Source organism: Arsenicicoccus sp. UBA6765 (genome assembly GCF_002453335.1).
Taxonomy (GTDB): Bacteria; Actinomycetota; Actinomycetes; order Actinomycetales; family Dermatophilaceae; genus Arsenicicoccus; species Arsenicicoccus bolidensis.
Map to the genome: position 1 here is coordinate 56,948 of NZ_DKGR01000017.1, position 55,876 is coordinate 112,823.

The window sequence follows — 55,876 nt, forward strand, 5'->3', positions numbered from 1 at the left end:
CTCCTCCATGGTCGAGGGCCGGATCTCGCAGGGCGTCGTCGTGGGCGACGGATCCGACATCGGCGGCGGCGCCTCCACGATGGGCACCCTGTCGGGGGGCGGCACCGAGCGCGTCGCCATCGGCGAGCGCTGCCTGCTCGGCGCGGAGTCCGGCATCGGCATCGCCCTCGGCGACGACTGCGTCGTCGAGGCGGGGCTCTACGTCACCGCCGGCACCAAGGTCACGCTCGCCGACGGCCGGGTCGTCAAGGCGGCCGAGCTGTCCGGCCAGTCCAACCTGCTGTTCATCCGCGACTCGGTGACGGGCACGGTCCTCGCCAAGGCTCGCGACGGCCACGGCATCGCCCTCAACTCCGAGCTGCATGCCAACGACTAGGGCCGAGTGGCGCCGCACCCACCGGCTCGTCGTCGTCGCGGTGGTCGTGGCGCTGGTGCTCGCCGGTCTCGGCTACGTCTGGCACACCGTGCGTGACTTCAACGAGGGCTTCGGCTCGTCCACGTGCCGGGCGGTCGCCTCGACCTACACCGCGACCTTCAACCCGGACCAGACGGCCAATGCCGCCACGATCACCGGGATCGGCACGCGGCGCGGGCTGCCCGCCCGCGCCGCCACCATCGCGCTGGCCACCGCCATCCAGGAGTCCAAGCTCGAGAACATCGACTACGGCGACCGCGACTCGGTCGGCCTGTTCCAGCAGCGACCCTCGCAGGGCTGGGGCACCGTGGAGCAGATCATGGACCCCGTCTACGCCACCAATCAGTTCTACGACGCGTTGGTCAAGGTCGACGGCTGGCAGACCATGGAGATCACCAAGATCGCCCAGCGCGTGCAGCGGTCGGGCTATCCCGAGGCCTATGCCGACCACGAGGACGAGGGGCGTGCGCTGGCCTCGACGCTGGCCGGTCACACCCCTGGCGGACTCGGCTGTCGCCTGGAGCCGCTCGCATCCGGAGACCGACGGGCCGGCCCGGTCGTCGTCGCCCGGGACCTCGAGAAGCAGCTCGCCGTGCGAGGCGTCGTCAGCGGCGACCACGTCGAGGTGCGGGGCTCGACGGCGGAGCAGGCGTGGATGGTCGGGCACTGGGCCGTGGCGCACGCGCAGCGGCACGGGCTGTCGTCCGTCACGGTGGGCGACCGGGAGTGGACGCGGGCGCGTGGCGAGGAGGGCTGGTCCTGGCGGGCCGCCCGCTCGCCCGTCGCCGCCACGGCCGTCACGATCCGCTGACCCTGGCCCTGACCCGTCCTGCCCCCTGCTGGCGCGGCGCCATTGGACACCGCTGACGTTGTGGATCGATCAAACTCCCCCGGAATCGTCCATTGGTGACCAATGGCGGGCAGGAGGGCAGGGCACGCGGAGCGGACGGCGAGAGGCGGGCAGGGCGGTCAGGGGGCGGGACGGCGAGGGGCGGGGACGGCCGAGGGGCCGCTCACCCGTGCGGATGAGCGGCCCCTCGTCGTGCTTGGTCCTTGGTGCTTCGTGCTCGTGCTTCGTGCTTCGTGCGGCTCAGGCCTCCGGAGCCACGTAGCCGGGGTAGGTGCGCTCCGTCTCGCCGACGTAGACCTGACGCGGGCGGCCGATCTTGGTGGCGGGGTCGGTGATCATCTCGCGCCACTGGGCGATCCAGCCGGGGAGCCGGCCGAGCGCGAACAGCACCGTGAAGTAGTTGACCGGGAAGCCCATGGCCTCGTAGATCAGGCCGGTGTAGAAGTCGACGTTCGGGTAGAGCTTGCGCTCCTTGAAGTAGTCGTCCGTGAGGGCGACCTCCTCGAGGGCGAGCGCGATGTCGAGCAGCTCGTTCTGGCGGCCGGACGACTTGAGGATCTCGTCGGCGTGCTTCTTGATGATGGCGGCGCGCGGGTCGTAGTTCTTGTAGACGCGGTGGCCGAAGCCCATCAGCTTGACGCCGGACTTCTTCTCCTTGACGTCCTTGACGAAGCGGTTGACGTCGCCGCCGTCCTCGTCGCGGATCTTGCCGAGCATCTCGAGGACGGCCTGGTTGGCGCCGCCGTGCAGCGGGCCCGCCAGGGCGTTGATGCCGGCCGAGATGGAGCCGTAGATGTTGGTCTGCGCCGAGCCGACGAGGCGGACCGTCGAGGTGGAGCAGTTCTGCTCGTGGTCGGCGTGCAGGATCAGCAGGACGTCGAGGGCCTTGGCGACGGCCGGGTCGATGTCGTAGTCCTCGGTCGGGTAGCCGAACGACAGGCGCAGGAAGTTCTCGACGTAGCCGAGGGAGTTCTGCGGGTAGAGGAAGGGCTGACCCACGGAGTTCTTGTAGGCATAGGCCGCCAGCGTCGGCAGCTTGGCCAGCAGCCGGACGGTCGCGCCCTCGACCTGCTCGGGGTCCAGCGGGTCGGTCGTGTCGACGGCGAAGGTCGACAGCGCCATGACACCGGCCGACAGCACCGGCATGGGGTGCGAGCGACGGGGGAAGCAGCGGAACAGATCGCGCATGCGCTCGTCGAGCAGCGAGTGGCGGGTGATGCCACGCTCGAAGCTCTCGAGCTGCTCGCCTGTGGGCAGCTCGCCGTAGATCACGAGGTAGGCGACCTCGAGGAAGCTGGACTTCTCGGCCAGCTGCTCGATCGGGTAGCCGCGGTAGCGCAGGATGCCGGCGTCGCCGTCGATGTAGGTGATCGCCGAGGTGCAGCTGGCGGTGTTGGTGAAGCCGGGGTCGAGCGTCGTGTTGCCGGTCGCGGACAGCAGCTTGCTGACGCCATACCCGCTGTTGCCCTCGGTGGCCTGCGTGATGGGCAGGTCGATGCTCTTGCCGCCGTCGGTCAGGACGGCCTTGCCGGCATCACTGGTCATGGGTTTCCTCCTTGGGGGGCCGTGGACACCACGGTCCTTCGGTGCTTGGACGCTACCGCAGGTGGGGCGAACGCCCCGAATCAGGATCGACCCGACCCGGCGGTAGGTGAGGCGACGCTCAGCGGCTGAGACGTCGGACGGCGGCCTGGATGCGCTCGTCGGGAGCGGTGAGGGCGACGCGGACGTGCCGCTCTCCGGCGGCGCCGTAGAACGCGCCAGGTGCGACGAGGATCCCGTGCTGCGCGAGCGCGTCGACGGTGGTCCAGCAGTCCTCGTCCCGGGTGGACCAGAGGTAGAGCCCGGCCTCGGAGTGGTCCACCCGCAGCCCGGCGCCCTGCAGGGCCGGCAGCAGGGCGGCGCGCCGTTCGGCATACCGGGCACGCTGCTCGGCCACGTGGGCGTCGTCGCCGAGGGCGACGCGCATCGCCTCCTGGACCGGCCAGGGGACGATCATCCCGGCGTGCTTGCGAATCTCCAGCAGCTGCTTGACGATCCGCGGGTCACCGGCGACGAGGGCGGCGCGGTAGCCCGCGAGGTTGGACTGCTTGGACAGCGAGTAGCACGCCAGCAGGCCCTCGGTCGAGCCCTCGTTGACGCGGGGGTCGAGGATGCTGGGCACGTGGCCCGGCCGCGGCAGCCCGTCGACGAGCGCGCCGTCGTCCCAGACGAGCTCGGCGTAGCACTCGTCGCTCGCGACGACCACGCCGTTGTCCCGTGCCCACCGGACGACCCTCGCGAGCGTGTCGACGTCGTGGACGGCGCCGGTCGGGTTGCTGGGCGAGTTGACCCACAGCAGCCGTATGGCGCCTGCCTGCGGCAGGTCGCCCGCCAGGTCGACGACCACCGGCTCGGCGCGGGCGATCCGCGTGCCGACGTCGTAGGTCGGGTAGGCCACGGCGGGGATGCCGACCTGATCCCCCGGTCCGAGGCCGAGCAGCAGGGGCAGCCACGCCACGAGCTCCTTGGAGCCGACCGTCGGCAGCACGCCGGCGGGGTCCAGGCTGGGGACACCACGACGCCGCTCGAACCAGCCGGCCACCGCCTCGCGCAGCGCGGGCGTGCCGTAGGTCTGCGGGTAGCCGTGGGCGTCCGACGCGTCGGCCAGGGCACGACGCACCACCTCGGGGGTGGGGTCGACCGGGGTGCCGACGGACAGGTCGACGATGCCGTCAGGGTGCGCCCGCGCGACCGCCTTGGCGGGCTCGAGGGAGTCCCAGGGGAAGTCCGGAAGCGCGACGCGGCTGGGCGGCGCCACGCGTCAGGCGTCCTGGGCCTGCGGGGGCAGGGCGGCGATGATCGGGTGGTCCTTCTTGATCATGCCCATCTTGGCGGCGCCGCCGGGGCTGCCCAGGTCATCGAAGAACTCGACGTTGGCCTTGTAGTAGTCGGTCCACTGCTCGGGGACGTCGTCCTCGTAGTAGATGGCCTCGACGGGACAGACGGGCTCGCAGGCACCGCAGTCCACGCACTCGTCCGGGTGGATGTAGAGCGAGCGCTCACCCTCGTAGATGCAGTCGACAGGGCACTCCTCGATGCAGGCCTTGTCCTTGAGGTCGACGCACGGCTGGGCGATCACGTAGGTCATTGCTCAGTACCTTCCGGGGGGGCGGGGTGTATCAGGACAACACTATGCCGTCGCAGGCGGTGCACCGGCACGGTGTCTGGCGGCTGGACGGACCGACGGGCCGATCCGAGCAGGTGGTGGCGGTCGGCCCGACCGGCGTCAGGTGCGCTTGGGCTGCCCCTTGACGGGTCCGGTGCACCGGACCTTGTCCTGCGGGGCGTAGCTGGTGACGAAGCCGTCGGTCTTGACGACCTGGCCGCCCTTGATCATCTGGCGGGTGATCGTGACCTCGAAGCCCGGCACGGGGACCTGCGACTGGCAGGTCGGGCTGGCGTCCTCGATCGTGCGGGGCGGGACGATCTTGCGTCGGGGGCTCTTGAGGGACTTGACCTCGTCGTAGCGCTTGGTGCTCCACAGCTCGAACTTGAGCACGCCGTCCTCGACCCAGGAGTGCACCAGCACGGCGTGCTGGCTGTCGTTGCGCCACTTGTTGTCCAGCGTCGGCCAGCTGACCGTCGCCTCGCGCCCCTCGGGGTAGTGCGTGATGTAGAAGCTGTGGGCGCGGTGCTCGACCAGCTCCATCCCCGCGAAGAACGCGGAGTTGAGGACCGACGTGGACACCTGGGAGACGCCACCGCCCGTGTCCCGCACGTAGCGCGAGCCCTGGATGATGAGGGCGTCGCGGTAGCCCTTGGCCGGGGTGCGCTCGCCGACGATGCCGTTGAGGCTGAACGTCTCCCCCGGCTTGATGATCGTGCCGTCGATGGCGCCGGCCGCGAGCCGGATGTTGGCGGTGCGGTTGGGGTTGTAGGGCAGGTCCGCGTCGTAGCGCGAGACGACCTCCTTGATCCCCCATGCCGCCACCTCCTGGGCGCCGATCCCGGGCTCCACCTGCTGGGCCTTGACGGTCGCGGTGCGCGCGGGCGACGAGACGGCGCCGAGCACGGCCGCGGACAGCTGGTCGGCGGGCACCTCGGTGCCGTTGCGCCCGGGGACGGTCTGGGGCCGGCCGTCGACGAGCCGCACCGTGGCGTTGACGGGCGGCGTCTCGATGCCCGGGGCGACTGCCGCGAGCAGCCGGCCCAGCTTGTCCTGGTCGACCTGCGGGGCGAGCGCCCCGTCCCTGGGCGCGAACGCGATGACCGACGCCAGCTGCGCGGGGGCCAGCACGCCCTTGCGGGTGCCGTCCGTGACGGTGACGGGACCGGCGAGGACCGGCCGGGCGACGGTGGAGACGGCCTGGTCGACGGCCTTCTGGGGTATGGCGGGCTGCTGCTCCTGCATCACGGCGTCCGTCGTGGTGGTGCGGGGCCACTGCTCGAGCAACCGGTCGCGGGTGCGGTCCACGTCGAGGCGGCGACCGACGACGGCGTCCTTGGCCTCGACGGCGCCCTTGGCGATGGACAGCGCGCCGTCCGTGGCGGACACGTCGAGGGTGGTGCGGGCCTTGCCGAGGGCCGCGTCCAGGGTCTCCTCGTCGACGTCGACCTCCACGTCCCGGTCGCCACCACCGGTCAGGTGCGCGGCGACGTCCCGCGGGTCGAGCGAGAAGCGGGTGAGCCCGGTCAGGCTGCCCGGCACGTCGACGGACAGGCCCGCAGCGCGTGGGTCGAGGGTGGCTGTCCGATCCCCGGAGCGCAGGGTGACCGGCTTGGTGGCCAGCGGCGCCAGGCGGTCGGTCAGGGTGCGCTCGGCCGCGGCCTGGTCCATCCCGCCGATCGACACCCCACCCACGCGGGTCCCGGCCGGAGCCTGGCGGGTGAGGATCGCCGCGAGGCCGGCATACAGCCCCAGGAGCACGGCGAGCGAGACGAGCAGACGCACGAGCACAGCGGTGCCCGAACGGCTCGTCCCGGAGGGGGAAGCAGCCATCACAACTCCTGGATCAGACGGTCAGGGACACGTTACGTGGTCCACCGTCACGAAAGGTGACCAAACGCGCCACGGTAGTAGGTCAGGGCCTCGCCGGCGTGCGCCGGCACCTCGAGACCGACCACGGCCCCGATGATGATCGAGTGGTCGCCCGCCTCCACCACCTGGGTGGTCCGGCACTCCACGGCCGTGAGCACGTCGTCGAACATCGCGACCCCCGTCTCGGCCCCGCGATGGTGCGCCACGCGGTCGAGCTGGCCGTGCACGGGTCGCCCCCTCGTCGCGAACCAGGCCGCGTGCGAGCGGGACTCGGCGGGCAGGACGTTGACGCCCCAGACGCCCGTCTCGAGCACCACGTCGTGGAAGCGCGCCTCCTGCTCGACGCAGCACAGCAGGAGCAGCGGGTCGAGGGAGACCGACGTGATCGCGTTGGCCGTCATCGCGTGGTCGACGCCGTCCAGGCAGGTCGTCAACACCGAGACCCCGGTCGCGAACCGCCCCATCGCCCGTCGGAACACGTCCCGGTCCGGCGGCTGGGTCTGCACCTGCGCGTGCGGCGCGCTCTCACTCATCGGATCCTCCCGTCGGGGCGCCGGTCCGCGGGTCGACGAGCACGAAGGCCTCGCGTCCCGCCAGCCGGGCGGCGATGTCGTTGGACAGGGCGTAGTAGCCGTCGTGCACCGTGACCTGCGTGGGATGCTCCCGCAGCGCGGAGGCCTGGACGCGGGCAGCCGCGGCGTCGACCACGACGTGGGTGACCAGCTCGTCCGCCACCACCGACGGCGGATAGGCGTCGTCGCGCCCGGGCACCACGACGTCCGTGCGGTGGACGTGCTCGGTCAGCCAGGCCCGGTCCTCCATCGCCCACGACCGCGGCACCACCACCAGCAGCACATGGGGCGACTCCTCGAGGGACGCCACCGCCGCCAGGGTCGCGCGGTGGGCCGCGACGTGGTCGGGGTGCTCGTACCCGCCGTGCGGGTCGTAGGTGATGACGGCGTCGGGACGCAGCTCGCGCAGCACGGCGGCCAGGGCGTCGACGGCGGCCCCTCCTGCGGTGGCGAACGCGTCGGGGTGATCGGCGGCCGGGGTTCCCGCCATACCGGAGTCGCGCCAGCGTGGGGCAGGGTCGGCCGATCCCCGGGAGCCGTCCGCCCCGAGCAGGTGCGAGGTGGCGCCCAGCACGCGGGTGGCGCCGGCCAGCTCGCCGCGTCGGTGGGCCGCGAGCGCCGGACCGTCGCCCTCGAGGTGGCGCAGGCCGGGCGGGATCACCTCGCCCTCCTCGCCGAGGGTGCACGTGACGACGTGGACGTCGGCCCCCTGACCCGCCAGGTGAGCCGTGGTCACCCCGGTCCACAACGTCTCGTCGTCGGGATGGGCATGCACGAGAACGACCCGCCGCAGGGCCAGGTCGTCGAGGGAGCGCGTCAGGGTCATCCCGCAGAACGTTACTCGTCCCCACGGATCGGTGCCGCGACGACCGCTCCGCGGGGACTCGCCCCGGGCGAGAGGGGTTCCGGGGCGGGGACGACGCAGTTCACACCTCGTTCACGACCTCGGCCTATGCTCCCCGCAGACCCCCCACCCGGCTGGAGATCCCATGCAGCAGAACTTCCGTGAGTACCTCGCCACCCTGCACGACCAGGGGTACACCGTGCGTGACGACCAGGGCTCGGACCCCGACCTCATCGACCCCCTGGGCAACCCCGTCGAGACCTGGCGCGAGGACTACCCCTACGACGAGCGCCTCGACCGCGAGCAGTACGACATCGAGAAGTACCTCCTGCAGGTCGAGCTGCTGAAGTTCCAGAAGTGGACGCGACAGACCGACAGCAAGCACCTCCTCGTCTTCGAGGGGCGGGACGCTGCGGGCAAGGGCGGCACGATCAAGCGGTTCACCGAGCACCTCAACCCTCGGTATGCCCGCGTCGTCGCCCTGGTGAAGCCCACCGAGACCGAGCTCGGGCAGTGGTACTTCCAGCGCTACGTCCAGCACTTCCCCACGTCCGGGGAGATGGTCATGTTCGACCGCTCCTGGTACAACCGGGCCGGGGTCGAGCGGGTCATGGGCTTCTCCACGGACGAGCAGTACACCCAGTTCATGCAGCAGGCGCCGGTGTTCGAGAAGATGCTGGTCGACTCCGGGATCTCGCTCACCAAGCTGTGGTTCTCGGTGTCGCGCAGCGAGCAGCGCACCCGCTTCGCCATCCGCCAGATCGACCCCGTGCGGCAGTGGAAGCTCTCGCCGATGGACCTCGAGTCGCTCGACAAGTGGGACCGCTACGGCGAGGCCAAGGAGGCGATGTTCACCGCCACCGACACGGACTACGCGCCCTGGACGACGATCAAGTCCAACGACAAGAAGCGCGGTCGCATCAACGCGATGCGCTACTTCCTCAACAAGTTCGACTACGACGGCAAGGACCCGGACGTGGTGTTCGAGCCTGACCCGCTGATCGTGCGGCGGGGCATTGACACCGTGGACGACTGAGCCGAGGACACGAGCGAGGCCCGCAGGCGAGGCAGAGTCCACGGCATGGGTTCCGTGGACGACTGACGTCTGGGCGACGACAGCGTGAGGACCCGAGCGAGGTACGAGCGAGGCCCGGAGCGCCGAGGAGCCCAGACAGAGGATGCCGAGGTCAAGTCTCACCTCGCCGCGCTCGTCTCGCCCTGCAGCCTGAGACGAGCGCGGCAGGGCGAGACCGGGGGCACGGCAGGGCGGGACGGGGCGTCAGACGACGGTGCGCAGCTCCGGGAAGTGGCAGGCCACGCGGTGGCCGGGCTCGACCTCGACGGGCAGGGGCACCTCGGCGGCGCAGCGCTCCTCGGCCTTGGGGCACCGGGTGCGGAACACGCAGCCCGAGGGCGGGTTCTGCGGCGAGGGCAGGTCGCCCTTGAGCAGGATCCGCTCGCGGCGCTCCTGGTGGCGGGGGTCGGGCACGGGGACGGCCGACAGCAGCGCGTGCGTGTAGGGGTGCAGCGGCCGCTCGTAGAGCTCGTCGCGGTCGGCCTCCTCCATGACCTTGCCGAGATACATCACGATGACCCGGTCGGAGATGTGGCGGACCACGGACAGGTCGTGCGCGATGAAGACGTAGGCCATCCCCTGCTCGTCCTGGATCTCCTCGAGCAGGTTGACGACCTGGGCCTGGATCGAGACGTCGAGGGCGGACACCGGCTCGTCGCAGACGACGAGGCGTGGGCGCAGCGCCACCGCGCGGGCGACGCCGATGCGCTGGCGCTGCCCGCCGGAGAACTCGTGCGGGTAGCGGTTGTAGTGCTCCGGGTTGAGACCCACGCGCTCCATCAGGCCCTGGACGGTGCGCTTGACGCCGCCCTCCGGCTTGATCCCCTGGATCTCGAAGGGCGCCGCGATGATCGAGCCGATCGTGTGGCGGGGGTTGAGGGAGCCGTAGGGGTCCTGGAAGACCATCTGCATCTCACGGCGCAGGCGCCGCAGGTGCGTGCCCTTGGCGCGGGTGATGTCCTCGCCGTCGAACTCGATGCGGCCGCCGGTCGGCTCGAGGAGCTTGAGCATCGTGCGGCCGGCGGTGGACTTGCCGCAGCCGGACTCCCCCACCAGGCCGAGGGTCTCGCCCTGGCGCAGCTCCAGGGTGATGCCGTCGACGGCCTTGACGGGGGCGTCGGCCCGCTTGACCAGGGTCTGGCGGAACTGAGGGAAGTGCTTCTGCAGGTCGGTGACCCGCAGCAGGGGCTCGCCGCCGGCGTGGGGTGCGGGCGTGGCGGACGGGGTGACGGCGGTGCTCATGCTGGTGTGGTCCTTCCGGTCACAGCCGCGGCTTGACGTTCGTCTCGAAGAGCTCGCGTCGCCGCTCCTCCATGATGTGGCAGCGGACGAGGTGGTCGGGCTGGCGCGTGGGCAGCAGGTCCGGGACCTCGGTGACGCAGCGGTCCTGCGGGACGTGCTCGCGATAGGTGCAGCGCGGGTTGAACGCGCACCCCGGGGGCACGCGGATCAGCGACGGCGGGTTGCCGGGGACCGGGTCCAGGCGGGTCTGGCGGACGCGGTCGAGACGCGGCATCGACGACAGCAGACCCCAGGTGTAGGGCATCTGCGGTGCGTAGAACACGTCGTCGACCGGGCCCCGCTCGACGGCCTTGCCGGCATACATCACGAGCACCTCGTCGGCCATCTCGGCGACGACCCCGAGGTCGTGGGTGATGACGATGATGGCCGAGCCGAACTCCTGCTGCAGGTCGCGCATGAGGTCGAGGATCTGGGCCTGCACGGTGACGTCGAGCGCCGTGGTGGGCTCGTCCGCGATGAGCAGCGAGGGGTCGTTGGCGAGGGCCATGGCGATCATCGCGCGCTGGCGCATGCCGCCGGAGAACTCGTGCGGGTACTGGTCGACGCGCTTGGCGGGGTTGGGGATCCCGACGCGCGCGAGCAGCTCCTTGGTGCGCTCCTTGGCGGCCTTCTTGGACACGTCGGAGTGGTGCACCCGGATCGCCTCGACGATCTGCGCGCCCACCGTGTAGTAGGGGTGCATCGCCGACAGCGGGTCCTGGAAGATCATCGCCATCGTGCTGCCGCGCAGCTCGCGCAGCTCGGACTCGGGCAGGTCGAGCAGCTCCTGGCCGTCGAGGCGCACCGAGCCGGACAGCCGGGCCCGGGTGCCGCGGTGCAGCCCGAGGATGGCCTGGCTGGTCACGGACTTGCCGGAGCCTGACTCCCCGACGATGCCGAGGGTCTGGCCCTTGTCGACCGAGAAGGTCAGCCCGTCGACCGAGCGGACGAGCCCGTCCTCGGTCGGGAAGTGCACCTGGAGATCGGTGACCTGCAGGTATGGCGCCGCGCCGCGGCCTGCGGGGCTGCGGCCCTGGGCGCCGGTGCTGGTGGCGTCCGCACGGTCCGCGCGCGTCCCGGAGGCCGCGCTGCTGCTGGGGGTTCGCTCTCCGGCATACGGGGTGGAAGGTGTCATCTGGGCTGGTCTCCTCGCCTCAGGTCAGCCGCACGCGCGGGTCGATGACGCCGTAGAGGACGTCGACGACGAGGTTGGACAGGACGATGAAGAACGCGGCGACCAGGACGATCCCGACGACGACGGGCAGGTCGGTCTCGGTGATGGCGCGGACGGCGGTCCACCCCATGCCCTGGAAGTTGAAGACGGTCTCGGTGATGACGGCACCGCCGAGAAGGCCGCCGAGGTCGAGGCCGGCGGCCGTCACGATCGGGGTGAGGGCGGCGCGCAGGCCGTGCCGGCGGATGATCGGCAGCCGCTTGACGCCCTTGGCGCGCGCGGTGCGGATGTAGTCCTCGGACATCGTCTCGATCATGTAGGCCCGGGTGAGGCGGACGTACTGCGCCGCGAAGATGCTGGCGAGGGTGATGGCCGGCAGGAGCAGGCCCTGCAGCCAGGCCGCGGGGTTCTGCGTGAACGGCACGTAGACCGGTGGCGGCACGACCTGCCACTTGATGGCGACGAAGGTCAGCAGCAGCAGTCCGATGAAGAAGGTGGGCAGCGAGTAGCCGAGGAGCGCCAGGCCCACGACCGCCCGGTCGAGCAGCTTGCCCTTGTTGAGCGCGGCCACGATGCCGCCGACGATCCCGACCACCATCCACAGCACGAACGCGAGGAGGGCGATGGAGACGGTGATGGGCATCGTCTCCTTGAGGATGTCGGTGACCGACTTGCTCTTGAGCACCGAGAAGCCGAGGCAGGGGGCCTCGCAGTGGCTGGCCAGCTGCGGGGCGGCCTTGCGGAGCTCCTCGTCGGCGGGGTAGTCGCGGCCGACGGCGATCCCCTTGAGGAAGTCGCCGTACTGCGCCATGACCGGCTTGTCGAAGCCCATGAACTTGCGGTTGCCCTCGATGACGGCGGGCGTGCAGTTCTTGGCGCACGTGAGCCGGGCCGGGTCCTCCGGGGCGGCGTAGAACACCAGGAAGGTCGCCAGGGTGACGATCAGGAGCATGACGACGGCTGTGGCCAGTCGTCGCAGGATGTAGAAGATCATCGGGCGTCAGCGCCAGGTCGTGGCGCCCTCACCGCCTCTCGGGAGCAGCTGAAGGGTGTGGTCGTGCTGGGCCGGGGGCGGCCGGTCCGGGTGGGCCGGCCGCCCCCGACTCTCAGGCGGGGTCGGTCACTTGACGGCGATGCGCGCCAGGTCGGGGTAGCCGCCCATCTGGGAGTTGGTCTCGAAGCCCTTGACGCCCGAGCCACGCATGAACGTGAACTTCTGGTTGACCAGGGCCACGTAGCCGCCCTTCTTGCCGATCATCTCGTCGATCTCGCCCCATGCCTTCTCGCGGGCGGCCTCGTCCTGGATGCCGTAGGCCGCGTCGATCTTGGCGTTGACCTCCGGGTCGTTGAAGTAGCCGTAGTCCTGGCCCGAGCCGCCGGCCGAGATGTTGACGCGGCCGTCGAAGAGCGCCGGCAGCACCGTCGAGCCGGACGGCCAGTCGGCGCCCCAGCCCGCCCAGAAGACATCCTTGTCAGCCGCGCCGGGCGCCTGGATCGTCGCGTAGTACTTCTCCGCGATGGGCTGCAGCGTCACGTTGAAGCCGGCCTTGTCCCACGTCTCCTTCAGCGCGGTCAGCGCCTTGTCGGCGTTGCCGCGCTTGCGGTAGACGACGGTGATCGGCAGCGGCGACGGCTGGCCCGCCTCCGCCAGGAGCTTCTTGGCGCCCTCGACGTCACCGTTGGGCTGGTTGCCGAAGGGGTTGAAGTCCTTGAAGCACTTCAGCTCCTTGTTGCACATGGCGAAGGCGGGCGTCATGACCGTCGGACCGCCGTAGGCCGTGATGTAGGCGCTGCGGTTGGTGGCCATGGCGAAGGCCTGGCGCACCTTGGGGTTGGACATCGTCTTGGACTTGAAGTTCGGGGCGAGGTAGTCGACGTAGGGCGCCGGGCCGTTGACCGAGCGGGACTTGGCGGAGGGGTTGCCGGCGATCTGCGGCAGCGACGCGGCCTGGGCCTGCAGTGCCGAGATGGCGGTCTTGTCCTCGCCGGCGTCGGCGATCAGGCGCTGGTAGGTCGTGTCGACCGGGATGCCCTGGATGTCAACGATCTTGTCCGGGTAGGCCATGCGGACCTTGTCCGAGTCCGCGGACCAGTTGGGGTTGCGGACCCAGGTGCCACCCTTGTTGGGGTCGTAGGTCCCCTCGAGCATGTAGGGGCCGTTGGAGAAGGCCTGGTAGTCGGACTTGGCGCCCTGGTCCTTGTCCTTGCGGAACGGCGCGAAGGCCGCCAGCGCGGCGTTGTTCATGTTGAAGTCGGTCCACGGCTTCTTGAACTTGAAAGTGATGGTCTGGCCGTCGCAGGTCACGGCCTTGTCGAAGGCGGCCTGTCCCGCGGCGTCCGACTTGTAGGGGCCGGTGTAGGCCGGGACGTCGCCGTCCGGGGTCTTCTTGGTCGGGATGTCCAGGAAGGTCAGCGCGTAGTTGGGGCCACCCGTGATGACATCCTGGGCGAACGTGCGCGACACGCCGTACTTGACGTCGTCGCAGGTCACGGGCTTGCCGTCCTGCCACTTGGCGTTGTCGATGAGGGTGAACTTCCAGGTCTTGCCGGCGTCGGACATCTGGCCGGTGTCCGTCGCGAGGTCCGGCACCATCTTGGCGTCGTTGCCGGGGGTGTAGGTCGTCAGGGTGCGGGCGTAGGTGCGCGAGCCGAACAGGATGTCGGCGCCGACGTACATGCGCTGCGGGTCGAGGTGCTCCTTGGGACCGAGGTTGAGGACCGTCAGGGTCCCGCCCTTGGCGGCCGGGGCCTGGCTGGTCGACGTCGTCGTGCTGGCTCCGCCACCGCAGGCCGCGAGGCCCAGGGTCGCCGCGGTGCCGAGGGCGACGGCGAGCGAGCCCTTCGTCGTGCGCTTCATGACTTCTCCTTTGAAGGTGCCCACCGCGGGTGGGCGGTGATGGGTTGGTGCGATGAGGAACGGCCCGCCGGCAGCGGATCGGTCACTGCCGGTCGGCCTTGGGGTCGAGGGCGTCCCGCAGGCCGTCGCCGAGGATGTTGAAGGCGAAGACCATGAGGAACACGGCGAGTCCGGGGAACAGGAAGTAGGCGGGGTCCGGCAGCGCGTAGTTGATGGAGTCGTTGAGCAGCGTGCCGAGCGAGATGGTGGGCGGCGGGACACCGACGCCGAGGAAGCCGAGGGCGGCCTCCTGCGCGATGTTCTGCGGCAGGATCATGGTGGTGTAGACGAGGATGGGCGCCCACAGGTGCGGGAGCAGCTCCTTGGTGTAGAGCCGCCAGGGTCGGGCCCCCAGGGAGCGTGCGGCCTCCACGAACTCCCGCTCGCGCAGCGACATCACCTGACCGCGGACGATGCGGGCGAAGTAGGGCCAGCCGAAGAACCCGAGCACCGTGATGATGAAGAGCAGCTTGGGCGTGGAGGCCGTGTCGGCCAGGCCGATCAGGTCGGCGATCCAGGTGACCATGACCGTCTGCAGCGAGAGCAGCATCAGGGTCTGCGGGAAGGACAGCACGAGGTCGATGACCCGGCTGATGAGCCAGTCGGTGCGCCCGCCCGCGAAGCCGGATACCAGGCCCATGATCGTGCCGAGCACGATGGCCATGGCGGTGGCCGAGACAGCCACGAGCAGCGAGGTGGTCATCCCGGACAGGATCAGTGCCAGGAGGTCGCGGCCGGTGCCCGGCTGGACGCCCAGCCAGTGGTCACCGGTGACGCCGCCCATCGACCCGGACGGCATCGAGCCGAGCTCCTGCACGAGCTCCTCGTGGTTGCTCAGGTCCAGCACGCCGAGGGAGGTCAGGATGGGGGCCAGGATGCCGAGCAGGATGACCACGATCGAGCCGACGAGCGCGGCCATCGTGACGCGGTCGCGCCGCAGCCGGGCGAGCACGAGCTGCCACGGAGAGCGACCCTTGATGTCGTCGCCCTCCACGGGCGCGACGTCGACGGCGATCTCCGCCTGATCGGCATGGGTGGGAGAGGTCGACATCGACGGCGTGCCTTTCGGGAGCGGGCCTGCGCTCCCCCGGGTGAGCGACCGGGGCGCGCAGGTGCTCGTGACACTAGGGACAGCACCGGGCCCTGGACAGTCCCCGACGCCCACCGTGTCCCGATCGTGACCTGGGTCTCAGTGCCCTGTCCTCCGGTATGCCGGACAGCCGGTCACCCCCGCGTCGCGGGACGGTGACCGGCTGTCGGCATACGCGCTGCCCCCGAGGATCAGGGGCGGTGGATCACTGACCCTGCTCGCGCTTGGCCTCGGAGCGGGCGCGGGAGGCGGTGCGGGCGCGCTCGTTCGCGGGGAGCACGACCTTGCGGATGCGCACGTGCTGCGGGGTCACCTCGACGCACTCGTCCTCGCGGCAGAACTCCAGCGACTGCTCCAGGGAGAGCCGGCGCGGGGGCACGACCTTCTCGAAGTTGTCGGCGGAGGAGGCGCGCACGTTGGTGAGCTTCTTCTCCTTGGTGATGTTGACGTCCATGTCGTCGGCGCGGGAGTTCTCGCCGACGATCATGCCCTCGTAGACCTCGGTGGTCGGCTCGACGAACAGGGTGCCGCGCTCCTGCAGGTTGACCATGGCGTAGGACGTGACGGCCCCCGCGCGGTCGGACACGAGCGAGCCGGACTGACGGGTCGAGATGGTGCCGAACCACGGCTCGTAGTCCTCGAACACGTGGTGCGCGATGCCGGCGCCGCGCGTCTCGGTGAGGAACTCGGTGCGGAAGCCGATCAGGCCGCGCGAGGGCACCAGGAACTCCATGCGGACCCAGCCGGTGCCGTGGTTGGTCATCTGCTCCATGCGGCCCTTGCGGGCGGCCATGATCTGGGTGACCGCGCCGAGGAACTCGTCGGGGGTGTCGATGGTGAGGCGCTCGGTCGGCTCATGCAGCTTGCCGTCGACCTCGCGGGTGACCACCTGCGGCTTGCCGACGGTCAGCTCGAAGCCCTCGCGGCGCATCTGCTCGACGAGGATCGCCAGCGCGAGCTCGCCACGGCCCTGGACCTCCCAGGCGTCAGGACGCTCGGTCGGCAGGACGCGCAGCGACACGTTGCCGATGAGCTCGCGGTCGAGGCGGTCCTTGACCAGGCGGGCCGTGACCTTGGTGCCGCGCTCCTTGCCTACGAGCGGCGAGGTGTTGGTGCCGATGGTCATGGAGATCGCGGGCTCGTCGACCGTGATGATCGGCAGCGGGCGGGGGTCCTCGGGGTCGGCGATGGTGTCACCGATCATGATGTCCGCGATGCCCGCGATGGCGATGATGTCGCCGGGGCCGGCCTTGTCGGCGGGCTTGCGCTCCAGGCCCTCGGTGACCAGCAGCTCGGTGATCTTGACCTGCTTGGACGAGCCGTCGTGCTGGAACCACATGGCCTGCTGGCCCTTGCGGATCTCGCCGTTGAAGACGCGCAGCAGCGCGAGGCGGCCGAGGAAGTTGGACGAGTCGAGGTTGGTGACGTGCGCCTGCAGCGGGGCCTCGTCGTCGTAGACGGGCGCGGGGACGGTCTCCATGATCGTGCGGAACAGCGGCTCCAGGTCGGGGCTGTCGGGCAGGCCGCCGTCCGCAGGGCGCTCGGTCGAGGCGAGGCCGGACTTGGCCGACGCGTAGACGATCGGGAACTCGATCTGGTGCTCGTCGGCGTCCAGGTCCATGAACAGCTCGTAGACCTCGTCCACCACCTCCGCGATGCGGGAGTCGGGGCGGTCGACCTTGTTGATGCACAGGACGACCGGCAGCTTGGCCTGCAGCGCCTTGCGGAGCACGAAGCGGGTCTGGGGCAGCGGGCCCTCGGACGCGTCGACGAGCAGGACGACGCCGTCGACCATGGACAGGCCGCGCTCGACCTCGCCGCCGAAGTCGGCGTGCCCCGGGGTGTCGATGATGTTGATGGTGACGCCCTCGGGGAACTCCGAGGCGGAGGGGCCGTTGTAGTGGATCGCGGTGTTCTTGGCGAGGATCGTGATGCCCTTCTCGCGCTCCAGGTCGCCGCTGTCCATGGCCCGCTCGTCGACGTGGTCGTGCTCGCCGAAGGCACCCCCCTGCCAGAGCATCTTGTCGACAAGAGTCGTCTTGCCGTGGTCGACGTGAGCAACGATGGCGACGTTTCGGATGTCGCCGCGGGTCTTCTGAGCCATGCCTCCATTGTCTCAGCCCGCGGGACCTGCCGTGACCATGCGTGACGAACCCCCGTCCAGGTCTGTCCACGCGGATCCCGGGCGGGTCGTCAGGACGTCAGGAGGCGAGCCACCGCTTCGACGATCGGCAGGTCAGCGGGCAGCCACGGCACCTCGCCGAGGTCGTCCCGCCCGAGCCAGCGCAGCTCGTCGTGGTCCTCCAGCGCCCTCGGCTCGACCCCGCTCACCTGCGCGGTCCAGACGCGTATGGCGTACCGCTCGCTCAGCACCCACCGCCCGTCCGGGAGGGGACCGGTGACCTCCTCCCCCACGACCAGGTCGACGCCGAGCTCCTCGCGCAGCTCGCGGTGCAGCGCCTCCAGCTCGGTCTCGCCGGGGTCGACCTTGCCGCCGGGCAGCTCCCACCCGCCCGCCAGGTGGGAGGGCTCGGTGCGGCGGGCGCCCAGCAGCAGCCTCGGTCGTGACAGGTCGTCGAGGAGCGCGGCCCCGACGACGGCGATGGGTTCCGGCATACGGCCCATCCTCTCCCAGGGGCGATGATGTCGGCATGAGCCGACTGCTGGACGACGAGGAGATCACCCGCCAGCTGCGCGACCTGCCGGGGTGGGAGCGCGTGGACGGGCACCTGGTCGCGACCTACGAGTCCGGGTCCTTCCTCGAGGCCGTGCGGCTGGTCGAGTGGGTCGCCGACGAGGCCGAGCAGATGGACCACCACCCGTTCATCGACATCCGCAGGGCGCGCACGCGCTGGGAGCTGTGGACGCACTGGCGGGACGGCATCACGCAGCTGGACGTCGAGCTGGCGCACCGCATCCGCCAGCGCGCCGAGGCCACCCGGGCCACGACCGTCACGACAGCCCCAGCCCCAGCCCCCGCTCCCGCTCCACCAACATCGTGAGTGTTTGGTCCAACCTTCTTGGACGAAACACTCACGATCTCGGGGGCGGGGCGGCGGGGGTCAGATCGGCACGCCGCCGATGGTCACGGCGCACAGCAGGAACACCACGAACGTCCCGATGCTCCACTTGGCGGCCGTGCGCTGCCAGGTGCCCATGTCGACGCCGGTCAGGTGGAGCAGGAGGTAGATGAAGCCGACCAGCGGGGACAGCAGGTGGAAGGCCTGGCCGGTCGTCGAGGCCACGGCGATCTGCATCGGGGTGAAGCCGTAGCCCGCGCCGGTCTCGGCGAGGATCGGCAGGACGCCGAGGTAGAACGCGTCGTTGGACAGCAGGAACGTGCCGGGGATCGACGCGAACGCCGTGACCATGCCCCAGCGGTCGCCGAGCGAGGGCGGGACGACGTCGCCGATGGACTGGCCCATCGCCTCGGACATGCCGGTCCCGTTGAGGATGCCCATGAAGACGCCGGCGGCCAGCACCATCACGATGACGTGCATCGCGTTGGCGCCGTGGATCTCGATGATGTCGCGAGACTCGTTCAGCTTGCGGTAGTTCAGCAGCAGCGCGATCGCGAAGCCCACCTCGAAGATGATCGCCGAGGGGATGTCGGGGATGATCCACATCCCACCGAAGACCAGGGTCACCATCATGACCATCGTGAGGATGAAGTTCGGCCAGATCATGTGGGGCCGCTTGAGCTTCTCGCCCTCGTGCTCGAGCGCGTGCGCGGTCTCCTCGCTGTCGTTGGACGCCTCGATGAGGGAGTTCGCCGGCGACAGCGCCATGACCTCCTCGGCCGACAGGTCCACGATGCCGAGGCGCTTGCGCTCCGCACGACCGCGGATCACGGCGACGATCACGACCCAGACCGTGGCGATGAGCATGCCCGGCAGGAGCTTGCGCAGCAGCTCGCCCTCGTCGACCTTGAGCGCGGCGATGATGCGGGCCGTCGGACCGCCCCAGGGCAGGAGGTTCATGATCGAGTTGGCCATGATCACCAGGACGGCGAGGTCCATCATCTTCATGCCCAGCCGGCGATAGACGGGGATCATCGCCGAGCACACGATCATCGTCGTGGTCGACCCGTCGCCGTCGACCGAGACCACGGCTGCGAGGAGCGCCGTGCCCACCAGCACCCGGAGGGGGTCACCCTTGACGATCCGCAGGATCAGTCGCACGAGCGGGTCGAACAGCCCCGCGGTCAGCATCAGCCCGAAGTAGAGGATGGCGAACAGCAGCAGGAACACCGTGGGCGCCACGCCCTTGACGCCGGCGAGGCTGTGGTCGCCGATCTTGTCGCCGAACCCCGCGATCAGGGCGATCAGCACCGGGCTCAGCACCAGGGCGGTGAACGGGGTGGTGCGCTTGGTCATGATCAGCACCATGAAGATGGTGACGATCAGCAGACCCCAGATAGTCAGCATGGCGACTCCTCGGTGAGCGATCGCGTCGTGGTCGAGCGACCTAGCGAGGAGAGTAGCCACCCCGCGCCCGTCCCGCCCGTCGTGCCCAGCCGGGCCTTCCCTTGCGCCGTCAGGGGATTCGCAGCGGGGTCTCGGTAACCCCGACCCCCGTGCTCGGCCCCCGAACGCGCCCTCGTAGTGTCGTAGGTGCCACTAGACGGATTCGGTGACCAGCGACAGCTGAACGACGACGTTCTCGGATCGAGCCGATCATGCAGGTAGACACAGTCCTTGCGCCCCCACTCCGCGTCCCGGCCGCCGGCGAGGCCGACCTCCACCTCCCCGACCTCGGGTCGGTCGACTTCCTGGGTGGCATCAGCGGCCACTCGCTGCTCATGGGCGGCATCGTGGTGTGCCTGCTCGGCCTGGTGTTCGGCTTCGTGACCTACGGCCAGCTTCGGAGGCTCCCGGTGCACGAATCGATGCACCAGGTCTCCGAGCTCATCTACCGGACGTGCAAGGCCTATCTCGTCCAGCAGGGTCGCTTCCTGCTGATGCTGTGGGTCTTCATCGCCGCGGTGATCGTGGCCTACTTCGCCTTCCTCATGCACTACTCGGTGGGCCGGGTGCTCGTCGTCCTCGCCTTCAGCCTGGTCGGGATGGGCGGGTCGTATGCCGTGGCGTGGTTCGGCATCCGCGTCAACACCTTCGCCAACAGCCGCACGGCGTTCGCGGCCCTGCGGGGCAAGCCCTATCCCGTCTACGAGATCCCCATGAAGTCCGGCATGTCCATCGGCATGGCGCTGATCAGCGTCGAGCTGCTGATGATGCTCGTGATCATGCTCTTCGTGCCGGGATCGCTCGCGGGGGCGTGCTTCATCGGCTTCGCGATCGGCGAGTCCCTCGGCGCGAGCGCGCTGCGCATCGCGGGCGGCATCTTCACCAAGATCGCCGACATCGGCTCGGACCTGATGAAGATCGCGTTCAAGATCAAGGAGGACGACGCCCGCAACCCCGGCGTCATCGCCGACTGCACCGGGGACAACGCCGGCGACTCGGTCGGCCCGTCGGCCGACGGTTTCGAGACGTATGGCGTCACCGGGGTCGCCCTCATCACCTTCATCCTCCTGGCGGTCCCCGACCCCGCCACGCAGGTCAAGCTGCTCGTGTGGATCTTCGTCATCCGCGCCGTGATGGTCATCGCGTCCGGCCTGTCCTACGCCGGCAACCAGGTCATGGCGGGTCGCCGCTACGCGCACCGCGACCGGATGAACTTCGAGACGCCGCTGTCCGCGCTCGTGTGGCTCACGTCGGCCGTGTGCATCGCCCTGACCTACCTGACCTCCTGGGCGCTGATCGCCGACCTGGGCACCGGCCTGTGGTGGCAGCTGGCGACGATCGTGTCCTGCGGCACCCTGGCCGGTGCCCTCATCCCCGAGCTGGTCAAGGTCTTCACCTCCACCCACAGCCGGCACGTGCGGGAGGTCGTGACGAGCTCGCGCCAGGGCGGTGCCTCCCTCGACATCCTCTCCGGGCTCGTGGCGGGCAACTTCTCGGCATACTGGCTGGGCATCGCCATCGTCGGGCTCATGGGTGGCGCCTATCTGATCTCGACGATCGCCCTCGGTGCGCTGATGATCGCTCCCGCGGTGTTCGCGTTCGGGCTGGTCGCGTTCGGCTTCCTCGGGATGGGGCCGGTGACCATCGCGGTCGACTCGTACGGGCCGGTCACCGACAACGCCCAGAGCGTCTACGAGCTGTCCGTCATCGAGGACATCCCCGGCGTCGCCGAGCAGATCCGGGCCGAGCACGGCTTCGACGTGGAGTGGGAGCGCGCCAAGTACCTCCTCGAGGAGAACGACGGCGCGGGCAACACATTCAAGGCCACCGCCAAGCCCGTGCTGATCGGCACCGCCGTCGTCGGATCCACGACCATGATCTTCTCGATCATCATGGCGCTCACCGGTGGTCGCACCGAGGAGATGGTCAACCTCTCGCTGATGCACCCGCCGTTCCTGCTCGGCCTCATCACCGGCGGCGCGACGATCTACTGGTTCACCGGGGCGTCCATCCAGGCCGTCACCACCGGGGCCTACCGCGCGGTGGAGTTCATCAAGGACAACATCCACCTCGACGGGGCGACCAAGGCCAGCGACGAGGACTCCACCCGCGTCGTCGAGATCTGCACGCAGTACGCCCAGAAGGGCATGCTCAACATGTTCCTCGGCGTGTTCTTCTCCACCCTGGCGTTCGCGTTCGTCGAGCCGTTCTTCTTCATCGGCTACCTGATCTCGATCGCGTTGTTCGGGCTCTACCAGGCGATCTTCATGGCCGACGCCGGCGGCGCGTGGGACAACGCCAAGAAGGTCGTCGAGGTCGACCTGCACGCCAAGGGCACGGCCCTGCACGACGCGACGATCGTGGGCGACACGGTCGGCGACCCCTACAAGGACACCTCCTCGGTCGCGCTCAACCCGGTCATCAAGTTCACGACCCTGTTCGGCCTGCTGGCCGTCGAGCTGGCCGTGCAGCTCGCCGCGTCGTCGGGGACCGGGCTGACCCACTCGCTGGCCGCGGTGTTCTTCGTGATCTCGGCCTACTTCGTCTACCGCTCCTTCTACGGCATGCGCATCTCGGATGGGACGGGGACGGAGGACGAGCGGGCGGAGCCACCTGCCCGCGAGGGTGCCCGGCCCGCCGCGGTCTGAGCCGTATGCCGTGCGCCTGCCGCCTCCGGTGATCCGCGAGGCGGCGGGCGCGGACCGTCTCGGTGCCTCGCGCAGGGGCGGGGTGTGTCAGTGGCTCGTGAGACGCTGCGCGCGTGACGTCACCCGAGCAGGCTCCACCCACCGCGCGCCCCGCCGGCGGCGCCCCCACCGACGACTCGCGCACCGCGAGCCCGTGGCCGGCGCTGTGGGCCCTGTGCCTGGGGTTCTTCATGATCCTGGTCGACTCCACGATCGTGACCGTCGCGATGCCCGCGCTCATGACCGGGCTGCACGCCGACATCGGCGCGGCGGTGTGGGTGACCAGCGCCTACCTGCTCGCCTACGCCGTCCCCCTGCTCATCACCGGGCGTCTCGGCGACCGCTACGGACCCAAGCGCGTCTACCTCGTCGGGCTCACGATCTTCACCCTCGCGTCCCTGTGGTGCGGGCTGACCGGCACCATCACCGGACTCATCGTCGCCCGCGTGGTCCAGGGCCTCGGGGCCGCGCTCATGAGCCCGCAGACGATGTCGGTGATCACGCGCCTCTTCCCGCCGCAGTCGCGCGGGCAGGCCATGGGCCTGTGGGGCGCCGTCGCCGGGGTGGCGACGCTCGTCGGCCCGGTCCTCGGTGGCGTGCTCGTCGACACCCTCGGGTGGGAGTGGATCTTCTTCATCAACGTCCCGGTGGGCCTGCTCGCGATGGTGCTCGCCTGGCGGCTCGTCCCCACCCTCGACACCCACGCGCACCGGTTCGACTGGATCGGGGTCGTGCTGTCCGCGGTGGGTCTCTTCTGCATCGTCTTCGGCATCGAGGAGGGGCGCAGCTACGACTGGTCCACGATCACCGGGCCGATCACGGTGTGGCGTCTCATCGGGCTCGGCGTGCTCGTGATGCTCGCGTTCGTCGTCTGGCAGGCGCGTCAGCGCAGCGAGCCGCTCGTGCCGCTGCGCCTCTTCCGCGACCGCAACTTCTCGGTGGCCAACGTCGCCATCACCACCGTGGGCTTCGCCGTCACCTCGACGATGTTCCCCATCATGATCTGGGCGCAGAGCGTGCGGGGCCTCTCGCCGACCTACGCCGCCCTGCTCATGGCGCCGATGGCGGTCATCTCCGGTGGTCTGGCCCCGGTGGTGGGCCGGCTCGTGGCCCGTACGCACCCCCGAGTCCTGGCGGGGATCGGGCTGCTGTCCTACGCCGTGTCGCTCGTGTGGATGCGGGCCGTGCTGCGCGCCGACATGCCCCTGTGGGAGCTGCTCCTGCCCGTCGCCCTGCTCGGCGTCGCCAACGGCTTCATGTGGGCTCCCCTGTCCACCTCGGCGACCGCCAACCTCGACCGTCGCGAGGCGGGCGCCGGGTCCGGCGTCTACAACACCACCCGGCAGATCGGCTCGGTGCTCGGGTCGGCGGCCATCGCGCTGGCCATGGAGGACCGGCTGGCCGCGCACCTCCCCGGATCCTCGGGCGCCGCCCCCACCATGGGCGGCACGGGCGGCACCATGCCGCCGCAGGTGGCCGAGGCGTTCAGCGCCGCGATGGGTGACGCCCTGCTGGTCCCCGCCGCCGTGATCCTCGTCGGTGCCGTCGTCGTCATGGCCTTCGAGCGGCCCCGCCACCAGCACGCCTGACCCGCCGGCGCCTCAGATCGGTCGGTTCACCCCGCCGCCGCGCGCAACGCCGCACGCAACGGGTGGAGTCCACCACCGATGACGGTGGCCATCTCCACCCGCTAGGGCCGTGGCGGTGCGACTGGCCTGCTCTCCCTGGCCCCGGCCTTTCCGACTCCGGCCTTCCCGACTCCGGCGACCAGGCCCAGCAGCAGCCACAGCAGCGTGGCGATCCCGGTCGTGTTCGCCGGGTGGTCGACCAACGACATCACCGCGAACCCCGCGAGACCGGCACCGGCCACCCGCGCCACCGTCGAGCCGGAGCGCACGCCGCGCCGGACCAACCACACCGCTCCGAGCGTGAGCGCGACCACCGCGGCCCCCGCCAGCCAGCCACCCTCGAGCGTCCAGCTCAGCCACAGGTCGTGGGCGTGCCGGAACCTCTCCGGACCCGGCACCTGCTGGTCGATGACCGCGCCCGACCGGCCGGGCCCGACGCCAGGGGGTGTCCGGCCACGACGCGCAGCGCCGCGCCCCACACGTCCCGCCGCACCCCCAGGCTGCCGCCGACCACCAGCACCCCGCCGATCACGACCGCGGCAGCGACGGCGGTGGAGACCCGGCGCGACCAGCCGGGCCGCAGCACCACCAGGACGGTCGCTCCGACCACGGCCGCAGCCACGCCCGCCCGGGACCACGTCAGCAGCACGGCGACGTAGCCGAGTACCACGACCGCGTGCCCCACGAGACGGGCCGACGACGTCGGGAGGCTCGTCGCCCCGGCCCAGGCGACGGGCAGGAGCAGGACGAGGGCTGCGGCGAGCACGTTCGGGTTGCCGAAGGTCCCGGTCACGCGGACCATCGCGTCCGGGTCGCTGCACAGCTCGCGCCCGGCGGCCAGGCCTGCGCGGCAGAAGCCGGTGGGCACGTCGTCCGCCCACTGGTGCAGCGCCGCGAGCCCGGTGACCGCGCACGCCACGAGGGCCGATCCGGTGACGAGGGTCCACGACGACGGGTGCCGCCGCATCAGGCCCACCGCGAGGTAGCAGGTCATGACGCCGGTGAGCAGCGCCCGCCATACCGGCCATCCCTGACCGCTGGCGACCACGGACGCGGCCGACGCCGCGACCAGGAGCACGATCGGCAGGTCGAGCCAGGTCGCCCACTCCCGCGGCGACGGGGCTGCGACGAGGCCCGCGGCGAGCCCCACCAGGAGGACCAGCCGGTCGGGGGTGAGGACCCAGACCACCGGCGCGTCGGGCAGGATGCCGACCACCGCGTGGAGCACCACCACCAGGAGGGCCAGCCCCATCACCGACCTCGTCAGGACCTGGCGCCGAGCTCGGAGGTCCCGCCTGGCGGACGGCGCGGTGACGCCGGAGCTCCGGGAGGCGGACGTCGCGACGGGGGTGGTCGTCATACGACTGGTGTCTCACACCGGGGTGACGGGGCGGGCACGACGACGTGAACACTGCGTGGGACGCGCAGGTCTCGCTCAGCAGACTGGACGAGATCGGCTCAACCACGCGGATTGTCGTGGAGCGCATGATGGACGTTGCTGCCTACGCGGCCCCCTCTGCGGGAGCCCCCCTCGAGAAGTCCACGATCACCCGCCGCGACGTCGGAGAGCACGACGTGCTCATCGACATCGAGTTCGCCGGCATCTGCCACTCCGACATCCACACCGTCCGCGACGAGTGGGGTGCCCAGCAGTACCCCCTCGCCCCCGGCCACGAGATCGTCGGCCGCGTCACCGAGGTCGGCTCGGACGTCAGCCGCCACCAGGTCGGCGACCTGGTCGGCGTCGGCTGCATGGTCAACGCCTGCCAGGAGTGCGCGGCGTGCGAGGAGGGCCTCGAGCAGTACTGCCTGCAGGGCAACATCGGCACCTACGGCGCCGTCGACAAGGACGGCACGATCACCCAGGGCGGCTACTCCACCCACGTGGTCGTCGACGAGAAGTTCGTCGTCCGCGTCCCGGAGTCCCTCGACGAGGCCGCCGTCACGCCGCTGCTGTGCGCGGGCATCACGCTCTACTCCCCCCTGCGCCACTGGGGCGTCACCGAGGGGACCAAGGTCGCCATCATCGGCATGGGCGGCCTCGGGCACGTCGGCGTCAAGATCGCGAGCGCGATGGGCGCCGAGGTCACCGTCCTGTCCCACTCGGACAAGAAGCGCGAGGACGCCGCGACGTTCGGCGCCCAGCACTACGTCAACACCACCGACGAGGACGAGATGAAGGCCCTCGCGGGCACGTTCGACCTCATCATCAACACCGTGTCGGTCAACCTGCCCATGGCGGACTACCTCGCGCTGCTGCGCTACGACGGCACCCTCGTCGAGCTCGGCGCCCCGTCCAAGCCGCTCGAGGTGCCGGCGTTCGCGCTGATCCCCGCCCGCAAGTCGCTGGCCGGGTCCTGCATCGGTGGCATCGCCGAGACCCAGGAGATGCTCGACTTCTGCGCGGAGCACGACATCACCGCCGAGATCGAGCTGATCGACGCCGACCGGATCAACGAGGCCTACGACCGTGTCGTCGCCAGCGACGTGCGCTACCGCTTCGTGATCGACGCCAAGACCTTCTGAGGTCTTGCTCCACCCGAGTGGCCAGGCATCCGAGGGTGCCTGGCCACTCGGCGGATGGGGGCGCCTTGCGGTCAGACGAGCTGACGGCCCAGGTGCCGGAACGGCCCGTCCGCCTCGAACCCCGCCCGCTCGTAGACCCGACGCCCCGACTCCGTCGAGTGCAGCTCGATCCGACCCGCGCCCTGCTCCCGGGCCCACGCCATCGCGTGGTCGAGCAGCGCGGTGCCGATGCCCCGGCCGCGGTGGGGGACGTCGGTGCTCATGTCCGAGAGGTATGCCGACAAGCCCCGCCCGCGGGGACCGGGCAGGTGCTGCTCCACCGCGACGCTGACGCACCCGGCGAGTGAGCCACCCTCTCCCGCAAGGGGATCCACGTCCACGACGAAGCAGGCGTAGGTGTCGCGCGCGAGCAGCACAGCCGCCGCCTCGGCGCATCGCCGGCGCCAGTCCTCGTCCTCGGAGACCGCGACCGGCCAGGGCCAGCCCGTCTCCATCAGGAGCGCCTTGAGGCGCACGATCTCGGGGATGTCAGCTGGGGTGGCACGGCGCACGATCACGGACGCCGAGCCTAGTCGCCCAGTCGCCGCCACCAGCACCCGCACCTCGCGACCCGCGCACCCTCCACCTCGCGCCTGCTCCCCGGCAAGCGACAGGAAGTGACCTGACGGGGCGAGAGACGCCGCGTAACCGCCGCTTTGATCGTTCAGCCTGACCCGACGGGTCACTTCCGGTCGGCGGGTGGGGGCCAGGCCCCCACCGTCTCGAGCTGACCGCTCGCCCGCCTCCGGGCCCGATCGTCCCTCGCTAGGGTCTTCGGTGCAGCGGTCAGTCGAACTTGCGGGCGGCGCCCTTGTCGGCGCTCTGTGCGAACCGCGCAAAGATCTTGAGCGCCGTCGAGACCTGGCGGTCCCGGTCGCGGGGCTCCCAGCCGAGGTCGTCCTGCTCGGCCCGGCGGCGCTCGAGCTCCTCGTCGGGGACGAGAAGGTTGACGCGGCGCTGCGGGATGTCGAACTCGATCACGTCACCGTCGCGCACCAGCCCGATCGGGCCGCCGGACGCGGCCTCCGGCGACACGTGGCCGACCGAGAGGCCGGACGAGCCGCCGCTGAACCGGCCGTCGGTGATCAGGGCGCACTTGGGCCCGAGGCCGACGCCCTTGAGATAGCTCGTGGGATAGAGCATCTCCTGCATGCCCGGCCCGCCCTTGGGCCCCTCGTAGCGCACGACCACGACGTCGCCGCCCTGGATCTCGCCGTTGAGGATCTTGGAGACGGCCTCCTCCTGGGACTCGGCGACCCGCGCCGGGCCGGAGAAGGACCACTGGTGCTCGGGCACGCCCGCCGTCTTGACGATGCAGCCGTCGGGGGCGAGGTTGCCGCGCAGCACCGCGAGGCCGCCCTCGGTGGTGTAGGCGTGCTCGACCGAGCGGATGCAGCCGTTCTCGGGGTCGGTGTCCAGCGTGGCCCACCGGTTGGAGGACGAGAACGCCTCGGTGGTGCGCACCCCGCCCGGGGCGGCGTGGAAGAGCTCGATCGCCTCGGGCTTGGCGGCGCCGCTGCGGATGTCCCAGTCCTGCAGCCACTGGTGCATCGAGGGCGAGTGGACGCACCGGACGTCGTCGTCGAGCATGCCGCCGCGGTGCAGCTCGCCGAGGATCGCGGCGATGCCGCCGGCGCGGTGCACGTCCTCCATGTAGAACTGGTTCGAGTTGGGAGCGACCTTGACCAGGCAGGGCGTCACGCGGGACAGGGCGTCGATGTCGTCCTGGTCGAAGTCGACACCGGCCTCCTGCGCCGCCGCGAGCAGGTGCAGGATCGTGTTGGTCGAGCCACCCATGGCGATGTCGAGGCGCATGGCGTTGGCGAAGGCGGGTTTGGTGGCGATCGACAGTGGCAGGACCGAGTCGTCGTCCTCGCCATACCACCGCCGGCACAGCTCGACGACGAGGTGACCGGCCCGCTCGAAGAGCGAGCGGCGCGCGCTCGCCGTGGCGAGCGTCGAGCCGTTGCCGGGCAGGGACAGGCCGAGCGCCTCGGTGAGGCAGTTCATCGAGTTGGCGGTGAACATGCCCGAGCAGGAGCCGCACGTGGGGCAGGCGTTCTGCTCGATGGTGGTGATGTCCTCGTCGCTGACCGAGTCGTCGACCGACTTGATCATCGCGTCGATGAGGTCGAGGCGGGTCTGGGCGGTCCCGTCGGGCCCGATGACGGCCTTGCCGGCCTCCATCGGCCCACCGCTGACGAAGACCGTGGGGATGTTGAGCCGCAGCGCCGCGAGCAGCATGCCGGGCGTGATCTTGTCGCAGTTGGAGATGCACACGAGCGCGTCGGCCTGGTGCGCGTTGACCATGAACTCCACCGAGTCGGCGATGACCTCACGGCTCGGCAGGGAATAGAGCATCCCCGAGTGCCCCATCGCGATGCCGTCGTCGACGGCGATGGTGTCGAACTCGCGGCCCACTCCCCCGGCCTCGGCGACGGCGCCCGCCACGAGCTGGCCCATGTCCTTGAGGTGGACGTGGCCCGGGACGAACTGCGTGAACGAGTTGGCGATCGCCACGATCGGCTTGCCGAAGTCGCCCTCGGTCATGCCCGTCGCGCGCCACAGGGCGCGCGCCCCGGCCATGTTGCGTCCGTGGGTGGTGGTGCGTGAGCGCAGTGCAGGCATGTCTCCAGACTAGACAGCCAGTCCGTATGACGGGCTCCCGTCTCACGTCGGGTCTAGCCTGGGGGCGTGGACGTCACGCGCCGGACGGTGCTCGGCGCCGGCCTCGCCGCGGTGGCCGCGGGAGTGGCCGGCTGCGCAGCCTCGTCCGCCTCCGGCACGGTGATCCACCCCGAGCACCCGCCGACCTCCCCCACGCCGACCGGCTCCACGTCGGCCGCGACGGCAGGAGCCCCTCCGACCACCGCGGGCCCGTCCGCCGCCCGACCGCTGCGTCTCGTGCAGACGCCGGCCCAGGAGCGAGCCACCCTCGCCTCGTGGCGGTCCACCGGCGACCCGGTCCTGCACGAGCTGCGGTGGTCCGGCGCCGTGGCGGAGGTGGACGCGCCGGCCGCCGCATCTCGCGCGAGCACGCGAACGCCATACGGCTGCACGCTGTTCGTCGCCGCTGGCGACCCGGGGCGCGTGATGGTGGGCCGCAACTTCGACTGGGACCCGAATCCCGCGGCCGTCGTGCGGTCGCGCACCGACCGAGGGCCGCGGACGATCGGGATGTGCGACCTGTCCTTCGTCGAGCTGCCGACCGCCGAGCTCCCCCGGATCGGAGAGGTGGCCGTGCGGCGTCGGCTGCTGCGGGCGCACGGGCGGGTCGTGGACGGCATGAACCAGCACGGGCTGTTCATCGGCCTGGCAGCCGACCTGGAGGCGCGGTCCGTCGCGCGGCCCGGGACGATCGTGGTCGGCGGGGTCGGCATCGTCCGACTCGTGCTCGACCACGCCAAGGACGTGCGCGGCGCCCTCGCCATGTTCGAGCGCCAGTCGCTGGAGTTCGCCGGCGGGCCGGGGCTGCACTACCTGGTGGCCGACCGCTCCGGGGCCTCCGCGACGATCGAGCTGGTCGACGGGCGGCTGTCGGTGCGCGAGCGCGCCGCGGCCACCCCGTGGCAGTGCCTCGAGAACTTCCAGCTGGCCACGACGCCACCGGCCGCGCGCGACGAGCACCCCCGCTACACCCGCTGCCGCGAGCAGCTGACCGCCTCGCAGGGCCGCATCGACGCCGACGGCGCGCTCCGGCTGCTGGACGACGTGCGCCAGGCCGACACGCAGTGGTCAGCGGCCTACGACCTCACGGCCGGGACCGTCGTCGTGCGCCGCCTGGCGGGGCGGCAGCTCCACCGCTACTCGGTGTGAGCCGAGGGGATGCCCGAATCAGCGTGGCGACCACCCGACGACCGGTCAACGCCGAAGAACCGACATGGAAGGCCGGAAAGACCGGCATCCTCACCGTTGTTCGCGCCGGGTAGCGTGCCGCCCATGGATGCCCTCGCGCCCCCCTCCCTCAGTCCCTTGTGCCGGCTCGAGGTCACCGTCGGACCACCCGTCGAGCTGGGGCGCGTGGCCGACGGCGTGCGCCGGATCATCCCCATCACCGGCGGCACCGTCACCGGGGTCGAGCGGGCCGAGGGCACCCTCAGCGGTGTCGTCCTGCCCGGCGGCGCCGACTTCCAGGTGCTGCGCAGCGACACCCTCACCGAGCTGGAGGCCCGCTACGCCGTCGAGACGGAGGACGGCGAGCGCATCTGGGTGACCAACCTCGGCATCCGCACGGGAGAGGCGCAGGACATCGCCGCCCTGGTGCGCGGTGAGTCGGTGCCGCACGACCGCATCTACTTCCGCTGCACCCCCCGCATGCAGTCGAGCGGACCCCGGTGGGCCTGGTTGGCGGGACGCATCCTCGTCGGCACCGGCCGCCGCACGCCGGACGCGGTCCACCTCGACATCTCGTGGTCGACTGACGACTGACGCACCCCGGTCCGCGCACATCGGCAGCACGCACCGGCAGCACGCACGGAGCGGCCCCGGCAGGTCTGACCTGCCAGGGCCGCTCCGTCGTGGTGCGGGACTCACGTCCCGGACCTCTGAACTACTTGGTGTAGTCGACCTTGATGTTCATCTGGTCGCCCTGCTTGGCCATGTTGTTGACCGTGATCTTGACGCCCGCGCCGGCCACCTTGGTGGAGGACCACGGGTTGGCGGCCGACCAGTAGCGGTTGGGGTCACTGTCGTCGAAGGTCCGGATCGCCGGCTGCGACGGGACCGTGACCGGGACGCCGTTGCGGTGGAAGGTCACCGGGTCGGTCGCCTGCAGGCCGAAGGTCGCGTCGAAGGGCTGACGACGGTTGCCGAGCAGCGCCCCGTCGGGGAAGCGGATCGGCGTGGGACGCGCGTCGACCGGGAGGACCTGGCCGCCGCCGGGGTGGACCGACGTGTTGTTGTCGGTGTACTCGTTGTTGATGTACCAGACGAGCATGCCGTCCTGGTAGGGGAAGCGCTCCACCCAGTCGGGCCGCGTGTTCGCCCAGCCGAAGTTGTACGGCCCGGTCTTGAGGTAGCGGTCGTAGCCGGTGTAGGTGCGGTTCTCCGCCAGGTAGTAGTGCGTGACGGCCTCGGAGGAGCTCGCCCCGACCTGGGTGAAGCCCTTGGCCGTCCAGCCCTTGGCGTCACCCTCGACGTCGTCGTTGAAGACGCTCTGACCGTCCGCAGTCACCATGATGTCGTCGACGAACGCGCCGAGCTCGTGGACGCCGCCGTCGGAGGCGTAGCGGAACCGGAAGCTGATCTGCTTGCCGGCGTAGGCGGACAGGTCGTACGTCTTCTGGACGTAGCCGCCGGAGCTGCCGTCGTAGGTGGCCAGCTGCTTCCAGGTGGCGCCGCCGTCGTCGGTGACCTCGGCGTAGAAGTAGTCGTACTCCGCCTCGGTCTGGTAGTTGACCCACGCGGACAGCGACGCCGTCTTGGCGGTGGTCAGGTCGATCGGGCGGGTCAGCGTGACGTTGAGGTCGTCGGCCGCGCCGGACCACCACTGCTTGCTGCCCGAGTGCGGGGCGACGAGCTGGGTGGTGCGGGTCTTGTCGGGCAGCGACACGAGCGCGGCCTGCGGCATCTTGCCCGCGAGCGAGGCGGGGCCGAGCTTGACGTTGCCGTCCTTGCCATAGCTCACGGTCTGGTAGTCGAGCCAGCCGAGCTGGAGCTTCTCCCACGGGCCCATGTAGCCGGGCTTGGAGCCGATGTCGACGGTGCCGTCGTTGAGCCAGGAGCCGGCGCTCATGAGGGTCCAGAAGCCGGTGCCGTTGTCGCCGCCCTGGGTGTCGTAGAGGTCCGGCAGGCCGAGGTCGTGACCGAACTCGTGGGTGAAGACGCCGAGGCCGCCGTTCTCGGGCTCGGTGGTGTAGTCACCGATCCAGATGTCCGAGCTGCCGATGCGCACACCGCCGGCCTTGTTGGTGGCGGGGCCGGACTTGCCGGCGTTGTTGGAGTAGGCGTACCACCGGTGGGACCAGATGGCGTCCTCGCCCTGGGCGCCGCCGCCGGCCTCCTCGCCCTCACCGGCGTGGATGGCCTGGAAGTGGTCGATGTAGCCGTCCGGCTCGTTGAAGTCGCCGTCCTGGTCGAAGTCGTAGCGGTCGACCTTGTCGAAGCCCTTGAGGTAGGCGGCGATCTCCGCGTCGGTCTTGCCAGCAGCCTTCTGCGCGGCATACCAGGCGTTGGCGGAGTCCTGGACGAACGGCCAGGCGCCGGCTGCGTCGGAGATCTTGTTGCTGCCGTAACGAGCCTCGTTGTAGGGCACCTTGACCCAGTCGGAGACGTCACCCTTGGCGAGGAAGCGGCCGTTGGACTGCTTGAGGTAGAAGTCCTTGAAGGACTCGCCGTCGCCGAACATGAGGTTCTGGTAGTGCGCGCGGTCGAAGTTGGCGCGCCAGATGGTGGAGTTGTCCTGCGAGCGGTCGGGCTGCGGGATCTGGTTGTGCAGCGGGCCGGCGCCCCCACCGGTGGTCGGGTAGGTCTGGGTGCCGAACTCGGCCAGGATCGTGAAGATGTCCTCCTCACGGTTGACGTCGTAGTTGACGTACTGGCCCTTGGCCACCTTGATGACCTTCTTGCCCTTCTTGTTGGTCTCGACCTTGGCCGTGCCCTTGACGACCTTCTCGACACCCTTCTCGCGCAGCGCGCGCTGCTTGTCACCCAGCGGGTGGGAGCGGTCGTCGTTCTTCTTCGACGTGCCGAGCTGCGGGTCGCCCTGGGTGGGGGCGGCGTGGGCGGTGGTGGGGGCCAGCGACAGGGCGATGAGCATCGCTCCCGTGGCGCCCGCGATGGTGCGCTTCATGGTGCTCCTCATGATGAGCACGAACGACTACGACGTCGTTCGTTTGGGGGTGCTGGAACCTTATGCTCGTCCTATTCGCCCCGACAGGACCAAATGAGTGAATGATCCCGACTGGTCACGCGTACCCCCGCATGACCAACACACCGAGCGCCCGTCCCGGTCAGCGCCGACTCAGGTCGGCGGTCGCCAGGTCGACGGAGGGTGACCGGGTCACCAGCTTGTGCCCGGCCCACAGGGCCAGGAACAACGGGAGACCGAGGTATGACGAGAGCAGGGTCTTGACGTCCGTGTTGCCGACCAGCGCCTCGTAGTTCTGCCCGACGATGACGATCGCGCACATCAGCAGCGCCACGATCGGCCCCAGGGGGAACCACCGGGCCCGGAACGGCAGGTCCTCGAGGCGGCGTCCCTGCAGGACGTACGCCTTGCGGAAGCGGTAGTGCGACCAGGCGATGCCCATCCAGGTGATGAAGCCGGCCAGGCCGGAGGCGCTGACGAGCCAGATGTAGGCGCTGCCGTCGCCGATGAGGCTGGTGAGGAAGCAGAGCGCACCGATGGCGGTGGTGGCGAGCAGGGCGTTCATCGGGACGCCGCGACGCGTGGTGCGGCCGAAGATCGCCGGCGCCTTGCCGCCGCGGGCCAGGCCGTAGAGCATGCGGGTCGAGGCGAACATGCCGCTGTTGCCCGCAGACAGGATCGACGTCAGGATCACGGCGTTGATCAGGGTGGCGGCACCGAGCACCCCCGCGCGCTCGAACACCAGGGTGAACGGCGAGACGGCGACCTTGTCGATGTCGCTGCCGAGCAGGCGCGGATCCGTGTGGGGCAGCAGGAAGCCGATGACGGCGATGGCCCCGACGTAGAACAGGACGATGCGGTAGAACACGGCGCGGATGGCCTTGGGGATGGTCCGCTCCGGCTCCTCGGCCTCCCCGGAGGCCACCGCGATGAGCTCGGTGCCCTGGAAGGAGAAACCCGCGACCATGAAGATCGCGAGCATGCCCGTGAAGCCGCCGACGAAGGGCGCCTCCCGCGTCGTCCAGTTGCTGAAGCCCGGGGAGGGGCCGGACAGGATGCCGACGATCATGGCGACGCCGACCACGAGGAACACGATCACCGTCAGGACCTTGATCGAGGCGAACCAGAACTCGCTCTCGCCGAACGCCTTGACCGACGCGCAGTTCAGCGCGAACAGGAGGCTGAGGAAGACCGCCGACCACAACCACGACGGGACGTCGGGGAGCCAGTACTTCATGACGATGGCGGCGGCCACGAGCTCGGCCGCGACCGTGATCGCCCAGTTGAACCAGTAGTTCCAGCCCGTGGCGAACCCGAAGCTCGGGCTGACGAAGCGGGTGCCGTAGGTCTCGAAGGAGCCGGCCACCGGCAGATAGGTCGACATCTCGCCGAGGCTCTGCATGAGCAGGTAGACCATGAAGCCGATGGCGGCATACGCCAGGAGCGCGCCTCCCGGCCCGGCCTTGGAGATGGACTGCCCCGACGCCACGAACAGGCCGGTGCCGATGGCCCCGCCGATCGCGATCATGTTGAGGTGGCGGGCCTTGAGCCCGCGGTGCAGGTCGCTCTGTCCGACTAGGTCGCTCATGCTCACTCCGTGCAGGTCAGGGGAGCTCGGTCGCGGATCGTGGCCGACGGGTGCGCTCAGGGGGTCGTCAGCCGTTCGGGAAGGTATCACCGTGGGCGGCCCGGTATGCCGCCACCACGCTCGCCGCGAGACGGCCACCGCGCGCCGAGACCGGCAGGCCCTCGGCCACCGCCCAGGCGCGGATCTCGGCGGGGGTCGGCTCACGCGGAGGCATCCCGGGGCCGGGAGACAGGTCCGCCACGCGCGCCGAGGCGCCGTCCTCCTGGGCGAGCTCGACCAGGCAGGCCCCGAAGAACCGGTAGGTCCACTGCTGCGCGAGCGCGCGGGTCTCGGCGAAGATGACGGGCACGCTCGGCACCCGTGCCTGGCACTCCGCGAGCCCCTCGGCGACCACGGAGGGACGCACCGGGATCGACGGGTCGAGCTTGAACACGTCGGAGTACCTCGCCTCCACGACGACGGCGGCCCGGGGGACGGTCGCCAGCTCGGCCAGGGCATAGCGCAGCCGCCCCGAGGTCAGGGTCGACACCAGGTCCGGCAAGGACTTGCGCTCGACCACCGCGACGGGCCGACCCTCCACCTCCACGGCGTAGTCACCGACCGGCAGCCCCCGGCGCACCGTCGTGACCTGCTCGTCCGAGAACTTCCAGGCGTACCGCTCGTGGCTGTCGACCACGACCTGCATCTCGGCGATCCCGGCCGCCCTGGCCCGCGGCGAGCGCACCGACGGGCGGGCCTGCTTGGCCGTCCGCGCGGTCTGCCAGAAGATCGCCTCCCTGCCCCGCACCTGCGTGAGCACGAGCTGGGAGCGGTTCTCCCGACCCCGGTCCAGGACGAGGTCGATGGCCGCGCCGCGCCGCACGCAGGTGCGGGTGGGCGTGCGCTCGACGATCTCCGCGTCATCCGGCCACTCGGCGCGGTGGCAGTAGACCTTGGCCGTCCGCGGCCACATCTCCTTGGCCTTGAGCACCACCCCGTCAGGGCCGAGGGGGATGCGCAGGAGGTACGGCAGGCTGGAGCCGGGCTCCGGGTTGCGAGCGATCAGGAAGTCGTCCACCACGGCCGCAGCCTACCGACAGACCTATCGACAGACCTGTCGCCGACCGTCGTCGATCAGGCTGGTCAGCCCCCGGTTGCGCTGACGACGGGCTCGTCGCTCGGGTCCGGCAGCGCCATGATCGCGGCGGCGAGCACCGCCATCACCAGCCGCGGCTGCAGCACGCCCCAGTCCCGCAGCCGGTCCTCGATCCAGCCGTCGGCCGAGACGCTCAGCCGACCGAGGCCGTATGCCGCCCCGGCCGCCCCGATGCCGCCGGCCAGGGCGAGCGGGGTCACCGCCGGTGGGGCGTCGACGTCGGGCGTCCCGCCCCGCCCGCCCTGCTCCTCGCGTGACGCCAGCATCGCCGCCGCGCCGAAGCCCAGCAGGGCGGCGGGCGCGAGGACGTACGCCGCCCGCACGGGTGCGGGCCAGCGCCGAACGGGCACGAGCGTGATCGCTCCGGTCGCGAGGGCGGCCAGGGCCTTGTGGTTGCGGTCCATCGGTGCTTCCCCCTGTGATCGTGCGGTGGTCAGCCGGTCGGCGCCGCCGCGGTCGAGCCGTCCTGCTCCTGCTCCATCGCGGCCACGAACTCGCGCTTGCCGGCCTGCCAGGCATCCTCGTCCTGACCCGTTCGCCAGTATCCCGAGATCGACACGCGATCTCTAGGCACCCCCTGCTCGACGAAGAGGTAGCGGCGCAGGTCCTTGATCATGTCGGCGTTGCCGTGCACGAACGCCCGGACGTCCCCGCCCGGCAGCCCGGCCGCCCGCACGGCCTGGGCCAGGGCAACGCCATACCGGCCGCCGGTCTCGTCCCGGTGCACCCAGGTGATCTGGATCCCCGGCGTCGTGCGCAGCGGCACGTGCGTGGTGGCGTCCGCGACCTCGACGAACACGCTGGCGCGCGCGTCGTGGGGCAGCGCGTCCAGGGCGGCCGCGATCGCGGGGGCCGCCGACTCATCGCCCACGAGCAGGTGGTGGTCGGCGGTCGGGTCGGGACCCCAGCCACCGCCGGGGCCGTAGAACCCGATGCCGTCCCCCGGTCGCGCCGCAGCGGCCCACGGGCCCGCCAGCCCCTCGTCGCCGTGGACCACCAAGTCCAGCGCCATCTGCCCGGCCACGGGGTCCAGGCTGCGGATCGTGTAGGTCCGCGTCACCGGCCACTGCTCGCGCGGCCGCTCCTCGCGGAGCGTGTCGGGGTCGAACGGCCACGCGTAGTCGGCCCCGGCGGGCGCGAACAGCAGCTTGACGTAGCGATCCGTCTGCTCCGACGGCTCGATCGTCGTGAGGTCGGACCCCTCGAGGTGCACGCGCACCAGGTCGCGGGTGAGGCGCTCGGTGCGGGTGACGGTGGCCGTGCGCATCACCCGGGGGCGGCGCTGGGGTCGCTGGTCGCTCATAAGGGCACCCTAACCTCGCCGCCTGCGTGACGCCGGCGAGCGGCGTCGCAGGCCCCCGGAGACGGCGTCAGGGCCGCCCGGCACCGGCCGGACGGCCCTGACGACAGGCTGTTGTCCTACTTCTTGGGAGAAGCCTTCTTCGCGGAGGCCTTCTTCGCGGGCTCGGCCTTGCCCTCGGCCTCCTCCAGCTCGGCCTCCGGGTCCTCGACGTACTCCTCGGCGTCCTTGTTGACCGGCTCGATGCCGGTCGCCGCCTTGGTCGCCTGGTAGCGGAGGAACTCCACCGCGATGTCGTGCCGCAGCTGCAGGCTCGCGTGGTCCCGGAAGTCGCGCAGGTCCTGCCGCTCCTCCTCGCCCATGTGCTCGGAGTTGGCGATGTCGGCGTCGGTGACGGCCTGCCACCACTCGTCCGAGCCCACCTTGGCCTCGTCGGCCCGGCCGATCGCGTCGCGGATCTTGTTGTGGTCCTTGATCGCGTCCTCGACCTCGCCCTCGACGGTGCCGTCGTCGGCGTCCGCCGCACCGGTCCCCTTCTCGAGCAGGTGGGGATAGAAGTAGCGCTCCTCGGCCTCGGCGTGGGTCTCCAGGAAGATCACCAGCCGCTCCCACAGCGCCTCGAGCCCCTCGACGTCCTTCTTGGGGAACTCCTCCAGCTGCGCGAATGCCGCTCGCTGCTGCGCGTGCTGCTCCAGGATGATCTCGGTGATGTCCACTGCTGCCTCCTCGTGGTGCCGGCGTGCGATTCGTCGAGGCGCATACCCCGGACACCCCCGTCATACGCAGAGGTCTGCGGACTAGCCTGGGAGGGTTGCCCACGAGGAAGGACCACCGTGTCGTCACCGAGCCGCCGCTCGTCCACCCGGCAGAGCGAACCCCCGCAGGGCCCGGCGCCCGTGCCCCACCACACCCTCGCGCGCGGGCTGACGACGCGGCACGTGCAGTTCATCGCGCTGGGCTCGGCGATCGGGACGGGCTTGTTCTACGGCTCCGCCGACGCCATCCGGATGGCGGGGCCGGCGGTCCTCCTGGGTTATGTCGCAGCGGGACTCGCGGTGTTCCTCGTGATGCGGGCGCTCGGCGAGATGGCCGTCCGCGACCCCGGCGCCGGGTCCTTCGGGCGCTACGCGCGCACCTACCTCGGGCCGCTCGGCGGCTTCGTGACCGGCTGGATGTTCGTCATCGAGATGCTGGTCGTGGCCGTCGCCGACGTCACCGCCCTCACGATCTATCTCGGCCACTGGTGGCCGGAGGTGCCGGGCTGGGTGTGGGTGGTCGGCGCGATCGCCCTGGTCACCGGCCTCAACCTCATCCACGTGAAGGTCTTCGGCGAGACGGAGTTCTGGCTCTCGCTGATCAAGGTCACCGCGATCATCGCGATGATCGCCGCCGGTCTCACGATCCTCGCGCTCGGCCTGCAGGTCCCCGGCGGCAGCCACCCGACGGTCGAGAACCTCTGGGCGCATGGCGGTTTCGCGCCATACGGGCTGTGGGGCGCGCTGGTCTCGCTCACCGTCGTGGTGTTCGCGTTCGGCGGGATCGAGACGCTGGGGCTGTCCGCCGCGGAGGCCGAGGACCCCGGGCACGCCATCCCGCGCGCCATCAACACCATCCCCTGGCGCGTCCTGCTCTTCTACGTCGGCGCCATCGGCGTCATCCTCTGCCTCGCGCCGTGGACCACGGTGGACGGGCGGTCGAGCGCGTTCGTGCAGATCTTTGACGCCGTGGGGCTGCCCGCCGCCGCGAACGTGCTCAACGCCGTCGTCATCACCGCGGCCTTCTCGGCGCTCAACGCCATCACCTTCTCGATCGGCCGCATGCTGCACGGCCTCGCGGAGCAGGGCGACGCGCCGCGAGCGCTGGCGCGCACCAACGGTCGCGGGGTGCCGGTGGCGGCCGTGGGCTTCGTGGCGGCGGCGCTGACGGTGGGGCTCGTGCTCAACGTCCTGGGGCCTGAGGGCGTGTTCATGCTCGTGGCGTCGGTGGCGAGCTTCGCGACGGTCTTCGTCTGGCTGATGATCCTGCTCTCGCACGTCGCCATGAAGCGGCAGATCGCCCGTAGCGAGCTCTCCCCCGGCGGCTTCCCCGTGCCCGGGTGGCCGGTCGCCAGCTGGGCCGCCGTCGCGTTCATGGTCGGCGTGCTGGTGCTCCTCGGGGTCGGCTCGGCCTCACGCCCCGCCCTGTGGACCGGCCTCGTGACGCTCGTGGTGCTGGTCCTGGCGCACCGGCTCAGCGCAGGCCCTCGCCGAGCCGCTCGGCGCAACACCTGACCCGACGCGTGGTACCACGGAGGTACCATGGAGGTACCATGGAGCATGGCCATGAACCTACGACTCACCCCGGAGCAGGACGCCACCCTGACCGAGCTCGCGCGCGCGGAGGGCGTCTCCAAGCAGGAGGCCGTCGTGCGCGCCATCCACGAGGCCGCCTCCCGGCGGATGCACCGTGCCGACGTCGCTGCCGGATCAGCCTGGGGTCGGGAGCGCTACGCCGACGTGCTGCGGCGCCTCGGCGAATGACGACCCGCTACCTCGAGCTGGACGACCTGCTCGGGCTGGCCGACCAGCTGGAGGTCGGCCCGGTCGTGGACGTCGGCCTGCTCGATGCCGCCGCCCACCGGCCCCGCACCTGGGTCGGCGGCAGGGACGCCTACCCCGCCGTCGAGGAGAAGGCCGCCGTCCTTCTGGAGTCGATCACCCGCAACCACCCGCTGGTCGACGGCAACAAGCGCCTCGGTTGGCTGGCGACCGTGACCTTCTGCTGGATCAACGGATGGGTGGTCGACGGACCCGACGACGAGGTCTACGACCTGGTCGTGGAGGTGGCGACCGGGTCGATGCCGTATGCCGTCAGCGCCCGTCGCCTCGCGGGCTGGCTGTCACCCCGCGACGGATGACCACGCGCTCGTCGCTGTGCGTCGCGCGGTGACGGGACGGCGAGTGCGGGTGCGATGGCTCGGCGGCTCAGCGCGGCAGCTCGGCGTAGCCGCTGACCGGGCCGTCCTGGTTGGGCTCCCACCCGAGGGCCGGCGCCACGTGCTCGGCGAAGGTCTGCAGGATGCGCAGGTTGGCCTCGGGCCCGAGCTGCGACGGGATGGTCAGCATCAGGGTGTCCGCGGCCCTCACGGCGGCGTCCGCCTGGAGCTCCGCGACGAGCCGATCCGGTTCTCCGACATACGACTTGCCGAAGGTCGCGGTGAATCCGTCGATGACGCCGACCTGGTCCCCGGACCCTCCGCGCAGCTGACCCCAGACGAGGTCACGGCTGTCGACGATCGGAAAGACGCTGCGGCTCACCGAGACTCGCGGCACGCGGCCGTGCCCCGCAGCCGTGAAGGCGGCGCGGTAGCGCTCGATCTGCTCGCGCTGCAGGTCGCCGAAGGACTCCCCCGTCGCCTCGGTCAGCAGCGTGGAGCTCATCAGGTTGACGCCGAGCTCCCCTGCCCACGAGGCGGTCTCACGCGTGCCGGCGCCCCACCAGACGCGGTCGGCGAGACCCGGCGAGTGCGGCTCGACCCGCAGCCGCTGGCCGGGGCCGTGCTGGGCGGGGTCGGCGTCGACCAGCCGGTCCCCGCGGACGGCCCGCATGAACGTCGCGAACTTGTCGCGCGCCAGGTCGGCACCGCGCGGGTCCCGGGACCCGGTGTAGCCGAAGGCCTCCCACCCGCGCAGCGCCGGCTCGGGCGACCCGCGACTGATGCCGAGGGCGATCCGGTTGTCGGCGATGAGGTCGAGCTGGGCGGCCTCCTCGGCGAGGTAGAGCGGGTTCTCGTAGCGCATGTCGATGACGCCGGTGCCGACCTCGATCCGCTCGGTGGTCGCGGCGATGGCGGCGAGCAGCGGCATGGGGCTGGCTGACTGGCGCGCGAAGTGGTGCACGCGGAAGTAGGCCCCGTTGACGCCCAGCTCGTCCGCGCCCCGGGCGATCTCGATCGCGTCCTTGAGCGACTGGCCAGCGCTGGGGTCGCCCGGGCCACGTCCGGACCCGTAGTGCCCGAAGCTGAGGAAACCGAAGGCCTTCATGGGCCCCTCAACGTCGTTGACGCGCGCATTAGTCCTGCGGGAGGCGAGGGGCTTTATATCGAGCGATATAATCTCAGCGTGGACGATCTCCGGGAGCGGCGACTGCGCGCTGGGCTCACCCAGACGGCCCTGGCTGCCCGAAGCGGTGTGGCGCAGCCCAACATCGCGGCCTACGAGTCAGGACGACGGCGCCCGTCGGCAGCGTCGTAGGAGCGACTCGTGGCGGCGCTGCGCCCGTTGCCCCGAGAGGCGCTGGCCAGACATCGAGACGCGGTCGTGCGGGTGCTGGAGCAGCATCGAATGACGAACCCCCGGGTCTTCGGCTCGGCCGCGACCGCCTCCGATGCCACCCGGAGCGATCTCGATCTGCTCGTCGACGCTGCCGACGACCTGGATCTGCTCGACATCATCGACGCCGCCGCGGAGCTCGAGGACCTGCTGGAGGTGCCGGTCGACATCGTGACGTCTCGGTCGCTGCGGACCGGTCATGAGATCGCGACCTCGGCGGTGCCCGTATGACGCGGGAACCTGCCTTGTCCGCACCCACCATCGCCCGCCTCACCGACATCGTCCGCCTGTGCCACCGAGCGGAGGCGATCGCTGCCCGGGGCCGAGAGTGGTATGACAGCGACCCCGACCTCGAGGTGCCGAAGCTCGCCGCGGACTCCGTGGTCCTCAAGCTGGGCGAGGCGGTGCGCCGACTGCCCGAGGGCTTCCTGGACGAGCGTCAGGGCGACCCCACCTGGCGTCGTGCGATCGGGATGCGTCACCGCATCGCGCACGAGCACGACGCGGTCGACTACGACATTGTGTGGCTGGTGATCTCACGTCATGCGCGCGAGCTGCGGGCGACCATCGAGCGCCTGCTCGACGCCCAGGACGGCACGCCGCGACCTCATGACCCGACCTGACCTGACCCTCGATCAACCCTCGCCAGGGCGGTGGCAGCAGCCCGGAGCAGGCCCGGCGCCAGCCGGCGATGGACCGCCGAGAGCACCGTCCAGACCTGGGAGGCAGGCAACCGGTCGTAGCGGATCAGCGTGGCCAGCGAGACCTCCGACGGCGTCGCGCGCACGATCAGGTTGACAGCCATGTCCCAGGACCGGGCCTCGAGCCGAATCCAGTCCTCGCCGCGCGCCGCGATCTGCCACCCCGCGACCGCCGAGCCCGATCGCCCGGGGACCAGTCGCAGCTGCAGCAGTCCCTGCCAGATGAACTGCTCCCCCACGGTCGGCACGTCGCCGAACATCGCTCGAGCCCACTGCTCCGGCGTCGCCGCTGCGCCCGGCACCCTCATGGTGAACACGTCGGCGTAGCCGATGCGCTCCAGCCCGGCACGAGACAGGACGGTCGGACCGACGGCGGCCAGGCCGAGCACGCCGTCGACGGGCATCGTCGACACATCACGATCATCCATGTCTCCCCCAGGCTCTGGGAGAGCGAGTGGGCATCCCAGCAGCTGGGTCGCCCCATCGTGAAGGCTTGGAACGCCGTGGGCTCCGGCACCTTTGCCGACCGCGCCCTGCCCGCCGGGCACCCCGACCGCCTCGCCATCCCCATCGCAGGCGACGACCCGCGCGCCAAGGAGGTCGCCGCCACCCTGATGGACGACTCGGGCTTCGACGCCGTGGACGCGGGTTCGATCGCCGACTCGTGGCGCCAGCAGCCGGGCTCACCCGCGTACTGCACCGAGCTGACCGCGGCCGAGCTCCCTGCGGCGCTGGAGTCCGCGCAGCGCGAGCGCCTGCCGAAGCGCCGGGACTTCGCGGCGGCGATCCTGAACGAGCGCATGGAGGACCCGGCTGCAGGACTCGACTCCGACTACGCCGTCCGGCTCAGCCGCATGATCTACATGTGACGGCCGGCCCTCCTCCCGAGCGGACTCTCTGACCCTCAGGCTGGGCGGGGCGGCGCGCCGGGGGGCCCAGCCGGGGCGATCACGTCCAGGCCGGCAGCCCTGGCCGCCTCGCCGAGCCTGCGGTCGTAGGTGAGGACCGCCGAGGCATCGAGCCGGATGGCCGCCTCGAGGTGCAAGGCATCCAGGGTCCGCAGGTAGGGCATGGGCAGGTAGCCGGCACCTCGATAGACGGCTCGATCGAGGGCTGCGAGGGCGACGCCGTCGAGGAGTCGCGTCACGTCTGACTGGTCGAGCCCCTCGCGGACCGCGACCCGGCGCAGCTCCGTCTCCAGCAGGTCGCTCGAGACGAGCTCGGCTGCCGTCGAGTCGAGCCAGTCCAGGAGCGCAGCACTCTCTGGCTGGTCGATGAGCAGTGCCGCGAGAGCGGACGTGTCGACGTAGACGACCCCGCTCGAGGTCACAACCGATCCTCGCGAAGGTCGTCGAGGGGCTCGGCGAGGCTCCGGGCGCCACTCCTGCGCTCGATCGCCAACGCCGTCCACCCTCCGGTGCGACGCGCCGGGCGCGCGATCGGCAGCGCTGGAAGAGGCCTGTCGAGCGGGACGATCCGGCCCACGGGAACCCCGCTGTTGGTCAGGACGAAGGAGTGGCCCTCGCTCACCGCCCGCAGCACACGCCCGGACTCGTTGCGCAGCTCACGCTGCGACAGGCTCTCCGCAGGAGGCTCGATCGCGCTCATACCACCGAGCGTAGCGCACGTGCTACGGGCAGGCCGGGAGTGGCGGGGGCGGCCTGAGGGCCGAGGAAGAGAACGAGTGAGCCGGCGGGCTGGGGGCGGAGCCAGGCTTCCAGGCTGGCCCTTTGGCCTACACGTTGAAACGGAACTCGACGACGTCGCGTCGCTCCGGAACATGACGTGTTCAACTACCCCTCGTGGCTGCCGATCCTCAACGGGCCGAGCTTGCGCTACGCGATCGCTGCTTCCATGGTCACCGCGCTCCTCCACTCACGCAGGAGAGCACGGACCAGTTCCGGTTGATCGAGATGGACGTTATGCCCGGCACCGTCGAGCGCCGCATACGTCGATCGAGGGAACCGCCTCGACAGCGCGTCTTGATCCTCGTAGCCGACGATGTGGTCCTGCTTGCCCGCGACGACAAGCACGGGGCGGTCCAGCACAAGCCTGTCCTCGTTCGAATGCGGGAGGTCGTAGAGATCGCCGATGCGACGCATCGCGTCGTCGTCGGCCGCAGTGATTCCAGGGAGTGCGGCTCGCTGGAACCGGAGCCAGTTCTCGCGACTCTGCAGGACGGCCATTTCTGCGTACGTCACGGCGTCCGCAGGTGCGATCGAGGCCAGGAGATCGTGGTCCTCGACGAGCACGCACCGCTCGGGCACCGTCCGGCGCTCGTGCGCGGGATCGACGACCGGTGCCAGGAGGGCCATCCCGAGGCATTGCGCCGGTCGGCGCGCCACCAGGTCCCTCGCGAGCAGACCCCCCAGCGAGTTCGCGACGACGGCGAACGACGAGGAACCGATCAGCTCGGAGGTCAGCTCGTCAAGCCAATCCGCAACGTCAGGCAGGCCGCCCCGCCCGATCAGCGGCGGGGTCTGCCCGAACCCAGGAAGGTCGACATAGATGCGCTCCCACCCATCCCCGTCATCACTGGCGAAGACGTCGTCGAGATCGCTCAGCAGCCGATGATCGACTCCGTTGCCGTGGATGAACAGCACCGGCGTTCCGGCGCCTCGGCGCACCACATGGGGATTCGGGAGCATGACGGTCTCCATCTGAACTTCACGTCGAACCGGAATTCCACCGCGTTTCGGTACAGAGAACCATCAGCGAGACGGGCCTCGTCTTGCGCCGAGGCGCGCGGTGAGTGCGTCTGCGACTTCATCCGCAGTCCGCGTTGCCGTGGCGTCGATGGACAGATGCATCGAGCCTGTGCTCGCGGCGGCGATCTCGGCAGCCCTTGTCTTTCCGACGCCGGGAAGACCGGAGATCACGACGAGATGCCCGGTCATGCGACATGCAACGGCGTGATCGCAGCGACCTTGTCGCGCAGCGCCCGCCGCTCGAGCCGCAGCTCGTAGTTCGACTGCAGGTTCATCCAGAGCTCCTCTGACGTCCCGAAGTACCGCGCCAGACGAATGGCCGTGTCAGCCGTGATCCCTCGCTTGCCGTGCACGATCTCGTTGATCCGTCGCGGCGGCACACCGATGGACACGGCCAGCTTGTTCTGCGTGATCCCGAAGCCCTCGATGAAGTCCTCCATCAGGATCTCTCCCGGGTGGATCGGCTGAATCAAGTCCGCCTCAGTGGTAGTCGACGAGTTCGACATCTTCTGCACCTCCATCTCTCCAGACGAAGCAGAGTCGCCATTGCGCGTTCACGCGGATGCCGTGCTGTCCGCGACGATCGCCGACCAGAAGCTACAAGCGGTTCCCCGGCGGGACCCGGAGGTCCTCGACATCCTTCGCCGCATGGATCAGCTCGAGCTTCCGCAGGGTCGCCCGCAGCACCGTCCGGTCGACGCGCTTGACGTACTGCTCGTGCCAGATGCGTTCGGTATCCTTGCTCCCGAACGATCTGATCACGAGACCAGCATATAACGCGAAGCGTCATTAACGCTAGACGTTAAACCGGAACTCGACCACGTCGCCACGGTTAGGAACGTCAGGTTCGGACTGTTGCCCTCGTCTCCCTGGCGTTTCCCGAGGCGTCGGTCCACGTGACCACGCAATCGACTGCGTCTGGCGACCCCATGGCGAGCAGCAGAGGGAACCGTGCTTCCTGACCTGGCGGGATGGTTCCGAGCGGACCCTCCTCGCGATGCACGCGGAACATCGCATTCTCCGGCAGGTCCAGGAACTGGAAGTCCACGTCGGACGCCGGTCCCCGCGAGGTGTTGTGAAGCACGAGCGACCAGTGCCGCTGGGTCTTCAGCCGACCCTTGTTGTCCGTCTTCACGCTCTCGCGAACCTCGGCTCGCGGCCACACGCCTTCCGAGGGGTCCGGCCCTGCCGGTTCCTCATCTTTAGAGGCTTCGACGGACTGTTGGAACTGCGCAGTAGCCCTGCTCAGGAAGTTGTTGAGGTGGCTAATGAGGTCGCCCTCGTTGGCATACTCGAAGACGAGGGCGGTCTTACGCAGGTCAGTCAGGTACTCGGTCAGGCGCTTCCGCTCTTCAAGGGCTGAACCACCGAGAGGCGGTCTGGCGGACGCATTCACCAGTACCGCCACCGACTTGCCAGCCTCGACGAGGACCTTGATCTCTTCGGCCGTACCCGAATCTGCCTCACCGGTCGGAGTGCCCAGGCGGTCGTAGAAGAGAGCGACAGCGAAGTCCGCCTCCTCAACGATCTGGTCGTTGAGGATGGCCTGAGGGCGGTCCCCGAACTCGGCGACCGCGTGCTCGGTCCAGGACACGGGCAGCACGGTGAGGGCGACGACGCGGCCGAGGTTGAGGTTCCACTGGCTGATCGTCTTGCGGATGGTCGCCATGTCCTGGACGGGCACGTCTCCCGGTGCCGAGATGAGCAGGTGGAGCGCAAGGGTGGGATAGGCCATCGATGAAGGTCCTTCGTTGGTTGGTGATGAGAGGCAAAGCCGGGCCTGGGCAAGTCAGCCCCCATCCGGCGGGACCGGAGGGTCAGTCACTGCCGACGAGGCGGAGCACTGGGCGCTCGTCGGCATCGCCCAGCAGGTCGCGCACCAGGTAGGGGCTGATCTTCAACGCTTCGGCAAGCGCCGGTACGGGCGCGCCGTGGTCACCGGCGAGGTCAGCGGCCTTCCTCAGCAGCGTTGGCACCTCGCCGGGATAGGCGCTGGTCGGGTCGGCCTTGGAGTCGTAGACAGCCGACAGCCGCTGGTAGGCACGCCGCGCCGAGGACTCGGTGGTGCGCCCGCGCTCGACCATCCGACGGATCAGGGAGGTCGGTGAGACCCCCCATGTCCTGCCGAGGCGGTCGAGGGCAGCGAGATCGAGCCGCTGCGGCAGGGCTGCGTCCATGGACGCAGCCGGAGTGAGGAAGGCCGCGGCGAACTCGTCCGCTTCCTTCTCGATGGCAGCACTGTGCTCGGCGGTATCGGCATGCAGCAGCAGGTGTCCGACCTCGTGCGCGATCGAGAACCGATGCCTGAACACGTTCTCAGTCCGACGCGGGGTCGTGATGATGATCGGTCGGTCGACGATGACGACGGAGAAGGCATCGACGGTGTCGATCTCGGCGAGAGGTCGCACGGCGACCACAATGCCTCGGGACTCGGCCGTGGCGACCAGGTGCTTGACCGGACCATCGGGCAGACCCCAGTGACGGCGCAGCAGAGCGGCCGCTTCTGCGGGAGCGGTGCCGGGATGGACCTCCGGGAGGTCGACCTCAGGGAGCTTCACGTGCCGTTCGAGCGCGAACGTCAGCTCCCACACCAGCGCGACCGTGGCCAACGCCTTCTGACGGTCGCTCACCTTGGCCGTCCGCAGGCTCCGGAAGTGAGCGTTGACCATGTCGATGCGCGCCAGGGGGCGTCCGACGCCGAAGAACCCAGGACGGACGTCGAGCGCCTTTGCCAGGCGGTCGAGGACATCGGGGCGCGGTGAGTTGACGCCGGCCTCGTACTGACCGATTGCGGCGGCGGAGACGCCCACCTCAGCGGCCAGATCGGTCTTGGTCACAGAGCGGCGGACGCGGGCCTGGGTCAGCCGCGCCGGCTCGAAGCGTCCGTGCGTCTGCCCAGAGCCCGAGACGTCGAACAGGCTCGGAGTGTCATCACGCATCCGGGTCTATGCCTTCCTGCTCTCGCGGCTCGATACCAGGCGGCACCGGGGTGCCGCTGTCGAACGACTCGCCAGCCGATGCCGCGTCGGCCTCGACGAGCTCCGGCTCCCACATGGCTTCCTGGCCGTGGCGCTTGACCTTGCCGGTCGTCTCGTCGAGCTCAGCGACGGCCCATTCGATCGACTGCAGCTGCCGGGGAGAGGAGTGGACGATAACGAGCACCACCGGCATCACCTCACCGGCGGCTCGCACCACGCGCTCGAGCCCGGGCTGCTCGGGCTCGACTGGCTCGTCTCCGATGACGGGATCGAACAAGGTGGGGTCGGGCGGCTGAGCAGAGAAGCCGTTCTTCTTCGTCGTACTCGACGCGAAGTCACCGGGGTCAGCGCAGTCCGGGATGCGCCAGACGTAGATCAAGCAGTCATTGACGACGGGGAGCTTGTATCCAGCCGGCCGAAACTTTTGCGACTGGAAGCCCCGGTCAACCAGTGCCTCGTTGGCATCGGCGAGCAGATCGCGCCACTGGCTACCGAAGTCAATCGCGTACCGCGACTCCGACACCAGGTGTGCCTCGGCAAACCTGCCGTGCACAGAGCGAACGACCTCGACGAGCACATCGCGGACCCCGGATGCGTGACTGCCGAGCGCCTCGGCGGGTGAGAGTGGAATCATCGTGGACCTCCTGAATCCGCGTCCAGAGCCGCGGATTCGGCAGGGACAGCAACTTCAGTATGACACATGATTCGCGCACGCGCGCTTCAGCAGATCATCTTGGCGTGTCACGTGCGTGGTCGCGAGGACTCTGCGGCTTGGCCAGGCCCTGCATGAACTCCGAGGCCCGGTCATGCTCGGCCGCGAGCTTCGGGAGCAGAGGGCCGGCGACACCGCCGCGGGCGGTCATGTCGTCGAGGGAGGCGATGACGTCGAGCACAGACCGAGGCTCGAACTGCCCGGCCTCTCTCTTCGCCTTCTTCCTCACGTTGTTCGGCGTCGGGCCGGCGTCGATGACGGAGTGGTGCCACAGCCGGCTGTGGTGGGCGCACCGGTTGCGCAAGTAGACCAGGGCCTTCACCCGATAGGCGAAGCCCGCCTTGGCGACGCCGATGCTAGTGGCAACGGAGTCGGCCAGCGTGCCGCCGGCTCCTCGCTCGATCGCCTTGGACAGCGTGCCGAACGACCAGGCCTCGACCGCCGACCACACCGGTAATTCGCTGAAGTCAGCGCTGTCGCCGCCAGCGCCCCGGTAGCGCAGGATGTGGCGGTCCCGGCTGCGCTCGATGTCGCGCAGGCAAGACTCGACGGTCGGCTCGCGATCACCGACGTCGGTGTAGAAGTCGGCCTCGAGGTACCGGCCGTACGGTCCGTGCTCGTCGGCGATGACCCGGGCGGTGTGCGATCGGAGCATGAGTTCGACGCGGGCCAGTGGCCGGACGAGCGCGGTGCGCAGCGCCTCGTCGGCGTCGTAGACAGCACGGATCTCCTCGAACGTGCAGCCGGGCCGGAAGCCGTCGTCGCCGAGGTGAGGAGCCTTCTGGAAGTACCGGGCGTAGCCGGAGAACCGGTAGTAGTTCGCCGCTGCGAGGAACCGGGCGCACTTGGTGGCATCGGGGACGGCCAGGCCCCGGCTGACCAAGAGGGCGACCTGCTCGTCCCAGGACAGCGACGGCTTCATGGGGCACCCTGGAAAGAAAGAGGCCCCTCCCATTTGAGCTTCTTGGAGAGGCTTGGGAGGGGGTCGATTGGTATCACCGTAGCAGACGCGGCCCGCGGCCAACATCAAGCGACGAGGACAGCGTGGCAAGCCATCCCCCCCGGACTACCGATATCTCGGCTACTGGCAGACGTTAGACGTTGAAGCGGAACTCGACGACGTCGCCGTCGTTCATGACGTAGTCCTTGCCCTCGATGCGCACCTTGCCGGCCTCCTTGGCCTTCTGCATCGACCCCGTGGCGACCAGGTCGTCATACGACACGACCTCGGCCTTGATGAAGCCGCGCTCGAAGTCCGTATGGATGACGCCGGCGGCCTGCGGGGCGGTCCAGCCCGTGCGGATCGTCCAGGCCCGCGACTCCTTGGGCCCGGCCGTGAGGTAGGTCTGCAGCCCGAGCGTGTGAAATCCCTTGTGCGCCAGCTGCTCCAGGCCCGCCTCCGTGACACCGACGGACTCCAGCAGCTCGGCCGCCTCCTCCTCGTCGAGCTCGGCGAGATCCATCTCGAGCTTGGCGTTGAGGAAGATCGCGTCGGCGGGGGCCACGAGCTCCTGCAGCGACGACTGCAGCTCGGTGTCGGTCAGCTGGTCCTCGTCGACGTTGAAGACGTAGAGGAAGGGCTTGGTCGTGAGCAGGAACAGCTCCTTGATCGCGGCCAAGTCGACGCCGGCGGCCTCGCCGCGGGCGAAGAGGGTGTCGCCTGCCTCGAGGACCTTCTGCGCGGCCAGGGCGTTGTCGAGGATCGCCTTGTCCGTTTTCTTGCCCTTGACTTCCTTCTCCAGGCGCGGGATCGCCCGCTCCAGAGTCTGCAGGTCGGCCAGGATCAGCTCGGTGTTGATGGTCTCGATGTCGCTGGCGGGCGAGACCTTGCCGTCGACGTGCACGACGTCGTCGTCGTTGAACGCGCGGATGACCTGGCAGATCGCGTCGGACTCGCGGATGTTGGCGAGGAACTTGTTGCCCAGACCCTCACCCTCGGACGCGCCGCGCACGATGCCGGCGATGTCGACGAAGGACACGGTGGCCGGCAGGATCCGCTCCGAGCCGAACACCCCCGCGAGCACCTTGAGCCGGGGGTCCGGCAGCGGGACCACGCCCACGTTGGGCTCGATGGTCGCGAAGGGGTAGTTCGCGGCGAGCACGTTGTTCTTGGTCAGGGCGTTGAACATGGTCGACTTGCCGACGTTGGGCAGACCGACGATCCCGATAGTAAGAGCCACGGGAGGCGAGTCTAGTGGCTCGCGCCGTCACTCCTGGTCGCCGCGGCTTCGGGCAGTGGCGGCGGCGGGGCGGCAGGGGTATGTCGGTGGTGGGTGCTTGGCTGCAGCCATGGACGTGAACCTGGTCATCGGGCTCCTCGTCGGGATCGCCCTCGGCACGCTGGTCACCTGGCTGGCGCTGCGGGGGTCCGGCGTGGCTGATCGCACCGCGCTCGCCGGCGTGACGGCGGAGCGCGACCTGCTGCGCGAGCGCTGCCTCGACCTGGAGACGACGGTCGCGGAGGACTCGCAGACCTCGGCGACGCTGGGGCCGATGCGCGAGGCCCTCTCCCGCATGGAGCGGACGGTCGGGACCCTCGAGCGCGACAGGCAGCAGCAGTATGGCGCCCTCGGCAGCCGTCTCGAGGAGGTGTCCGCGACGACCGCGGCCCTGCGCGAACAGACGGCATCCCTCGCGGGTTCGCTGCAGTCCAGCAGCGTGCGCGGAGCATGGGGCGAGGCGCAGCTGCGCCGCCTGCTCGAGCACGCCGGCCTGCTGGCGCGCTGCGACTTCGACGAGCAGGTGAGCGCGGTGAGCGAGCACGACGCCGCGGTGCGCCCCGACGCGGTCGTCCGGCTCCCCGGCGGCAAGGTGCTGGTCATCGACGCCAAGGCCCCCCTGACGCGGTTCCTCGCCGCGCAGGCCGAGGGCCTCGACGAGACCCAGCGCGCCGCCCACCTGCGGGCCCACGCCGGGGCCCTGCGGGGGCACGTCGACACGCTCGCCGCCAAGGCCTACTGGACCGCCTTCCCCACCACGCCCGAGATGGTCGTGTGCTTCGTGCCGTCCGACGCCGTGCTGGCGGCCGGTCTCGCGCACGACCCGACGCTGTATGACGACGCACTCGCCCGGCACGTCGTGCTCGCCTCGCCGGCGACGCTGCTCGCGCTGCTCCGCACGGTCGCGTTCACCTGGCAGCAGGACGCCCTGGCCACCAATGCCGCCCAGCTGCTCGCGCTCGGCAAGGAGCTCTACTCCCGCATCGGCACCCTGGCCGGCCACACCACCCGGCTCGGGGCCCAGCTGTCGCGCTCGGTCGAGGCCTACAACGCGATGGTGGGCACGCTCGAGTCACGCGTCCTCGTGACGGCACGCCGCATGCACGAGCTGGAGCTGGTGTCGACGGCCCCACCCACCGTCGACGTCGTCGAGACGGCGGCCCGGCCTCTGACGTCGGCCGAGCTGCTCGACGCGCTCGACGAGGACGTCCACCGGCCCGAGCTCGACCTGGCACCACCCCGCCGCGCGACGCTCCCCCGCCGCGACGAGACCGCCTGATCGTGATGCGTCCGGCATCGTCTGACAGGGGTGGCCGAGTGTAATGCGCGTGCACTACAATGGGGCTACGGACGGCCCGCCTGACTGGCGCCATCGCGGCAGCTACATCGCCAAGCACGGCTTGACGCCCGCGCTCGCCAACGAGGCGGTCAACGACCCCAACCGCCTTGTCCTCGACCCCGACCCCTCGTCCCAATCAGGCCGGACGATCCGCATAGTTGGATGGTCTTCCAACCGCGAGATGCTGATCACCGTCATCCTGCTGCCAGACGGTGAGGTCACCTGGGGCGTGAACGCGTGGCCATCGAACGGGACGGACCAGCGTCGATACCGAGAGGAGGAGGTCGATGAAGATTGACGACCTCATCACCGCCGAAGCCGAGGCGTCGGAGGCGCACCCAGATGCCGAGCTGCGTCCTGGCACCACGACGCGGCGCGGCCACGGTCGATCCAGGACGCTGCAGGTGCGCCTCAACGCAGACGAGCTGGAGGCCCTCCTCACCATGGCCGCGGCACGTGGAGTGCCCGCCTCGACCCTCGCGCGCGATCTGCTCATGAAAGAGGTGCGGTCGGAGTCCGCGGACCCCATCGCCGTGATCGCACGGATACGGGCAGACCTCGAGGCCTTGGCGTCGACGGTGGCCTGAGCTGACAAGGCGGGTTCGTGGACGTGCCGCGTAGGACACTGGGTGTCTCGTGACGCGCGGGACGTCCCGAGCGACGAGCCCGACGACCTGCACCACCGACCCTGCTCCGCCTCTCGAAAGGTGACGATGAGACGCAGGCTGGCCGCGATGGCGGTGCTCACCACTGCCCTGGCGATGACCCCTGCGATCTCGGTGCCGGCCTCTGCGTCGGTGCCGGTGTCGGCGTCGCTGTCGGTGCCGGTGCAGCGCGTCTCCGCCGAGGTCCGTGAGGAGGCGCTGCGCGTCCCCGTCAAGGCGGAGCCGGACGGATCCACGGTGACCCTCGACGCCACGGTCGTCGCGCCGACCTCGACCGGACGACACCCGGCGGTGGTGCTCGCGCACGGTTTCGGTGGCAGCAAGGCCGACCTCATGGAGCGAGCCCGTGAGCTGGCCGGCCAGGGCTACGTCGCCCTCGCCTACACCGCACGGGGCTTCGGCGCCTCGGGCGGCCGCATCCACCTGGACGACCCCGACTACGAGATCGCCGACGCGTCACGGCTGCTCGACACCCTCGCGGGCCGGGCCGACGTGCAGCTCGACGCCGCCAAGGACCCCCGCGTGGGCGTGGCCGGCGGATCCTACGGCGGCGCGCTCGGCGTCATGCTCGCCGGCACCGACCGGCGCGTCGACGCCGTCGTCGCCGGCATCACCTGGAACGACCTGTCCGAGACCTTCGTCCCGGGCGGGGTGGGCTCGGCGCCAGGCGTGCTCAAGCGTCGCTGGGCCTCGATCTTCTTCTCGTCCGCGATCGGGCAGACCCGGCCGACGGGCGCCGCGAACGCCCCGCTCGGACCGGACGCCGCCTTGTGCGGTCGCTTCGACCCGACCATCTGCCGCCTGTTCCTGGACGCAGCCACGACGGGCCGGCCCTCGCCCGCTCTCGAGCAGGTCCTGCGTCGCCACGGCCCGGTCGCCGTGTCCGGCAAGGTCACCGCCCCGACGCTGCTGGTGCAGGGGATGCGCGACTCGTTCGTGGGGCTCGGCGAGGCGGACGAGACCGCGCAGCAGCTCGCCGCGAACGGCACCCCCGTCGCGGTCCGCTGGTTCGACGGGGGCCACGACGGCGGCGCCGAGCCGAGCGACGCCACGACCCTGCTGCCGTGGTTCCAGCGCTATCTCACCGACCAGGGACGCCAGCAGGCCGGAGCAGACCCTCGGGCCGGTATGCCGCTCCCCGCCTTCAGCGCTCCCCTGGCCGCCCAGGGCGGCCAGCGCGAGGTCACGCTCACGAGGCCGCCGCGCCTCGACCAGGCTCCGGCCGACGCGACCCGCGTGACGCTGGCGCCGGCCACCGGACAGGCCCCCGGCAACGGGAACGGGTCGAACAGCTCCCCCGCGCGCCCGGTGCGCCTGCTCTCACCACCCGGAGGCGACCCCGCCGCCATGAGCAACCTCGGCGCTCTCGGTGGGGCGCTCGGGGCCGGCAAGTCCGGCGGCAGCGCCTCGGGGGGCGCCGAGAGCGATGGCGGCTCAGGGGGCTCGGACGGCAACGCGAGCTCGGGCAGCGGTGGGACGACTGGCGGTTCGGGCAGCAGCGGCGGCTCAGGCAGCGGCGGCTCGAACGGGTCCGGTGGATCCGGGGGTTCCGGCGGCTCGAGCGGTAACGGTGGGCTGGATCTCGCTGCGGCCGCGGGGTATTCGATCGCCGCCCTGCCGGGACAGCACGCGGCCTTCGACACCGTCCCGCTCGAGGACCGGGTCGATGTCGTCGGCGCGCCGCGCGTCCGCCTGCGCGTGACCTCCACCGCGAGGGACGCGACGCTGTTCGTCTCGCTGTGGCGCGTCACCCCGTCCGGTCCCGTGTCGCCCCGGAGCCAGGTCGTCCCCGTCCGCATCACCACGACGCCCGGCACCCCGGTCGACGTCGACGTCCCGCTGCCGGCCGGGACCTATGCGATGGCTCAGGGCTCGCGGTGGCGGGTGCTCGTGTCCGCCACCGACGCCGGGTTCGCGGTGCCCACGGACGCCCGCGCCTACGCCGTGAGCCTCGCCGACAGCAGCCTCGTCCTGCCCTCGGTCCCGGCCCAGGCCGTCACCGATCCGCAGGCCGGCGGGGACGGCATACGGTCGGTGGACCGCGAGGTCGTCTGGGCCGCAGCCGGACTCGCCGCTCTCCTGCTCGCCATCTCGGCCCTGGCCGGCATCGCCGTCTGGCGCCGCCGACGTGGGGACCGCCGGGACACGCGGGCCGAGGACGCCGAGGTGCCGCTGGTCGTGGAGCACCTGGTCAAGACCTACAAGGACGGGCACCGGGCCGTCGACGACGTGTCCTGGCGGGCCGAGGCCGGTCAGGTCGTCGGGCTGCTCGGGCCCAACGGCGCGGGCAAGACGACCACGATGCGCATGCTCGTCGGTCTCATCCGGGCCGACTCGGGGGCGGTGCACGTGCTCGGGCAGCCCGTGCACGCGGGCTCCCCCGTGCTGGGCCGGGTCGGGGCGCTCATCGAGGGGCCCGGGTTCCTGCCGCACCTGACGGGTCGGCAGAACCTCGACGCCTACTGGCGGGCGACCGGCCGTGACCCCGCCGACGCCCACGTCGACGAGGCGCTGGAGGTCGCCGCGCTCGGGGGTGCGGTGGACCGACCCGTCCGAACCTACAGCCAGGGCATGCGCCAGCGGCTCGGCATCGCGCAGGCCATGCTCGGCCGCCCCGAGGTGCTGCTCCTCGACGAGCCGACCAACGGCCTGGACCCGCCCCAGATCGCCGCGATGCGGCCGATCCTGCGGGACTACGCGAGCACGGGTCGCACCGTCGTCGTGTCGAGCCACCTGCTCTCGGAGGTCGAGCAGACCTGCACGCACGTCGTCGTCATGAACCGCGGCCGCGTCATCACCTCCGGCTCGGTCGCCGACCTGACCAGCGGGGACGGCACGACCGTGGTCACC

General features: G+C 70.4%; 56 protein-coding genes (2 of these 56 cut by a window edge). 20 read left to right on the plus strand and 36 right to left on the minus strand.

Translation table 11 applies throughout. The features are described from left to right. A protein-coding gene (gene dapD, locus B4K29_RS03170; RefSeq protein WP_286957248.1) for a 2,3,4,5-tetrahydropyridine-2,6-dicarboxylate N-succinyltransferase crosses the window boundary here: on the plus strand, positions 1–376 show its 3' portion. 551 nt of this gene lie to the left of the window's left edge; only the last 376 of its 927 coding nucleotides appear in the window; its start codon lies off the left edge, out of view; its stop codon occupies positions 374–376. Next, positions 363–1,226 (plus strand): hypothetical protein, encoded by an 864-nt coding sequence (locus B4K29_RS03175; RefSeq protein ID WP_286966361.1) that lies wholly within the window; start codon positions 363–365, stop codon positions 1,224–1,226. The genes dapD and B4K29_RS03175 overlap by 14 nt, the downstream gene beginning before the upstream one ends. Before the next feature lie 279 nt (positions 1,227–1,505). Here B4K29_RS03175 and B4K29_RS03180 read toward each other — a convergent pair whose 3' ends face one another. The 6 genes from B4K29_RS03180 to B4K29_RS03205 all read right to left on the minus strand — a co-directional run bounded on the left by B4K29_RS03180 (position 1,506) and on the right by B4K29_RS03205 (position 7,683). Further along, positions 1,506–2,810 (minus strand): citrate synthase, encoded by a 1,305-nt coding sequence (locus tag B4K29_RS03180; protein WP_029210354.1) that lies wholly within the window; start codon positions 2,808–2,810, stop codon positions 1,506–1,508. A gap of 118 nt (positions 2,811–2,928) precedes the next feature. Then, positions 2,929–4,065: a succinyldiaminopimelate transaminase gene (dapC, locus tag B4K29_RS03185; protein ID WP_286957235.1), complete on the minus strand. Its 1,137-nt coding sequence runs from the start codon at positions 4,063–4,065 to the stop codon at positions 2,929–2,931. Positions 4,066–4,068: 3 nt separating this feature from the next. Beyond that, positions 4,069–4,395 carry a ferredoxin gene (fdxA, locus tag B4K29_RS03190; RefSeq protein ID WP_019286190.1) on the minus strand — a complete coding sequence of 109 codons (327 nt, stop codon included), beginning with the start codon at positions 4,393–4,395 and terminating at the stop codon, positions 4,069–4,071. Positions 4,396–4,533: 138 nt separating this feature from the next. Further along, the gene (locus tag B4K29_RS03195; RefSeq protein ID WP_084412401.1) at positions 4,534–6,246 is read right to left on the minus strand and encodes a VanW family protein; all 1,713 of its coding nucleotides are present in this window, start codon (positions 6,244–6,246) and stop codon (positions 4,534–4,536) included. 47 nt (positions 6,247–6,293) lie between these two features. Beyond that, positions 6,294–6,818 (minus strand): flavin reductase family protein, encoded by a 525-nt coding sequence (locus B4K29_RS03200; protein WP_029210351.1) that lies wholly within the window; start codon positions 6,816–6,818, stop codon positions 6,294–6,296. Continuing rightward, positions 6,811–7,683, minus strand: coding sequence for a PIG-L family deacetylase (locus B4K29_RS03205; protein ID WP_034251328.1), 873 nt, complete (start codon positions 7,681–7,683; stop codon positions 6,811–6,813). Before B4K29_RS03205 ends, B4K29_RS03200 begins: the two co-directional genes overlap by 8 nt. A 163-nt stretch (positions 7,684–7,846) precedes the next feature. On the opposite strand from B4K29_RS03205, the gene ppk2 reads away from it, so the two are divergent. Continuing rightward, positions 7,847–8,737 carry a polyphosphate kinase 2 gene (ppk2, locus tag B4K29_RS03210; RefSeq protein WP_239263232.1) on the plus strand — a complete coding sequence of 297 codons (891 nt, stop codon included), beginning with the start codon at positions 7,847–7,849 and terminating at the stop codon, positions 8,735–8,737. A 243-nt stretch (positions 8,738–8,980) separates the two neighbouring features. Here ppk2 and B4K29_RS03215 read toward each other — a convergent pair whose 3' ends face one another. The 7 genes from B4K29_RS03215 to B4K29_RS03245 all read right to left on the minus strand — a co-directional run bounded on the left by B4K29_RS03215 (position 8,981) and on the right by B4K29_RS03245 (position 17,833). Next, positions 8,981–10,018: an ABC transporter ATP-binding protein gene (locus B4K29_RS03215; RefSeq protein ID WP_286957197.1), complete on the minus strand. Its 1,038-nt coding sequence runs from the start codon at positions 10,016–10,018 to the stop codon at positions 8,981–8,983. Between the two features lie 19 nt (positions 10,019–10,037). Further along, positions 10,038–11,192, minus strand: a complete 1,155-nt coding sequence (locus tag B4K29_RS03220; RefSeq protein ID WP_286966363.1) for an ABC transporter ATP-binding protein — start codon at positions 11,190–11,192, stop codon at positions 10,038–10,040. A gap of 19 nt (positions 11,193–11,211) precedes the next feature. Further along, entirely contained in the window at positions 11,212–12,225 is a 1,014-nt protein-coding gene (locus tag B4K29_RS03225) for an ABC transporter permease (protein WP_029210346.1), read from the minus strand. A 126-nt stretch (positions 12,226–12,351) separates the two neighbouring features. Beyond that, positions 12,352–14,088, minus strand: coding sequence for an ABC transporter substrate-binding protein (locus B4K29_RS03230; RefSeq protein ID WP_286966364.1), 1,737 nt, complete (start codon positions 14,086–14,088; stop codon positions 12,352–12,354). Positions 14,089–14,170: 82 nt separating this feature from the next. Beyond that, positions 14,171–15,178: an ABC transporter permease gene (locus B4K29_RS03235; protein WP_286966365.1), complete on the minus strand. Its 1,008-nt coding sequence runs from the start codon at positions 15,176–15,178 to the stop codon at positions 14,171–14,173. 244 nt (positions 15,179–15,422) lie between these two features. Continuing rightward, the gene (gene typA, locus B4K29_RS03240; RefSeq protein ID WP_286957582.1) at positions 15,423–17,321 is read right to left on the minus strand and encodes a translational GTPase TypA; all 1,899 of its coding nucleotides are present in this window, start codon (positions 17,319–17,321) and stop codon (positions 15,423–15,425) included. Positions 17,322–17,410: 89 nt separating this feature from the next. Further along, positions 17,411–17,833 carry a (deoxy)nucleoside triphosphate pyrophosphohydrolase gene (locus B4K29_RS03245; protein ID WP_286957583.1) on the minus strand — a complete coding sequence of 141 codons (423 nt, stop codon included), beginning with the start codon at positions 17,831–17,833 and terminating at the stop codon, positions 17,411–17,413. 35 nt (positions 17,834–17,868) lie between these two features. Here B4K29_RS03245 and B4K29_RS03250 point away from each other — a divergent pair, with 35 nt between their 5' ends. Further along, entirely contained in the window at positions 17,869–18,219 is a 351-nt protein-coding gene (locus B4K29_RS03250; protein ID WP_286966366.1) for a 4a-hydroxytetrahydrobiopterin dehydratase, read from the plus strand. Between the two features lie 60 nt (positions 18,220–18,279). On the opposite strand, the gene B4K29_RS03255 is transcribed toward B4K29_RS03250, so the two are convergent. Beyond that, the gene (locus tag B4K29_RS03255; RefSeq protein WP_286966368.1) at positions 18,280–19,644 is read right to left on the minus strand and encodes a CitMHS family transporter; all 1,365 of its coding nucleotides are present in this window, start codon (positions 19,642–19,644) and stop codon (positions 18,280–18,282) included. A 251-nt stretch (positions 19,645–19,895) separates the two neighbouring features. On the opposite strand from B4K29_RS03255, the gene B4K29_RS03260 reads away from it, so the two are divergent. Further along, a complete protein-coding gene (locus B4K29_RS03260) occupies positions 19,896–22,331 on the plus strand; it encodes a sodium-translocating pyrophosphatase (RefSeq protein WP_286966370.1) in 2,436 nt (811 codons plus the stop codon). A 113-nt stretch (positions 22,332–22,444) separates the two neighbouring features. Further along, entirely contained in the window at positions 22,445–23,959 is a 1,515-nt protein-coding gene (locus tag B4K29_RS03265) for a DHA2 family efflux MFS transporter permease subunit (protein WP_376786255.1), read from the plus strand. A 101-nt stretch (positions 23,960–24,060) separates the two neighbouring features. On the opposite strand, the gene B4K29_RS03270 is transcribed toward B4K29_RS03265, so the two are convergent. Both B4K29_RS03270 and B4K29_RS03275 read right to left on the minus strand, forming a co-directional pair. Beyond that, on the minus strand, positions 24,061–24,396 hold the full coding sequence (locus tag B4K29_RS03270; RefSeq protein WP_239265121.1) for a hypothetical protein: 336 nt from the start codon (positions 24,394–24,396) through the stop codon (positions 24,061–24,063). Beyond that, positions 24,351–25,358 carry a hypothetical protein gene (locus tag B4K29_RS03275; RefSeq protein WP_286966371.1) on the minus strand — a complete coding sequence of 336 codons (1,008 nt, stop codon included), beginning with the start codon at positions 25,356–25,358 and terminating at the stop codon, positions 24,351–24,353. The genes B4K29_RS03270 and B4K29_RS03275 overlap by 46 nt, the downstream gene beginning before the upstream one ends. 125 nt (positions 25,359–25,483) lie before the next feature. Between B4K29_RS03275 and B4K29_RS03280 the strand changes: the two genes are divergently transcribed. Next, entirely contained in the window at positions 25,484–26,524 is a 1,041-nt protein-coding gene (locus B4K29_RS03280; RefSeq protein ID WP_286966372.1) for an NAD(P)-dependent alcohol dehydrogenase, read from the plus strand. Positions 26,525–26,595: 71 nt separating this feature from the next. On the opposite strand, the gene B4K29_RS03285 is transcribed toward B4K29_RS03280, so the two are convergent. Continuing rightward, the gene (locus B4K29_RS03285) at positions 26,596–27,081 is read right to left on the minus strand and encodes a GNAT family N-acetyltransferase (RefSeq protein WP_239265113.1); all 486 of its coding nucleotides are present in this window, start codon (positions 27,079–27,081) and stop codon (positions 26,596–26,598) included. 268 nt (positions 27,082–27,349) lie between these two features. Beyond that, positions 27,350–29,191 carry a dihydroxy-acid dehydratase gene (ilvD, locus tag B4K29_RS03290; protein ID WP_019286209.1) on the minus strand — a complete coding sequence of 614 codons (1,842 nt, stop codon included), beginning with the start codon at positions 29,189–29,191 and terminating at the stop codon, positions 27,350–27,352. A 66-nt stretch (positions 29,192–29,257) separates the two neighbouring features. Between ilvD and B4K29_RS03295 the strand changes: the two genes are divergently transcribed. Together B4K29_RS03295 and B4K29_RS03300 are read left to right on the plus strand one after the other, a co-directional pair. Then, positions 29,258–30,379 carry a carcinine hydrolase/isopenicillin-N N-acyltransferase family protein gene (locus tag B4K29_RS03295; protein ID WP_286957613.1) on the plus strand — a complete coding sequence of 374 codons (1,122 nt, stop codon included), beginning with the start codon at positions 29,258–29,260 and terminating at the stop codon, positions 30,377–30,379. 123 nt (positions 30,380–30,502) lie between these two features. Then, on the plus strand, positions 30,503–30,991 hold the full coding sequence (locus B4K29_RS03300) for a DUF3237 domain-containing protein (protein WP_037214563.1): 489 nt from the start codon (positions 30,503–30,505) through the stop codon (positions 30,989–30,991). Positions 30,992–31,112: 121 nt separating this feature from the next. On the opposite strand, the gene B4K29_RS03305 is transcribed toward B4K29_RS03300, so the two are convergent. From B4K29_RS03305 to B4K29_RS03330, 6 genes are all read right to left on the minus strand, one after another. Further along, positions 31,113–33,353, minus strand: a complete 2,241-nt coding sequence (locus B4K29_RS03305) for an immune inhibitor A domain-containing protein (RefSeq protein ID WP_286957625.1) — start codon at positions 33,351–33,353, stop codon at positions 31,113–31,115. Positions 33,354–33,513: 160 nt separating this feature from the next. Next, on the minus strand, positions 33,514–34,959 hold the full coding sequence (locus tag B4K29_RS03310) for an amino acid permease (protein WP_286957631.1): 1,446 nt from the start codon (positions 34,957–34,959) through the stop codon (positions 33,514–33,516). Between the two features lie 67 nt (positions 34,960–35,026). Then, positions 35,027–36,019: an ERCC4 domain-containing protein gene (locus B4K29_RS03315; protein ID WP_029210320.1), complete on the minus strand. Its 993-nt coding sequence runs from the start codon at positions 36,017–36,019 to the stop codon at positions 35,027–35,029. Positions 36,020–36,081: 62 nt separating this feature from the next. Beyond that, positions 36,082–36,498 carry a hypothetical protein gene (locus B4K29_RS03320; protein ID WP_286966373.1) on the minus strand — a complete coding sequence of 139 codons (417 nt, stop codon included), beginning with the start codon at positions 36,496–36,498 and terminating at the stop codon, positions 36,082–36,084. Between the two features lie 29 nt (positions 36,499–36,527). Beyond that, entirely contained in the window at positions 36,528–37,397 is an 870-nt protein-coding gene (locus B4K29_RS03325) for a siderophore-interacting protein (protein WP_286966374.1), read from the minus strand. 116 nt (positions 37,398–37,513) lie between these two features. After that, positions 37,514–38,110: a hemerythrin domain-containing protein gene (locus tag B4K29_RS03330; protein ID WP_286966375.1), complete on the minus strand. Its 597-nt coding sequence runs from the start codon at positions 38,108–38,110 to the stop codon at positions 37,514–37,516. Between the two features lie 117 nt (positions 38,111–38,227). Between B4K29_RS03330 and B4K29_RS03335 the strand changes: the two genes are divergently transcribed. The 3 genes from B4K29_RS03335 to B4K29_RS03345 are packed head-to-tail and all read left to right on the plus strand — an operon-like array spanning position 38,228 to position 40,290. Continuing rightward, on the plus strand, positions 38,228–39,664 hold the full coding sequence (locus B4K29_RS03335) for an amino acid permease (RefSeq protein WP_286966376.1): 1,437 nt from the start codon (positions 38,228–38,230) through the stop codon (positions 39,662–39,664). A gap of 51 nt (positions 39,665–39,715) precedes the next feature. Beyond that, positions 39,716–39,913 (plus strand): ribbon-helix-helix protein, CopG family, encoded by a 198-nt coding sequence (locus B4K29_RS03340; protein ID WP_019286219.1) that lies wholly within the window; start codon positions 39,716–39,718, stop codon positions 39,911–39,913. Beyond that, positions 39,910–40,290 (plus strand): type II toxin-antitoxin system death-on-curing family toxin, encoded by a 381-nt coding sequence (locus B4K29_RS03345; protein WP_286966377.1) that lies wholly within the window; start codon positions 39,910–39,912, stop codon positions 40,288–40,290. The genes B4K29_RS03340 and B4K29_RS03345 overlap by 4 nt, the downstream gene beginning before the upstream one ends. 67 nt (positions 40,291–40,357) lie before the next feature. Here the strand turns inward: B4K29_RS03345 and B4K29_RS03350 are convergent, their stop codons facing one another. Continuing rightward, complete coding sequence (locus tag B4K29_RS03350) at positions 40,358–41,416, minus strand: LLM class flavin-dependent oxidoreductase (protein WP_286966378.1); 1,059 nt, start codon at positions 41,414–41,416, stop codon at positions 40,358–40,360. Between the two features lie 78 nt (positions 41,417–41,494). On the opposite strand from B4K29_RS03350, the gene B4K29_RS18395 reads away from it, so the two are divergent. From B4K29_RS18395 to B4K29_RS03360, 3 genes are read left to right on the plus strand one after another with little or no spacing between them, the layout of a single operon-like run. Further along, the gene (locus B4K29_RS18395; RefSeq protein WP_376786849.1) at positions 41,495–41,626 is read left to right on the plus strand and encodes a helix-turn-helix transcriptional regulator; all 132 of its coding nucleotides are present in this window, start codon (positions 41,495–41,497) and stop codon (positions 41,624–41,626) included. Between the two features lie 9 nt (positions 41,627–41,635). After that, positions 41,636–41,935 carry a nucleotidyltransferase domain-containing protein gene (locus B4K29_RS03355; protein WP_240483921.1) on the plus strand — a complete coding sequence of 100 codons (300 nt, stop codon included), beginning with the start codon at positions 41,636–41,638 and terminating at the stop codon, positions 41,933–41,935. A 14-nt stretch (positions 41,936–41,949) separates the two neighbouring features. Next, positions 41,950–42,327, plus strand: a complete 378-nt coding sequence (locus B4K29_RS03360; RefSeq protein WP_286966379.1) for a DUF86 domain-containing protein — start codon at positions 41,950–41,952, stop codon at positions 42,325–42,327. Here B4K29_RS03360 and B4K29_RS03365 read toward each other — a convergent pair. Next, positions 42,312–42,818: a hypothetical protein gene (locus B4K29_RS03365; protein ID WP_286966380.1), complete on the minus strand. Its 507-nt coding sequence runs from the start codon at positions 42,816–42,818 to the stop codon at positions 42,312–42,314. The two genes, B4K29_RS03360 and B4K29_RS03365, sit on opposite strands and share 16 nt — an antisense overlap. Before the next feature lie 72 nt (positions 42,819–42,890). Here B4K29_RS03365 and B4K29_RS03370 point away from each other — a divergent pair, with 72 nt between their 5' ends. After that, on the plus strand, positions 42,891–43,274 hold the full coding sequence (locus B4K29_RS03370; RefSeq protein ID WP_156911108.1) for an NADPH-dependent F420 reductase: 384 nt from the start codon (positions 42,891–42,893) through the stop codon (positions 43,272–43,274). 35 nt (positions 43,275–43,309) lie between these two features. On the opposite strand, the gene B4K29_RS03375 is transcribed toward B4K29_RS03370, so the two are convergent. The 10 genes from B4K29_RS03375 to ychF form a co-directional block, all read right to left on the minus strand. Continuing rightward, positions 43,310–43,735, minus strand: a complete 426-nt coding sequence (locus B4K29_RS03375) for a type II toxin-antitoxin system VapC family toxin (RefSeq protein WP_029210311.1) — start codon at positions 43,733–43,735, stop codon at positions 43,310–43,312. Further along, a complete protein-coding gene (locus tag B4K29_RS03380; protein WP_286957675.1) occupies positions 43,732–44,013 on the minus strand; it encodes a type II toxin-antitoxin system Phd/YefM family antitoxin in 282 nt (93 codons plus the stop codon). Before B4K29_RS03380 ends, B4K29_RS03375 begins: the two co-directional genes overlap by 4 nt. A 227-nt stretch (positions 44,014–44,240) precedes the next feature. Continuing rightward, positions 44,241–45,065: an alpha/beta fold hydrolase gene (locus B4K29_RS03385; protein ID WP_286957677.1), complete on the minus strand. Its 825-nt coding sequence runs from the start codon at positions 45,063–45,065 to the stop codon at positions 44,241–44,243. A gap of 233 nt (positions 45,066–45,298) precedes the next feature. Further along, positions 45,299–45,619: a HigA family addiction module antitoxin gene (locus B4K29_RS03390; protein ID WP_029210309.1), complete on the minus strand. Its 321-nt coding sequence runs from the start codon at positions 45,617–45,619 to the stop codon at positions 45,299–45,301. Between the two features lie 91 nt (positions 45,620–45,710). Next, the gene (locus B4K29_RS03400; RefSeq protein WP_286957679.1) at positions 45,711–45,875 is read right to left on the minus strand and encodes a type II toxin-antitoxin system RelE/ParE family toxin; all 165 of its coding nucleotides are present in this window, start codon (positions 45,873–45,875) and stop codon (positions 45,711–45,713) included. 79 nt (positions 45,876–45,954) lie between these two features. Then, positions 45,955–46,848: a hypothetical protein gene (locus tag B4K29_RS03405; RefSeq protein ID WP_286957684.1), complete on the minus strand. Its 894-nt coding sequence runs from the start codon at positions 46,846–46,848 to the stop codon at positions 45,955–45,957. An 82-nt stretch (positions 46,849–46,930) separates the two neighbouring features. Then, a complete protein-coding gene (locus B4K29_RS03410) occupies positions 46,931–48,052 on the minus strand; it encodes a helix-turn-helix domain-containing protein (RefSeq protein WP_286957686.1) in 1,122 nt (373 codons plus the stop codon). Further along, positions 48,045–48,725, minus strand: coding sequence for a hypothetical protein (locus B4K29_RS03415; protein WP_286957688.1), 681 nt, complete (start codon positions 48,723–48,725; stop codon positions 48,045–48,047). Before B4K29_RS03415 ends, B4K29_RS03410 begins: the two co-directional genes overlap by 8 nt. A gap of 94 nt (positions 48,726–48,819) precedes the next feature. Continuing rightward, complete coding sequence (locus B4K29_RS03420; protein ID WP_286957689.1) at positions 48,820–49,725, minus strand: Abi family protein; 906 nt, start codon at positions 49,723–49,725, stop codon at positions 48,820–48,822. A 172-nt stretch (positions 49,726–49,897) separates the two neighbouring features. After that, complete coding sequence (gene ychF, locus B4K29_RS03425) at positions 49,898–50,983, minus strand: redox-regulated ATPase YchF (RefSeq protein ID WP_019286231.1); 1,086 nt, start codon at positions 50,981–50,983, stop codon at positions 49,898–49,900. A gap of 109 nt (positions 50,984–51,092) precedes the next feature. Here ychF and B4K29_RS03430 point away from each other — a divergent pair, with 109 nt between their 5' ends. The 4 genes from B4K29_RS03430 to B4K29_RS03445 form a co-directional block, all read left to right on the plus strand. Further along, complete coding sequence (locus B4K29_RS03430) at positions 51,093–52,301, plus strand: DNA recombination protein RmuC (RefSeq protein ID WP_286957693.1); 1,209 nt, start codon at positions 51,093–51,095, stop codon at positions 52,299–52,301. 49 nt (positions 52,302–52,350) lie between these two features. Continuing rightward, the gene (locus tag B4K29_RS03435) at positions 52,351–52,659 is read left to right on the plus strand and encodes a hypothetical protein (protein ID WP_037214578.1); all 309 of its coding nucleotides are present in this window, start codon (positions 52,351–52,353) and stop codon (positions 52,657–52,659) included. Further along, complete coding sequence (locus B4K29_RS03440; protein WP_019286234.1) at positions 52,649–52,948, plus strand: hypothetical protein; 300 nt, start codon at positions 52,649–52,651, stop codon at positions 52,946–52,948. Before B4K29_RS03435 ends, B4K29_RS03440 begins: the two co-directional genes overlap by 11 nt. Before the next feature lie 147 nt (positions 52,949–53,095). Then, on the plus strand, positions 53,096–55,876 hold the 5' portion of the coding sequence (locus tag B4K29_RS03445; RefSeq protein WP_286966383.1) for an alpha/beta fold hydrolase. It continues 339 nt past the right edge of the window; 2,781 of the gene's 3,120 nt are visible here — the first part of the coding sequence; its start codon is at positions 53,096–53,098; the stop codon falls past the right edge of the window.

Excerpts from the sequence above, each read along its gene's own strand:
- B4K29_RS03440 (WP_019286234.1), top strand. The coding sequence starts at position 52,649 with ATGAAGATTGACGACCTCATCACCGCCGAAGCCGAGGCGTCGGAGGCG.
- B4K29_RS03310 (WP_286957631.1), bottom strand. The coding sequence starts at position 34,959 with ATGAGCGACCTAGTCGGACAGAGCGACCTGCACCGCGGGCTCAAGGCC.
- B4K29_RS03320 (WP_286966373.1), bottom strand. The coding sequence starts at position 36,498 with ATGGACCGCAACCACAAGGCCCTGGCCGCCCTCGCGACCGGAGCGATC.
- B4K29_RS03275 (WP_286966371.1), bottom strand. The coding sequence starts at position 25,358 with ATGACGACCACCCCCGTCGCGACGTCCGCCTCCCGGAGCTCCGGCGTC.
- B4K29_RS03280 (WP_286966372.1), top strand. The coding sequence starts at position 25,484 with ATGATGGACGTTGCTGCCTACGCGGCCCCCTCTGCGGGAGCCCCCCTC.
- B4K29_RS03260 (WP_286966370.1), top strand. The coding sequence starts at position 19,896 with ATGCAGGTAGACACAGTCCTTGCGCCCCCACTCCGCGTCCCGGCCGCC.
- B4K29_RS03410 (WP_286957686.1), bottom strand. The coding sequence starts at position 48,052 with ATGCGTGATGACACTCCGAGCCTGTTCGACGTCTCGGGCTCTGGGCAG.
- B4K29_RS03325 (WP_286966374.1), bottom strand. The coding sequence starts at position 37,397 with ATGAGCGACCAGCGACCCCAGCGCCGCCCCCGGGTGATGCGCACGGCC.
- B4K29_RS03205 (WP_034251328.1), bottom strand. The coding sequence starts at position 7,683 with ATGACCCTGACGCGCTCCCTCGACGACCTGGCCCTGCGGCGGGTCGTT.
- B4K29_RS03415 (WP_286957688.1), bottom strand. The coding sequence starts at position 48,725 with ATGATTCCACTCTCACCCGCCGAGGCGCTCGGCAGTCACGCATCCGGG.
- B4K29_RS03220 (WP_286966363.1), bottom strand. The coding sequence starts at position 11,192 with ATGACACCTTCCACCCCGTATGCCGGAGAGCGAACCCCCAGCAGCAGC.
- B4K29_RS03255 (WP_286966368.1), bottom strand. The coding sequence starts at position 19,644 with ATGCTGACTATCTGGGGTCTGCTGATCGTCACCATCTTCATGGTGCTG.
- B4K29_RS03195 (WP_084412401.1), bottom strand. The coding sequence starts at position 6,246 with ATGGCTGCTTCCCCCTCCGGGACGAGCCGTTCGGGCACCGCTGTGCTC.
- B4K29_RS03200 (WP_029210351.1), bottom strand. The coding sequence starts at position 6,818 with ATGAGTGAGAGCGCGCCGCACGCGCAGGTGCAGACCCAGCCGCCGGAC.
- B4K29_RS03245 (WP_286957583.1), bottom strand. The coding sequence starts at position 17,833 with ATGCCGGAACCCATCGCCGTCGTCGGGGCCGCGCTCCTCGACGACCTG.
- B4K29_RS03215 (WP_286957197.1), bottom strand. The coding sequence starts at position 10,018 with ATGAGCACCGCCGTCACCCCGTCCGCCACGCCCGCACCCCACGCCGGC.
- B4K29_RS03225 (WP_029210346.1), bottom strand. The coding sequence starts at position 12,225 with ATGATCTTCTACATCCTGCGACGACTGGCCACAGCCGTCGTCATGCTC.
- B4K29_RS03430 (WP_286957693.1), top strand. The coding sequence starts at position 51,093 with ATGGACGTGAACCTGGTCATCGGGCTCCTCGTCGGGATCGCCCTCGGC.
- B4K29_RS03380 (WP_286957675.1), bottom strand. The coding sequence starts at position 44,013 with ATGAGCGCGATCGAGCCTCCTGCGGAGAGCCTGTCGCAGCGTGAGCTG.
- B4K29_RS03300 (WP_037214563.1), top strand. The coding sequence starts at position 30,503 with ATGGATGCCCTCGCGCCCCCCTCCCTCAGTCCCTTGTGCCGGCTCGAG.
- B4K29_RS03385 (WP_286957677.1), bottom strand. The coding sequence starts at position 45,065 with ATGGAGACCGTCATGCTCCCGAATCCCCATGTGGTGCGCCGAGGCGCC.
- B4K29_RS03350 (WP_286966378.1), bottom strand. The coding sequence starts at position 41,416 with ATGAAGGCCTTCGGTTTCCTCAGCTTCGGGCACTACGGGTCCGGACGT.
- B4K29_RS03250 (WP_286966366.1), top strand. The coding sequence starts at position 17,869 with ATGAGCCGACTGCTGGACGACGAGGAGATCACCCGCCAGCTGCGCGAC.
- B4K29_RS03235 (WP_286966365.1), bottom strand. The coding sequence starts at position 15,178 with ATGTCGACCTCTCCCACCCATGCCGATCAGGCGGAGATCGCCGTCGAC.
- ilvD (WP_019286209.1), bottom strand. The coding sequence starts at position 29,191 with ATGCCTGCACTGCGCTCACGCACCACCACCCACGGACGCAACATGGCC.
- fdxA (WP_019286190.1), bottom strand. The coding sequence starts at position 4,395 with ATGACCTACGTGATCGCCCAGCCGTGCGTCGACCTCAAGGACAAGGCC.
- B4K29_RS03230 (WP_286966364.1), bottom strand. The coding sequence starts at position 14,088 with ATGAAGCGCACGACGAAGGGCTCGCTCGCCGTCGCCCTCGGCACCGCG.
- B4K29_RS03345 (WP_286966377.1), top strand. The coding sequence starts at position 39,910 with ATGACGACCCGCTACCTCGAGCTGGACGACCTGCTCGGGCTGGCCGAC.
- B4K29_RS03180 (WP_029210354.1), bottom strand. The coding sequence starts at position 2,810 with ATGACCAGTGATGCCGGCAAGGCCGTCCTGACCGACGGCGGCAAGAGC.
- ppk2 (WP_239263232.1), top strand. The coding sequence starts at position 7,847 with ATGCAGCAGAACTTCCGTGAGTACCTCGCCACCCTGCACGACCAGGGG.
- B4K29_RS03305 (WP_286957625.1), bottom strand. The coding sequence starts at position 33,353 with ATGAAGCGCACCATCGCGGGCGCCACGGGAGCGATGCTCATCGCCCTG.
- typA (WP_286957582.1), bottom strand. The coding sequence starts at position 17,321 with ATGGCTCAGAAGACCCGCGGCGACATCCGAAACGTCGCCATCGTTGCT.
- B4K29_RS03175 (WP_286966361.1), top strand. The coding sequence starts at position 363 with ATGCCAACGACTAGGGCCGAGTGGCGCCGCACCCACCGGCTCGTCGTC.
- B4K29_RS03390 (WP_029210309.1), bottom strand. The coding sequence starts at position 45,619 with ATGTCGAACTCGTCGACTACCACTGAGGCGGACTTGATTCAGCCGATC.
- B4K29_RS03405 (WP_286957684.1), bottom strand. The coding sequence starts at position 46,848 with ATGGCCTATCCCACCCTTGCGCTCCACCTGCTCATCTCGGCACCGGGA.
- B4K29_RS03420 (WP_286957689.1), bottom strand. The coding sequence starts at position 49,725 with ATGAAGCCGTCGCTGTCCTGGGACGAGCAGGTCGCCCTCTTGGTCAGC.
- B4K29_RS03340 (WP_019286219.1), top strand. The coding sequence starts at position 39,716 with ATGAACCTACGACTCACCCCGGAGCAGGACGCCACCCTGACCGAGCTC.